62 protein-coding genes and 1 tRNA gene (1 of these 63 cut by a window edge) are annotated in these 54,442 nt (G+C 63.3%); 29 read left to right on the forward strand and 34 right to left on the reverse strand.

The genetic code is table 11. The annotated features are described in order from the left end of the window. Positions 1–275: 275 nt before the first annotated feature. Entirely contained in the window at positions 276–2,588 is a 2,313-nt protein-coding gene (locus JQ574_RS30255) for an exopolysaccharide transport family protein (RefSeq protein WP_212208144.1), read from the reverse strand. 217 nt (positions 2,589–2,805) lie between these two features. Between JQ574_RS30255 and JQ574_RS30260 the strand changes: the two genes are divergently transcribed. From JQ574_RS30260 to JQ574_RS30275, 4 genes are all read left to right on the forward strand, one after another. Further along, positions 2,806–3,405 carry a polysaccharide biosynthesis/export family protein gene (locus JQ574_RS30260; RefSeq protein WP_212208145.1) on the forward strand — a complete coding sequence of 200 codons (600 nt, stop codon included), beginning with the start codon at positions 2,806–2,808 and terminating at the stop codon, positions 3,403–3,405. A 2-nt stretch (positions 3,406–3,407) separates the two neighbouring features. Continuing rightward, a complete protein-coding gene (locus JQ574_RS30265) occupies positions 3,408–4,541 on the forward strand; it encodes a glycosyltransferase family 4 protein (protein ID WP_212208146.1) in 1,134 nt (377 codons plus the stop codon). Positions 4,542–4,703: 162 nt separating this feature from the next. Beyond that, entirely contained in the window at positions 4,704–6,233 is a 1,530-nt protein-coding gene (locus tag JQ574_RS30270) for an undecaprenyl-phosphate glucose phosphotransferase (protein WP_212384137.1), read from the forward strand. A gap of 149 nt (positions 6,234–6,382) precedes the next feature. Then, positions 6,383–7,657 carry an O-antigen ligase gene (locus JQ574_RS30275; RefSeq protein WP_212208148.1) on the forward strand — a complete coding sequence of 425 codons (1,275 nt, stop codon included), beginning with the start codon at positions 6,383–6,385 and terminating at the stop codon, positions 7,655–7,657. Here the strand turns inward: JQ574_RS30275 and JQ574_RS35925 are convergent. The 4 genes from JQ574_RS35925 to JQ574_RS30295 all read right to left on the reverse strand — a co-directional run bounded on the left by JQ574_RS35925 (position 7,629) and on the right by JQ574_RS30295 (position 10,954). Then, a complete protein-coding gene (locus tag JQ574_RS35925; RefSeq protein WP_212208149.1) occupies positions 7,629–7,874 on the reverse strand; it encodes a hypothetical protein in 246 nt (81 codons plus the stop codon). The genes JQ574_RS30275 and JQ574_RS35925 overlap by 29 nt on opposite strands. 152 nt (positions 7,875–8,026) lie before the next feature. Then, positions 8,027–9,205, reverse strand: coding sequence for a trans-acting enoyl reductase family protein (locus JQ574_RS30285; protein ID WP_212208150.1), 1,179 nt, complete (start codon positions 9,203–9,205; stop codon positions 8,027–8,029). Between the two features lie 58 nt (positions 9,206–9,263). Next, the gene (locus JQ574_RS30290; protein ID WP_212208151.1) at positions 9,264–10,049 is read right to left on the reverse strand and encodes a DUF169 domain-containing protein; all 786 of its coding nucleotides are present in this window, start codon (positions 10,047–10,049) and stop codon (positions 9,264–9,266) included. 98 nt (positions 10,050–10,147) lie between these two features. After that, positions 10,148–10,954: a YdcF family protein gene (locus tag JQ574_RS30295; protein WP_212208152.1), complete on the reverse strand. Its 807-nt coding sequence runs from the start codon at positions 10,952–10,954 to the stop codon at positions 10,148–10,150. Positions 10,955–11,106: 152 nt separating this feature from the next. On the opposite strand from JQ574_RS30295, the gene JQ574_RS30300 reads away from it, so the two are divergent. Then, positions 11,107–12,048, forward strand: coding sequence for an acetamidase/formamidase family protein (locus tag JQ574_RS30300; RefSeq protein ID WP_212208153.1), 942 nt, complete (start codon positions 11,107–11,109; stop codon positions 12,046–12,048). Positions 12,049–12,066: 18 nt separating this feature from the next. Here the strand turns inward: JQ574_RS30300 and JQ574_RS30305 are convergent, their stop codons facing one another. After that, positions 12,067–12,414 (reverse strand): GrlR family regulatory protein, encoded by a 348-nt coding sequence (locus JQ574_RS30305; RefSeq protein WP_249119698.1) that lies wholly within the window; start codon positions 12,412–12,414, stop codon positions 12,067–12,069. A 292-nt stretch (positions 12,415–12,706) separates the two neighbouring features. Here JQ574_RS30305 and JQ574_RS30310 point away from each other — a divergent pair, with 292 nt between their 5' ends. Both JQ574_RS30310 and JQ574_RS30315 read left to right on the forward strand, forming a co-directional pair. Then, on the forward strand, positions 12,707–12,907 hold the full coding sequence (locus JQ574_RS30310) for a hypothetical protein (RefSeq protein WP_212208154.1): 201 nt from the start codon (positions 12,707–12,709) through the stop codon (positions 12,905–12,907). An 82-nt stretch (positions 12,908–12,989) separates the two neighbouring features. Continuing rightward, entirely contained in the window at positions 12,990–13,460 is a 471-nt protein-coding gene (locus tag JQ574_RS30315) for a GcrA family cell cycle regulator (RefSeq protein WP_212208155.1), read from the forward strand. A gap of 212 nt (positions 13,461–13,672) precedes the next feature. Here the strand turns inward: JQ574_RS30315 and JQ574_RS30320 are convergent, their stop codons facing one another. The 3 genes from JQ574_RS30320 to JQ574_RS35605 form a co-directional block, all read right to left on the reverse strand. Then, positions 13,673–14,641, reverse strand: coding sequence for an SDR family oxidoreductase (locus JQ574_RS30320; RefSeq protein WP_212208244.1), 969 nt, complete (start codon positions 14,639–14,641; stop codon positions 13,673–13,675). A gap of 156 nt (positions 14,642–14,797) precedes the next feature. After that, positions 14,798–15,700 carry a dihydrodipicolinate synthase family protein gene (locus JQ574_RS30325; protein WP_312014687.1) on the reverse strand — a complete coding sequence of 301 codons (903 nt, stop codon included), beginning with the start codon at positions 15,698–15,700 and terminating at the stop codon, positions 14,798–14,800. Between the two features lie 234 nt (positions 15,701–15,934). Next, the gene (locus JQ574_RS35605; RefSeq protein WP_283813790.1) at positions 15,935–16,066 is read right to left on the reverse strand and encodes a hypothetical protein; all 132 of its coding nucleotides are present in this window, start codon (positions 16,064–16,066) and stop codon (positions 15,935–15,937) included. Between the two features lie 345 nt (positions 16,067–16,411). On the opposite strand from JQ574_RS35605, the gene JQ574_RS30330 reads away from it, so the two are divergent. Then, positions 16,412–16,618: a hypothetical protein gene (locus JQ574_RS30330; protein ID WP_212208157.1), complete on the forward strand. Its 207-nt coding sequence runs from the start codon at positions 16,412–16,414 to the stop codon at positions 16,616–16,618. Between the two features lie 47 nt (positions 16,619–16,665). Here JQ574_RS30330 and JQ574_RS30335 read toward each other — a convergent pair whose 3' ends face one another. Next, positions 16,666–17,256: a cysteine hydrolase family protein gene (locus tag JQ574_RS30335; protein WP_212208158.1), complete on the reverse strand. Its 591-nt coding sequence runs from the start codon at positions 17,254–17,256 to the stop codon at positions 16,666–16,668. Between the two features lie 265 nt (positions 17,257–17,521). Between JQ574_RS30335 and JQ574_RS30340 the strand changes: the two genes are divergently transcribed. The 7 genes from JQ574_RS30340 to JQ574_RS30370 all read left to right on the forward strand — a co-directional run bounded on the left by JQ574_RS30340 (position 17,522) and on the right by JQ574_RS30370 (position 25,080). Further along, positions 17,522–17,773 (forward strand): hypothetical protein, encoded by a 252-nt coding sequence (locus JQ574_RS30340; protein ID WP_212208159.1) that lies wholly within the window; start codon positions 17,522–17,524, stop codon positions 17,771–17,773. Between the two features lie 279 nt (positions 17,774–18,052). Continuing rightward, positions 18,053–18,991, forward strand: a complete 939-nt coding sequence (locus JQ574_RS30345; RefSeq protein ID WP_212208160.1) for an ABC transporter permease — start codon at positions 18,053–18,055, stop codon at positions 18,989–18,991. Continuing rightward, positions 18,988–19,875 carry an ABC transporter permease gene (locus JQ574_RS30350; protein WP_212208161.1) on the forward strand — a complete coding sequence of 296 codons (888 nt, stop codon included), beginning with the start codon at positions 18,988–18,990 and terminating at the stop codon, positions 19,873–19,875. Before JQ574_RS30345 ends, JQ574_RS30350 begins: the two co-directional genes overlap by 4 nt. Continuing rightward, complete coding sequence (locus JQ574_RS30355; protein ID WP_212208162.1) at positions 19,872–21,434, forward strand: ABC transporter substrate-binding protein; 1,563 nt, start codon at positions 19,872–19,874, stop codon at positions 21,432–21,434. The genes JQ574_RS30350 and JQ574_RS30355 overlap by 4 nt, the downstream gene beginning before the upstream one ends. Before the next feature lie 24 nt (positions 21,435–21,458). Continuing rightward, positions 21,459–23,027 carry an ABC transporter substrate-binding protein gene (locus JQ574_RS30360; protein ID WP_212208163.1) on the forward strand — a complete coding sequence of 523 codons (1,569 nt, stop codon included), beginning with the start codon at positions 21,459–21,461 and terminating at the stop codon, positions 23,025–23,027. Then, on the forward strand, positions 23,027–24,004 hold the full coding sequence (locus JQ574_RS30365; RefSeq protein WP_212208164.1) for an ABC transporter ATP-binding protein: 978 nt from the start codon (positions 23,027–23,029) through the stop codon (positions 24,002–24,004). Before JQ574_RS30360 ends, JQ574_RS30365 begins: the two co-directional genes overlap by 1 nt. Continuing rightward, positions 24,001–25,080 carry an ABC transporter ATP-binding protein gene (locus JQ574_RS30370; RefSeq protein ID WP_212208165.1) on the forward strand — a complete coding sequence of 360 codons (1,080 nt, stop codon included), beginning with the start codon at positions 24,001–24,003 and terminating at the stop codon, positions 25,078–25,080. Before JQ574_RS30365 ends, JQ574_RS30370 begins: the two co-directional genes overlap by 4 nt. A gap of 29 nt (positions 25,081–25,109) precedes the next feature. On the opposite strand, the gene JQ574_RS30375 is transcribed toward JQ574_RS30370, so the two are convergent. Then, complete coding sequence (locus JQ574_RS30375) at positions 25,110–25,274, reverse strand: hypothetical protein (RefSeq protein ID WP_212208166.1); 165 nt, start codon at positions 25,272–25,274, stop codon at positions 25,110–25,112. A gap of 150 nt (positions 25,275–25,424) precedes the next feature. Between JQ574_RS30375 and JQ574_RS30380 the strand changes: the two genes are divergently transcribed. The 5 genes from JQ574_RS30380 to JQ574_RS30400 all read left to right on the forward strand — a co-directional run bounded on the left by JQ574_RS30380 (position 25,425) and on the right by JQ574_RS30400 (position 27,154). Then, positions 25,425–25,598: a hypothetical protein gene (locus JQ574_RS30380; RefSeq protein ID WP_212208167.1), complete on the forward strand. Its 174-nt coding sequence runs from the start codon at positions 25,425–25,427 to the stop codon at positions 25,596–25,598. 233 nt (positions 25,599–25,831) lie between these two features. Beyond that, positions 25,832–25,972: a GlsB/YeaQ/YmgE family stress response membrane protein gene (locus JQ574_RS30385; RefSeq protein ID WP_409363389.1), complete on the forward strand. Its 141-nt coding sequence runs from the start codon at positions 25,832–25,834 to the stop codon at positions 25,970–25,972. A gap of 313 nt (positions 25,973–26,285) precedes the next feature. Further along, a complete protein-coding gene (locus JQ574_RS30390) occupies positions 26,286–26,555 on the forward strand; it encodes a hypothetical protein (RefSeq protein WP_212208169.1) in 270 nt (89 codons plus the stop codon). 171 nt (positions 26,556–26,726) lie between these two features. Further along, positions 26,727–26,882, forward strand: a complete 156-nt coding sequence (locus JQ574_RS30395; RefSeq protein ID WP_192733559.1) for a hypothetical protein — start codon at positions 26,727–26,729, stop codon at positions 26,880–26,882. A gap of 119 nt (positions 26,883–27,001) precedes the next feature. After that, positions 27,002–27,154 (forward strand): hypothetical protein, encoded by a 153-nt coding sequence (locus tag JQ574_RS30400; protein WP_212208170.1) that lies wholly within the window; start codon positions 27,002–27,004, stop codon positions 27,152–27,154. A gap of 174 nt (positions 27,155–27,328) precedes the next feature. Here JQ574_RS30400 and JQ574_RS30405 read toward each other — a convergent pair whose 3' ends face one another. From JQ574_RS30405 to JQ574_RS30440, 8 genes are all read right to left on the reverse strand, one after another. Continuing rightward, the gene (locus tag JQ574_RS30405) at positions 27,329–28,291 is read right to left on the reverse strand and encodes an ABC transporter substrate-binding protein (protein WP_212208171.1); all 963 of its coding nucleotides are present in this window, start codon (positions 28,289–28,291) and stop codon (positions 27,329–27,331) included. A gap of 152 nt (positions 28,292–28,443) precedes the next feature. Next, positions 28,444–28,521: transfer RNA gene (locus tag JQ574_RS30410), tRNA-Pro, on the reverse strand. Between the two features lie 114 nt (positions 28,522–28,635). Beyond that, complete coding sequence (locus tag JQ574_RS30415) at positions 28,636–29,205, reverse strand: MerR family transcriptional regulator (RefSeq protein WP_212208172.1); 570 nt, start codon at positions 29,203–29,205, stop codon at positions 28,636–28,638. A 112-nt stretch (positions 29,206–29,317) separates the two neighbouring features. Then, positions 29,318–29,647 (reverse strand): integration host factor subunit alpha, encoded by a 330-nt coding sequence (locus JQ574_RS30420; RefSeq protein WP_192734233.1) that lies wholly within the window; start codon positions 29,645–29,647, stop codon positions 29,318–29,320. Positions 29,648–29,777: 130 nt separating this feature from the next. Beyond that, positions 29,778–30,755, reverse strand: coding sequence for a beta-ketoacyl-ACP synthase III (locus JQ574_RS30425; protein WP_212208173.1), 978 nt, complete (start codon positions 30,753–30,755; stop codon positions 29,778–29,780). After that, positions 30,752–31,813, reverse strand: a complete 1,062-nt coding sequence (plsX, locus tag JQ574_RS30430) for a phosphate acyltransferase PlsX (RefSeq protein WP_212208174.1) — start codon at positions 31,811–31,813, stop codon at positions 30,752–30,754. Before plsX ends, JQ574_RS30425 begins: the two co-directional genes overlap by 4 nt. A gap of 302 nt (positions 31,814–32,115) precedes the next feature. Continuing rightward, positions 32,116–32,703: a DUF177 domain-containing protein gene (locus JQ574_RS30435; protein WP_212208175.1), complete on the reverse strand. Its 588-nt coding sequence runs from the start codon at positions 32,701–32,703 to the stop codon at positions 32,116–32,118. Positions 32,704–32,713: 10 nt separating this feature from the next. Then, the gene (locus JQ574_RS30440; protein ID WP_212208176.1) at positions 32,714–33,265 is read right to left on the reverse strand and encodes a ubiquinol-cytochrome C chaperone family protein; all 552 of its coding nucleotides are present in this window, start codon (positions 33,263–33,265) and stop codon (positions 32,714–32,716) included. Positions 33,266–33,417: 152 nt separating this feature from the next. Between JQ574_RS30440 and JQ574_RS30445 the strand changes: the two genes are divergently transcribed. Both JQ574_RS30445 and JQ574_RS30450 read left to right on the forward strand, forming a co-directional pair. Further along, a complete protein-coding gene (locus JQ574_RS30445) occupies positions 33,418–33,903 on the forward strand; it encodes an outer membrane protein assembly factor BamE (protein WP_212208177.1) in 486 nt (161 codons plus the stop codon). 180 nt (positions 33,904–34,083) lie between these two features. After that, positions 34,084–35,088, forward strand: coding sequence for a tripartite tricarboxylate transporter substrate binding protein (locus tag JQ574_RS30450; RefSeq protein WP_212208178.1), 1,005 nt, complete (start codon positions 34,084–34,086; stop codon positions 35,086–35,088). A gap of 234 nt (positions 35,089–35,322) precedes the next feature. On the opposite strand, the gene JQ574_RS30455 is transcribed toward JQ574_RS30450, so the two are convergent. The 10 genes from JQ574_RS30455 to JQ574_RS30500 all read right to left on the reverse strand — a co-directional run bounded on the left by JQ574_RS30455 (position 35,323) and on the right by JQ574_RS30500 (position 44,953). Then, positions 35,323–37,443: a sodium-translocating pyrophosphatase gene (locus JQ574_RS30455; protein ID WP_212208179.1), complete on the reverse strand. Its 2,121-nt coding sequence runs from the start codon at positions 37,441–37,443 to the stop codon at positions 35,323–35,325. Between the two features lie 443 nt (positions 37,444–37,886). Continuing rightward, on the reverse strand, positions 37,887–38,096 hold the full coding sequence (locus JQ574_RS30460) for a cold-shock protein (protein ID WP_192733570.1): 210 nt from the start codon (positions 38,094–38,096) through the stop codon (positions 37,887–37,889). 203 nt (positions 38,097–38,299) lie between these two features. Next, positions 38,300–39,277 (reverse strand): thiamine-phosphate kinase, encoded by a 978-nt coding sequence (gene thiL / locus JQ574_RS30465; RefSeq protein WP_212208245.1) that lies wholly within the window; start codon positions 39,275–39,277, stop codon positions 38,300–38,302. A gap of 7 nt (positions 39,278–39,284) precedes the next feature. Further along, a complete protein-coding gene (gene nusB, locus JQ574_RS30470) occupies positions 39,285–39,782 on the reverse strand; it encodes a transcription antitermination factor NusB (RefSeq protein ID WP_212208180.1) in 498 nt (165 codons plus the stop codon). A gap of 2 nt (positions 39,783–39,784) precedes the next feature. After that, on the reverse strand, positions 39,785–40,276 hold the full coding sequence (gene ribH, locus JQ574_RS30475) for a 6,7-dimethyl-8-ribityllumazine synthase (RefSeq protein WP_212208181.1): 492 nt from the start codon (positions 40,274–40,276) through the stop codon (positions 39,785–39,787). Between the two features lie 143 nt (positions 40,277–40,419). Further along, the gene (locus JQ574_RS30480; protein WP_212208182.1) at positions 40,420–41,028 is read right to left on the reverse strand and encodes a riboflavin synthase; all 609 of its coding nucleotides are present in this window, start codon (positions 41,026–41,028) and stop codon (positions 40,420–40,422) included. Next, positions 41,029–42,180: a bifunctional diaminohydroxyphosphoribosylaminopyrimidine deaminase/5-amino-6-(5-phosphoribosylamino)uracil reductase RibD gene (gene ribD, locus JQ574_RS30485; protein WP_212208183.1), complete on the reverse strand. Its 1,152-nt coding sequence runs from the start codon at positions 42,178–42,180 to the stop codon at positions 41,029–41,031. After that, positions 42,177–42,659: a transcriptional regulator NrdR gene (gene nrdR, locus JQ574_RS30490; protein WP_192733576.1), complete on the reverse strand. Its 483-nt coding sequence runs from the start codon at positions 42,657–42,659 to the stop codon at positions 42,177–42,179. Before nrdR ends, ribD begins: the two co-directional genes overlap by 4 nt. A gap of 25 nt (positions 42,660–42,684) precedes the next feature. After that, positions 42,685–43,986 carry a serine hydroxymethyltransferase gene (glyA, locus tag JQ574_RS30495; RefSeq protein ID WP_212208184.1) on the reverse strand — a complete coding sequence of 434 codons (1,302 nt, stop codon included), beginning with the start codon at positions 43,984–43,986 and terminating at the stop codon, positions 42,685–42,687. A 340-nt stretch (positions 43,987–44,326) separates the two neighbouring features. After that, positions 44,327–44,953: a glutathione S-transferase family protein gene (locus JQ574_RS30500; protein WP_212208185.1), complete on the reverse strand. Its 627-nt coding sequence runs from the start codon at positions 44,951–44,953 to the stop codon at positions 44,327–44,329. Between the two features lie 189 nt (positions 44,954–45,142). Here JQ574_RS30500 and JQ574_RS30505 point away from each other — a divergent pair, with 189 nt between their 5' ends. Together JQ574_RS30505 and JQ574_RS30510 are read left to right on the forward strand one after the other, a co-directional pair. Continuing rightward, a complete protein-coding gene (locus tag JQ574_RS30505; protein WP_212208186.1) occupies positions 45,143–46,066 on the forward strand; it encodes a ketopantoate reductase family protein in 924 nt (307 codons plus the stop codon). 72 nt (positions 46,067–46,138) lie between these two features. After that, positions 46,139–46,963 carry an HpcH/HpaI aldolase/citrate lyase family protein gene (locus JQ574_RS30510; RefSeq protein ID WP_212208187.1) on the forward strand — a complete coding sequence of 275 codons (825 nt, stop codon included), beginning with the start codon at positions 46,139–46,141 and terminating at the stop codon, positions 46,961–46,963. A 6-nt stretch (positions 46,964–46,969) separates the two neighbouring features. On the opposite strand, the gene JQ574_RS30515 is transcribed toward JQ574_RS30510, so the two are convergent. From JQ574_RS30515 to JQ574_RS30530, 4 genes are all read right to left on the reverse strand, one after another. Continuing rightward, a complete protein-coding gene (locus JQ574_RS30515) occupies positions 46,970–47,191 on the reverse strand; it encodes a hypothetical protein (RefSeq protein ID WP_212037750.1) in 222 nt (73 codons plus the stop codon). Positions 47,192–47,209: 18 nt separating this feature from the next. Further along, on the reverse strand, positions 47,210–47,437 hold the full coding sequence (locus JQ574_RS30520; protein WP_212208188.1) for a hypothetical protein: 228 nt from the start codon (positions 47,435–47,437) through the stop codon (positions 47,210–47,212). A gap of 438 nt (positions 47,438–47,875) precedes the next feature. Beyond that, positions 47,876–48,391 (reverse strand): transcriptional regulator LdtR, encoded by a 516-nt coding sequence (gene ldtR, locus JQ574_RS30525; RefSeq protein WP_192733585.1) that lies wholly within the window; start codon positions 48,389–48,391, stop codon positions 47,876–47,878. 562 nt (positions 48,392–48,953) lie between these two features. Continuing rightward, on the reverse strand, positions 48,954–49,436 hold the full coding sequence (locus JQ574_RS30530; RefSeq protein ID WP_192733586.1) for a DUF6163 family protein: 483 nt from the start codon (positions 49,434–49,436) through the stop codon (positions 48,954–48,956). 197 nt (positions 49,437–49,633) lie between these two features. Here JQ574_RS30530 and hemB point away from each other — a divergent pair, with 197 nt between their 5' ends. The 3 genes from hemB (at position 49,634) to JQ574_RS30545 (ending at position 52,415) form a co-directional block, all read left to right on the forward strand. Continuing rightward, a complete protein-coding gene (gene hemB / locus JQ574_RS30535) occupies positions 49,634–50,695 on the forward strand; it encodes a porphobilinogen synthase (protein ID WP_212296229.1) in 1,062 nt (353 codons plus the stop codon). Between the two features lie 232 nt (positions 50,696–50,927). After that, entirely contained in the window at positions 50,928–51,479 is a 552-nt protein-coding gene (locus JQ574_RS30540) for an RDD family protein (RefSeq protein ID WP_212208190.1), read from the forward strand. Positions 51,480–51,638: 159 nt separating this feature from the next. Further along, positions 51,639–52,415, forward strand: coding sequence for an arginyltransferase (locus JQ574_RS30545; RefSeq protein WP_212208191.1), 777 nt, complete (start codon positions 51,639–51,641; stop codon positions 52,413–52,415). A gap of 71 nt (positions 52,416–52,486) precedes the next feature. Here JQ574_RS30545 and JQ574_RS30550 read toward each other — a convergent pair whose 3' ends face one another. Continuing rightward, the gene (locus tag JQ574_RS30550; RefSeq protein WP_212208192.1) at positions 52,487–53,884 is read right to left on the reverse strand and encodes an Nramp family divalent metal transporter; all 1,398 of its coding nucleotides are present in this window, start codon (positions 53,882–53,884) and stop codon (positions 52,487–52,489) included. Positions 53,885–54,052: 168 nt separating this feature from the next. Between JQ574_RS30550 and JQ574_RS30555 the strand changes: the two genes are divergently transcribed. Next, the gene (locus JQ574_RS30555; protein ID WP_212208193.1) at positions 54,053–54,319 is read left to right on the forward strand and encodes a hypothetical protein; all 267 of its coding nucleotides are present in this window, start codon (positions 54,053–54,055) and stop codon (positions 54,317–54,319) included. Positions 54,320–54,327: 8 nt separating this feature from the next. Next, positions 54,328–54,442, forward strand: the 5' end (the start) of a protein-coding gene (locus JQ574_RS30560) for an OB-fold-containig protein (protein ID WP_212208246.1). It continues 536 nt past the right edge of the window; only the first 115 of its 651 coding nucleotides appear in the window; the start codon lies at positions 54,328–54,330; its stop codon lies off the right edge, out of view.

Consider the following 54,442-nt stretch of genomic DNA (forward strand, 5'->3'; position numbering starts at 1 on the left):
GGACGGGATAACGCAAACTCGTAGAGATGATTTGCCCGACGGCGAAAGCGAAATATTTTTTATTTCGGGGCTTGACATAATTTCTGACAATCGGAAGTGATTTGCCCGTCGTGTTACTTTGTCGCATGCTGGCCGCAAGATTACGCGTGCGCGCGAGGCGCCGCAGCCCGCCCGTAGGATGGGTAGAGCGAAGCGAAACCCATCAATTGCGATTGCGGAGAGATGATGGGTTTCGCTTCGCTCTACCCATCCTACATGCTTGAACTTTATCGCCCCTACGCCGCCACCACGCGCGGGCTGCGTTCGGCCACATCCGACGGCTGGCACGGCTTGCGCAGCATCGTGACGTCGGCGAAGCCGACCGCCCGGAGCTGATCGCACATGATGCTGCGGGCGTCCGAATCCATCGAGGCGTCAGGGACAACGACCGCGCGGGCATGCGCGGTCAACAGTTCCGCCGGCAGGTCGGAGGCCGAGCCGGCATCGAGCAACACATGGTCGTAGACCCGCAGCAGCGCGTCGATCGCGAGCGTCAGCCGCGGCGACTGCAGCTGCGAGCGATCAAAGCCCGGGCGGCCGGCGCTGACGAGATGGACGCGCGACAGCCGGTCCTTGGTGATAATCTGCGCAAAGGTTGCTTCACCCTGCATCAGTTCGGCGAGCCCGGGGGCCGCCGGATCGACCGAGACCGCCGTCATCGCCGGCGAAGCCGCGGTCAGATCGACCACCACGATCTTGGCCTGCCGCGCCATCAGGCGCGCCAGCGTCAACGCGGTCAGCGTGATGCCTTCGCTCGACGCGGTACCGAGAACCGTTACCTTGCGCGCCGCCTCACCCGCCTGGCCGAGCCGGTCGGCCAGTTGCTCGATTTCTTCGATTCCTGCCGCAAGCTCGGCACGAGGCTCGCTGAAGGCAGGCTTTGAGTCGTCCGTCACGGGATGTTCAGGTTCCGGTCCGAAATCATCATGGGGCTCGAAATACGGTGCAGTCGGAGGCGCGGAGACGCGAGCCGGTTCTGCGGCTGAAGTCACAGCAGCGGGCACGGCTGCAGCGGCCGCGCGCGGCGCGGTCATGCGCAGCAGCTCGCCGGTCGCGATCGCGCCTGAGGTCAGCAGCAACGTTGCCAGCGTCGCGATCAGCACGATCGGGAGCTTCTTCGGATAGGCCGGCGTATTGGAAACGGTGGCGCGCGAGATGATCCGGCCATCCGCCGGCGCGGCGTCGATGTTTTCGCGGGCGGCAGCTTCGCGGTATTTCGCCAGATAGGATTCCAAGAGATCGCGCTGCGCCTTGGCTTCGCGCTCCAGCGCGCGCAGCTGCACGTCCTGGCCGTTGGACGCGGACGCCTGCTTCTTGACCAGCTCAAGTTCGTTTCTCAGGCTATCGACCCGACCGCTGGCGAGGCGCGCGTCATTCTCCAGCGAGCGCGAGATCTTGCTCGCCTCCTCGCGCAGCTGCCGATCGAGATCGCCGAGCTGCGCCTTCAATTCCTTGATGCGGGGGTGACCGTCGAGCAGCGTCGACGACTGTTCGGCGAGCTGCGCGCGCAGCGTCACCCGCTGTTCGGACAGCCGGCGGATCAATTCGGAATTGAGCACTTCGGAAGCCTCGATCGGCTTGCCGCTCTGAAGCATATCCTTGATCATGCGCGCCTTGGACTCGGCGTCCGATTTCAGCGCGCGGGCGTTATTGAGCTGGGTGTTGATCTCGCCCATCTGCTGGTTGGACAGCGAGGTGTTGTTGGTGCCGATGAACAGGCTCGACTTCGAGCGGAAATCTTCCGCGCGCTGCTCGGCTTCCGCGACCTTCTTGCGCAGATCGTCTATACCGCCCGACAGCCAGCCGCTGGCGGATTTCGCCTGGTCCTGGCGCGCGCCCTGCTGCAACGCCAGATACCCTTCCGCGATCGAATTGGCGACGCGCGCGGCCAGCTCCGGATCGCGCGACTGGAATTCGATGACGATGACGCGCGACTTGTCCACCGCATACGCCGTGTAGCGCTCGAAATAGGCGTCCAGTACGCGCTCTTCCGGCGTCAGCGACAGCGGATCGCGTCCTATACCGAACAGCGCCAGCAGCGACTTCAGCGGAGAAAAGCCCTGCAGCACCGGATCGAATTCCGGGCGCTCGGCCAATTTGTTCTTCTTGATGATTTCGCGCGCCAGATCGCGCGACAACAAGAGCTGCACCTGGCTCGTCACCGCCTCGGCGTCGACCGTGTTGCGCTCTTCATTGCGCTCGCCGTTCGGCCGCAGGAACACGTTCTCCCGGCCATCGACCAGGATGCGGGCTTCGGATTTGTAGCGCGGGGTGACCATGTTGACGGCGGCGATCGACAGCACCAGCGCCAGCACCGTCGGGACGATGATCCAGGCGCGCTTGCGGATCAGGGCCTGACCCAGCGCGTGGAGGTCGAGATCGCCGGATTCGGGCGCGGCAACCTGCTTCGCAACGGCAGGCTTGGTGACGACAGATTTGACGACGACGGGCTCTGTGGCGACGGCCTCGGTGACGGCCGGTGCGGGCTTCGGAAGCGCCCGCTCCAACACGGCCTTGATCCGGCCCGTACGCCAAAACGCAAAACGCATCGCACACTCCCGCGGACGCCACTTAAAATCGTGACGCGTTTTCGCTCGAAAACGCCACGACCCTGTCTCAACCCCGGCGATTACACTCCATTAAGGTTGCTGCTGGGTTAATCCGCGCGATTTGCGGGCGGCAATGACCGCCCCGCAGGGCTGCGGTCATGTTTTGTTAACCATGAACGCCCTTAATCGGGCGGATACTTTTTCAGGATTCTCCCCTATGCGAGGCGCGCTCGCCCCGATCCCAAGTCTGGTTGCTGCGCTGGCGCTTGCGGGCTGCATGGGTCGGACTACGCCGGTTGCCGTGGGCCCTGCCCCGATGGCGGTCGCCTATGCCGAACCGGCGCCGCCGCGCTTCGACGCGGCCTATCATCTGGATACTGGCGACAAGCTCCGCGTCGTGGTCTACGGCCAGGAAGGTCTCACCAACACCTATGCGATCGATGCCAGCGGCTCGATCACGATGCCGCTGATCGGTTCGGTCCCGGCGCGCGGCAGCACGCCCGCTGGCCTGGCCGCCGACATCGGCGCCAGGCTGCGCCGCGGTTTCATCCGCGAGCCCTCGGTCGCCGTCGAGGTCGAGGCCTATCGGCCGTTCTTCATCCTCGGCGAAGTGGCGGCGCCCGGACAATATCCTTATGTACCGAACATGACCGTGGAAAGCGCCGTTGCCATCGCCGGCGGCTTCTCGCCGCGCGCGCTGCGCGACCGGGTGACGGTCACGCACACCGACGGGTCTGGAACAGCGCGCTACGTGGTGCCGCCGGGAACGTCCATCAGCCCGGGCGATACGGTGCTCGTTGGCGAACGCTGGTTCTGATTATGCCTGTCGTCGACGGTCAGCCCCTTCGTATCCTGCACGCGACGCGCGCCCCGGTGGGCGGCATTTTTCGTCATATCCTGGATCTCGCCAACGGCCAGGCCGATAAAGGCCATCACGTCGGCATCATCGCCGACAGCCTCACCGGTGGCGAGCGCGCCGAGCAGGCGCTGGCGGAAATCGCCCCCCGCCTCAAGCTCGGCGTCCATCGCGTCGCTATCCACCGCGAACCGCGCCCCAGCGACACCCTGGCATGGGTGCGCTTCCTGCGCCTGGTCCGGCAGTTGAAGCCGGATGTATTGCACGGCCATGGCGCCAAGGCCGGTGTGTTCATACGCGCCGGGATCGCCGCCAGGGATACGATCCGGGTCTATACGCCGCATGGCGGGTCACTGCATTACCCGCTGTCGACGCTCAAGGGCAACTTCTATGCCCGCCTCGAGCGCGCGCTGATGGACTCGACGGACCTGTTCCTGTTCGAAAGCGCGTTTGCGCGCAACACCTATCAGCGCACCATCGGCACCCCGAAGGGGCTGGTGCGCTGCGTGTTCAACGGCGTCACCGCCAATGAATTCGACCCGGTCGTCAAGGCCGCGGACGCCACCGATGTGCTCTATGTCGGCGAGTTTCGGCACATCAAGGGCGCCGACCTCCTGATCGACGCGGTGGCCCGGCTGCGCGCCGACGGCCGGCCGGTGACGCTGACGCTCGCCGGCGACGGCGAGGAAAGCGCTGCCTTGAAGGCCCAGGTGCAGCGGCTCGGCCTCGGCGAGGCCATCCGCTTCATCGGCCACGTCAAGGCGCGCTACGGCTTCTCCAAGGGCTCGCTGCTGGTGGTTCCCTCGCGCGGCGATTCCATGCCCTATGTCGTGATCGAGGCCGCGGCCGCGGGAATTCCGATGGTGGCCGCCAATGTCGGCGGCATTCCGGAGATTTTCGGCGCCCATACCGAGGCGTTGTTCGCCCCCAGCAATGCAGCGGCGATGGCGGACGCGATCGAGACTGCGCTGGAGAATCCGGCGGCGACGCTGGAGCGGGCCAAATCCCTGCGCGAGCGGATTTTCCAGCACTTCTCGCAGAAGGCGATGGTCGAGGGCGTATTGACCGGCTATCGCGACGCGTTTGCCAATCGTTAACCGTTCTTTACCAACGTAACTGTTTCTTCCGATTTGTCCCTTAAGCCGGATGGCAGGGAATTCCGCATCGGCAGGCGCATCCCTATGTGCCGGCTTAAGAACGGAATCAGAATCGGACTTGGAATCGGACTTGGACCAGTGGAACCGCTTAACGCTCGCTCGATGTTAGACGCCGCCGCAGCAACGGCCGCGGCGACCGCTACCGGTGAACGCCCGCCGATCGAACGGCGCCGCCGGCTCTCGCCGGCAGCCCTTGCCGTCACCAACCAGAAAGTCAGCCGCGCCTATTCGCCGATCGTGATCGCGGGTGCGGTGCGCCTGGTCGATTTCGTCATGCTCAGCCTGATCGGCCTTGCGCTCTATTTCGCCTATGTCGTGCGCCTCAAGGGTTTCCATTGGGAATATGTCGCGGCGATCATCGGCATGACGGCGACCGCCGTGATCTGCTTCCAGGCCGCCGACATCTACGAAGTCCAGGTGTTCCGCGGCCAGCTGCGGCAGATGACCAGGATGATTTCGTCCTGGGCCTTCGTGTTCCTGCTGTTCATCGGCGCCTCCTTCCTGGTCAAGCTCGGCAGCGAGATTTCGCGGATCTGGCTCGCATCGTTCTTCTTCGTCGGCCTTGTGGCCCTGCTGATCGAACGCGCCTTCCTCCGCACGCTGGTGCGCAGCTGGGCGCGGCAGGGCCGGCTCGACCGCCGCACCATCGTGGTGGGCTCGGACCAGAACGGCGAACAGCTGGTCGAGGCGCTCAAGACCCAGCACGATTCGGATATTGACGTGCTCGGCGTGTTCGACGACCGCAACGACAGCCGCGCGCTGGAAACCTGCGCCGGCAGCCCGAAGCTCGGCAAGGTCGACGACATCGTCGAATTCGCCCGCCGCACCCGCGTCGACCTCGTGCTGTTCGCGCTGCCGATCTCGGCCGAGACGCGCATCCTGGAAATGCTGAAGAAGCTGTGGGTGCTGCCGGTCGACATCCGTCTTTCGGCGCACACCAACAAGCTGCGCTTCCGTCCCCGCTCCTATTCCTACCTCGGCGAGGTGCCGACGCTCGACGTGTTCGAGGCGCCGATCACCGACTGGGATCTCGTGATGAAGTGGCTGTTCGACCACGTCGTCGGCTTTCTGATTCTGATGCTGGCGCTGCCGGTGATGGGGCTGGTCGCGCTCGCGATCAAGCTGGACAGCCCGGGGCCGGTGATCTTCCGCCAGAAGCGCTTCGGCTTCAACAATGAGCGCATCGACGTCTTCAAGTTCCGCTCGATGTTCCACCATCTTGCCGATCCCACCGCCTCCAAGGTCGTGACCAAGAACGATGCCCGCGTCACCCGCGTCGGGCGCTTCATCCGCAAGACCAGCCTCGATGAACTGCCGCAACTGTTCAACGTCATGTTCAAGAGCAATTTGTCGCTGGTCGGCCCGCGCCCGCACGCCGTGCAGGGCAAATTGCAGAGCCGGCTGTTCGACGAGGCCGTCGACGGCTATTTCGCGCGCCACCGCGTCAAGCCCGGGATCACCGGCTGGGCGCAGATCAACGGCTGGCGCGGCGAAGTCGACACCGACGAGAAGATCCAGAAGCGCGTCGAGTTCGACCTCTATTACATCGAGAACTGGTCGGTGCTGTTCGACCTGTTCATTCTGCTGAAGACGCCGCTGGCGCTGATGACGAAGAACGAGAACGCGTATTGAGTTGGCGGGATTTATCAGCCGTCATTGCGAGCGCAGCGAAGCAATCCATAGCGCGGCATGGGGTTAGATGGATTGCTTCGCTTCGCTCGCAATGACGGAAGTCGCGGTTGTTGCCGTAATGTAGCGTTTAGTGTGTGCGTGAGTATCGAATGGCGTATGCGGCGACAGCCGAGGGCTCCCTTCCATCGTTGACGGCCGCGCCGGGCGTGCTCGCGGTGCAGCGCGCGATGGTGTGGCTGGTCGGCGCGTCCGGGGCCATCGTCTTCATCGAACCCAGCCCCTATGAGATCGCAACGCTGCTGGCGTCGCTGATCTTCTTTGCCACCGGCGGTCTGCGGATGCGGCTGGTGTTCATTCCGCTGCTGCTGGCGCTGTTCCTGCTCAATACCGGCTACACGATCAGCGCCATCGCCGTGATCGACCGGCCCAATGTCAGCATGTGGATCGCGACGTCCTGGTACATGGCCATCACCGTGATGCTGTTCGCGATGGTGGTGGCGGAAGATACCGCGGCCCGGCTCGACATGCTCAGGCGCGGCCTCGTCGTCGGCGCGATGATCGCGGCGAGCCTCGGTATCGCCGGCTATTTCAACCTCGTCCCGGGCGGACGCGACCTCCTGACGCTGTACGATCGCGCCCGCGGCACCTTCAAGGACCCGAACGTGCTCGGCGCGTTCCTGATCCTGCCGGCGCTGTTTTGCCTGCAAAGCGTCGTCTCGGACAAGCTCGGAAAGTCGCTGCGCAACACCATCGCCTTCGGCATCATGTCGCTGGCGATCCTGCTGGCGTTTTCACGCGCGGCCTGGGGCGGGCTGATCCTGACCTCGATGTTCATGCTGGCGCTGATGGTGCTGACCAGCCGGTCGCAGGCGCAGCGCTCGCGCATCATCATGATCGCGCTTGTCGCTGCGATCCTCGCGGCGGCGCTGGTGGCGGTGCTGCTGTCGTTCGACTCGATCGCGCAAATGTTCAAGCAGCGCGCCAGTTTCGATCAAAGCTATGACTCGGGCCGCTTCGGCCGGTTCGGGCGCTACGTCCTCGGCGCCAACATGGCGCTCGATCTGCCGTTCGGAATAGGTCCGCTGCAGTTCACCCGCTATTTTCCCGAAGACACCCACAACTCCTATTTGAACGCGTTCATGTCGGGCGGCTGGCTCTCCGGGGTCTGCTATCCGGCGCTGGTGTTCGTCACGGCGCTGAACGGATTCCGCTACATCTTCGTCCGCGCGCCCTGGCAGCGTGCCTATCTGGCCGTCTTCGCCGCCTATCTCGGCACCGTCGGCGAGAGTTTTATCATCGACACCGACCATTGGCGGCATTTCTGGATGATGCTGGGGCTGATGTGGGGCATGTTCGTCGCCGCCGAGCACTACAAGGCCCGCGCCGGTCAAGCCTTCAACGGCGCGCCCGCGCCGGCTTCTTGAGCGCCTTCTGTTTCGGCGCGTCGATCAGCCCCTTCAGCGCCTCCGTCGCTCCCAGCACCGATGTATAGGCCTGGCTCGCGAAGCGCAGCAGCTGCTGCAGCAGGAATTTCGAGGCCGAGCGCCGCCCGCGCGCGGAAAAGATCGTGGCGCTGGCCCGCCGCAACGGCAACAGCAAGCGCGAGTTCAGCCCGACCGGCGCCTGGATCCGTGACCGCATGCTGAAACTGCTGCTGCCCGTCACATCCAAGGGCATGGACTGGATGTACAGATACGATCCCCGCGCGGCGTAGTGGTCGCGGCACGCGCTACGCTTCGCCCGGCGACCTCTCCCCGCAAGCGGACCGCAAGCGGGGCGAGGTGAAGAAGAACCTACTTCTCCACGGCGAACGTCAGGCCGGCGTGGTCCTCGAGCCGCTTGATCAGCTTGTGCTGCATCGCCGCCCCTGGCGTCCAGATGCCGGCGGGCACCTCAGGTGTATCTCGCAGCAGACAGATTGCACATTCCGAAATCATCTTCGACGTCGAGCCATAGCCGGGATCGCGGTCGCCCTTGACCGACGCGCGGGCCTGCCGGCCGTCGGGCGCGACGGCGACAAACAGCAGATCGTAAGAGCCGCTTTCGCGTTCCTCTTTCGACGGCCCCTCGCCCGGCTTCGGGACAGCGGATAGCGCTATCTTGTTGTTGGCCGCCTGGATGCTTTTGGCCAACGCCTCGCCCTCCGCGCCGGGGCCGGCGACCTGCATCTCGTCGTAAACAAAATCCCGGCCATAGGGGAAGCCCAGCAGCATGTTCGAACGATGCACGTTGCGGGTGTTGATGTTCGCCATGAAGAACGGCGTTACCCAGGCCTGCAAATCCTCATCCAGCATTGGCCTGTTGCCGGGCGGCTGCTTCGGTCCCTGAAAGCCCGGCGTCAGCGCGAACGGATCGCGCATCAATGCCAGGATGCCTTGATCTTTTGCCGCAGCCTCAAACAGCGATTTGCTGCTGGCCGCCGTCCCGCCCGAGAAGGTCCCCTTCATCGTGCGGATGCGACCCTTGACCCGGGAGACCGGCGCCCCGAACGCTTTCTTCGCGGCTTCCTGCGCGCAGAACACGCCGAGTTCAAATGGCAGGGAATCATAGCCGCAGGAAAACATGATCCGCGCCCCGCTGCGCTCTGCGTCGGCCTGATGCGCATCGATGATGCGCCGCATCCATGGCGTCTCGCCGCACAGATCGAAGTAGTCCGTACCCGAGGCCGCGCATGCCGCTACCAATTCGTTGCCGTACAGCAGATACGGTCCAACTGTCGTGATGACCGATTTCGTCTGATTCACCATCGCCTTCAGCGATGCGGCATCAGACGCGTCAGCCACGATCAACGGCGTATCCGACGGCGCGCCGATCGCGTCGCGCACCGTGGCGAGCTTGCCCTTGCTGCGCCCGGCCATCGCCCATTTCAGGTTGCTGTCGCCCTTATAATGCGCAGCGAGATATTCGGCGACGAGTTGGCCGGTGAAGCCGGTGGCGCCGTAGACAACGATGTCGAATTTCGACGAAGACATATTTGAATCCCTGAGGTGCATTGCTGCCCGAAGCAGCCTGTTCGGGCCGCTTCTAGCGCTATTTTTTCGCGTAGGAAACGCCCATGCCGGCGCGGACGTCGGCCTGGATGCCATAGGGTGCGATCGGATAGCGCAGGCCGTTTTTCGCCAGTTGCTTCATGCCGACAATGGCCTTGGCGAGATGCGCCGGCTGCAGCGCCATCAGCATCTCTTCGTCAGGCACGCCGCCATAGCGCCGTTCGGCAAAGCACGGCAGCGACAGGCTCGGCTCGCCGGTCTTGAGCGCCCGCCCCCAGGAATCCGCGCAGGCGGTCTCGCCAACCACACCCCATTCGAACTTCTTGTAGCCGGTATATTGCAGCCCGTTGATCAGGATGATCATCTGGCCCGGGGTCGCATACACCAGACAGATGTCCGGCGGATTGAGCCGGCCACTGGTGAGCGGGCTCACCGCCATCGCCTGGTACTGGCCATACGGCACGACGTCGAGCGCTTCCTGGCGCTTGCGCGCGTCCTCTTCGGTGCCGTGCCAGACGCCGACATAGCTTTTGCCTTCAAGGAATTTTTCATCCCTTTGTGCGAGGCCAATCACGGCGCGGCATTGCGCGCCGACGAGGTCTTCGCCGGTGATGCCGACGGTCCAGCCGAGCCTTGAAGCCATGCTGACGATCTGGTCGGTGGTGTGGACCGCGGACGGGCGCCGAATTTTCGGGATCGCCGCCATCTCCTCGACGGTCGCGAACATCTTGATGCCGATCACGGTGGTCCGGAGCCGCAACAGGCTGATGAGATCGGCAGCCATGCCGTTCAAATCGAACGCTTCCGGCGGCGTATGCTGTTGCATGGCGTAAACTCCCAAATTGCCGGTGCGCCCCTTGGCGTCACCGTGCGCATGTTGTTGTTGGCGTCAATTCTAGCCCGGCTGGTCCGCTGTTGCGACCTCTACTTCGGCGCTGGTCCCGGCAACAAATCGTCGATCTTGCCGGTGGCCCGGTACGCAATCAGGCCTAACCATTCGCGCGCCGCGGTTTCGGTGCGTCCGAGGCCATCAAGAATGGCGATCGAGAACTTCATGAGATCGCCGCGGCCACCGACCCGCCAATCGACCGGATAGGCCTCGACCGCAAATCCGGCCTTTCGGAACAGGCCGACCGATCGCGGCATGTGAAAGGCCGAGGTCACCAGCAACCAGCGCTCGCCGTCCTTTGGCGCCACCAGGGCTTTCGAGAACTGGGCGTTCTCCACCGTGTTGCGCGACGCCCTTTCCATGATCAGACGTGATTTGGCGATGCCAAGGCTTTCAAAAACGGCGCCGGCGAAATCGGCTTCGCGCGCGTCATTCGAAATCAGATTGGCACTGCCGCCGGTGAAGACGATGCGCGCATTCGGATAGCGATGCGCCAACGCCGCCGCCGCGATGATACGGTCAGGCGCGCCGCGCACCACCGGCGTACCACGCGCAGCCGATAGATCAGCGTCGATCGATGCGCCGAGGACGACGATGCCGTCCGGCGGCGCACCCGCTCCGGCCTCCCATCGCGGAAAGCGCTGCTCCAGCGGATAGAGCAACAGGTTTCCGAGCGGCGACAATCCGCAGATCACCAGCAGCAGCACCGCCGCCATCACGAGCTTGCGGCCGAGCGATGCAAAACGCGTCAGCAGCAGGATGGCGCCAACGAAACCGACGCCGATCAGGAAATTCGTCGGCATCAGCATGTAGCCGAGCGTTTTGGAGAGAACAAAAAACAAGGGGAAGCCTCTTGGAATTTCTAGTCCGTCATACGCGGGCTTGACCCGCGTATCCATCTTCTTCGCAAAAAGCGTTATGCGAAAATGATGGATTGCCGGGTCAAGCCCGGCAATGACAAATAGGACACGACAACACCGACAAGAAGGTCCCCATGACCCATCATCACCTGCATTCCAGCCCCAAAACCTGCCACTGGGGCTTTTTCGAAGCGAAATTGAAGCCGGTCCTGACCATCGCCAGTGGCGATGAGGTCACGGTCGATACCATCACCGGCGGCCCCGACGTGGTCCCGGACCGCAGCAAATTTCATGTGCCGCCGGAGCTTGCCGACGTGCACGCCCAGAACGAGCGGATGGTGCCGGGCCATATCCTGACCGGCCCGATCGCGGTTGAAGGCGCCGCGACCGGTGACGTGCTGGAGGTCGATATTCTCGACGTCCAGCTCCGGCAGGACTGGGGTTACAATCTGATCAAGCCGCTGTCAGGCACCCTGCCCGACGATTTCCACGAGACGCGCCTGCTCAACATTCCGCTTGACCGCGAGCGGATGGTTGGCCGGATGCCGTGGGGGCTCGACCTGCCGCTCAAGCCGTTCTTCGGCGTGATGGGCGTGGCGCCGCCGCCGGCCTGGGGCCGCATCACCTCGCTGATCCCGCGCGCGATGGGCGGCAATCTGGACAATAAGGAGTTAGGCGCCGGCGCCAAACTCTATCTGCCGGTGTTCGTGCCCGGCGCGCTGTTTTCCTGCGGCGATGGCCACGGCGTGCAAGGCGACGGCGAAGTCTGCGTCACCGCGATCGAAACCGCGCTGCAGGGCCGCTTCCGCCTGACGCTGCGCAAGGATTTGCGGCTGGAATATCCGCGCGCGGAAACGCCTGATCATTACATGACGATGGCGATGGACCCCGACCTCGACCAATGCGTGGTGCGCGCGCTGCGCGACATGATCGTGCTGCTCGGCGAGAAGCGCAATCTGTCGCGCGAGGACGCCTACACGCTCTGCAGCCTCGCCGCCGACCTGCGCGTGACGCAGACGGTCAACGGCTCCAAGGGTATCCATTGCATGATCGCAAAGAGCGTCGTGCACGGCTGATTTCAGCGCGGTGCGCCGTCACAGTGGCGAAAGCAGCTCCAACGTGGAACGAATCCTGACGCTGGTCTTTCCAACCAGCGCCGCGCCCTGCACTTCCGCGCGATCGGCGGCATAGCTGCCGCTGAAGCCGGTGGTCACCTCGCGCCCGCCAAACAGGGGCAACACGCCGGCCGATTTGGTGTGCTGGTTCGTGGTCAGTTCGCCGCGCCATTTGCCGCGATCGGCGGTGTAGGAGCCCGTATAATAGAAATGCGAGTCGCCGCCGGCGATCCTGCCGTCCAGCAGCACGATGACGCCGCTGGCATGGCCATGCCCGCCCTCCATCATCTCGGTCAGGATCGAGTAGAGACCGTTGGTCATCGTCATCGCAGGATTGTCCCTCTGCGAAGCAGCATCGACCGTGCAGACCACCTGAGCAATCGGGAAATGGGTTGAGGAACTGGATCGTTTCGCCGCGGCTGCGTTGGCGCCGTCAGCTCTGCCCGATGGTCGCGCAGCGCTGTCCAACGTCAGAGCCTGTGTGGCAGCAGTCGACTTTTTCGACGCCGTTACAATGAGATAGAGTGCGACGCAGGCGGCAATTGACTTATCCCCATGAAACTTAATAGAGTCTAAATAGATACTTTTCAGTACAGCGTTTAAAAGTTAGCGTTCTTGCATGGCTACAGAAAAAGCCGAAACCGACCGCATTCCCGTGACGTTGGCGATCTCGACCATCAGCTATCTCGAAAAACTGGTGAGACAGGGCACCCACGGCACTAGCGTTCCCGGCGTTGCGAAGACCCTGATCGAGGAAGGCATCCGGCTCGCCATCAAGGACGGGCTGCTGTCGATCCGTGACAATGGCAGGCCCTCCTGACGGCAGGATTTGCCTGACTGGAAGACGCACGACGGAAAGCTCAGGGAGCGCGGCGGTTCCTCAAAGAATTTGGGACCGCAGCATGTTCGCCAACATACCGACCTGGACCACCGAGCGCGTCGAACTCCTCAAGCAACATTTCGAATCCGGCCTCTCCTGCCGCGAGATCGCCGCTCACATCGGCGTCAGCCGCAACGCCGTGATTGGCAAACTGACACGGCTCGGCTTGACCCGCGGCCCGACCAATATCGAACAGCATTTGCAGGGGGCCACCAGGGAACGCAGCCCGAAATCCGCTCCCCGCGCGCAGTACCGGATGCTGCAAGTGGTCTACCAGAACGGGCAACCGGCGCCCGACGCGCCGATCGCCAGCGAGCGGCCCTGCTCACTGCTCGAACTCAGCCATGAGCGCTGCCGCTGGCCGATCAGCACGCCCGGCGCGGAAGACTTCTGCTTTTGCGGCAACACGCCACTCAAGGGTATGCCTTACTGCGTCGGCCACACCCGCCTTGCCTACAAGCCCGGCTCGCGCCAGCGAGTGGCGCGGGCGTGATTTGCCTCTGCCTGGCTAAAGCGAATTGCATCCGCGACGTAGCTGCGCTCCCTCTCCCGCACTTGCGGGGGAGGGCTGGGGTGAGGGTCTATCCGCGATACGACTCGTTGAGAGAGCCCCCACCCGCCGCGCTTCGCGCGTCGACCTCCCCCGCAAGCGTGAGAGGTGCAGCGAGTCTGCCGCCAGACCTGAGCATTTAACTTCATCAAGTGCTACGCCAGCTTCCAGCCAACCTCATCCCGATAGCTCTGGTAGAAATCGAGGGTATACGCCTCCTCCGGCGTCTTGCGCACGCGCTCGTCGAGCTTGTGGGCATCGTCGCCGACCAGGATGCGCCAGGAACCGGCCTTGACGCCGTCGAGGATGATTTTCGCGGCGGCCGCCGCCGTGGTCGGCGCATCATCATGAAACGATCGCGCGCGGTCGAGCGCGAGTTGCTGGATGTCCTCATCCGACATGGCAGAGGTGTCGGTGCCCATGCCCTTCAACCGCTTCCGGGTCACGCCGATTTCCACATCGGTCAGGCGCTCGGACTCGCTGCCGCTCTGGATCTTGCGCGAGTTGGCCACGATCGAGGTGCCGATGTGGCCGGGCATCACGACCGAGCACTTGATATGCGGCGCGTTGAGCCGCAGGTCCGTCATCAGCGCCTCGGAAAATCCCTTCACCGCGAACTTGGCGGCAGCGTAGGCGGTGTGCGACACACCAGGGCCGACCGACGCCCAGAAACCGTTGACGCTGGACGTATTGATGATGTGGCCCTCATCGGCCTTCAGCAGCAACGGCATGAAAGTGCGGACGCCAAGATAGACGCCGCCCCAGCAGATGTTGAAGGTGCGTTCCCATTGCTCGCGCGTGTTGGTGAACAGGCTGCCGCCACCGCCGATGCCGGCATTGTTGAACAAGAGATGGATCTTGTCGGTCGCCTGTTGCTCGATCAGCTCATCGCGAAACCGCTTGAGCTGGTCCTCGATCGCGACGTCGGCGATATGCGTCGTGATGCGCAGGCCCTGCGGCAGCTTCTCGGCTTCACACAGCTGCCTGGTCTCGGCCATCGCCTCTGCGGAGACGTCGCACATCGCGACATTGCAGCCCTCGGCGACGAGCTGCCGCGCCAGCTCGCGGCCCATGCCCGTGCCGCCTCCGGTGATGACGGCGATCTTTCCGGCGAATTCCTTCATGGAGATGTTGATCCTTTTTTCTTTTTCATTACCGACGAAAATATAGATGGTCATGGCCGGGCTTGTCCCGGCCATCCACGTCTTGCTTGCTGCTAGACCGTATAGACGTGGATGCCCGGGACAAGCCCGGGCATGACGATCCGTTGAGTATCTGCCCTACTCCGCCGCCTCGACGCGCTGGCCGGCAGATGCCCCCAACCCCTCCAGCGCTTTCTTGATCGCGGCCTGTTGCGTCGCTGACGCTTCCGGCATCGGCGCGCGCGAAAACGTCTTCGGCAGTCCCTGCAGCGACTGCGCGTAGCGCGTGCAGGCCGGCAGATTGTCCGAGACAACCGCGTTCCACAGCGTCAGCAGTTTCTTGTGCAGATCGAGCGCGCGGACGTGATCGCCGGCCTTGACCGCATCCCAGAGCTCCACGGAGGCATGCGGCGCGGCCGAGAGGATCGCGGCGATCGAGCCATGCGCGCCAAGCGCGTAGGACGGATACATCAGCGCGTCGACTGCGCTGTAGATCAATTTATCCGGCGCCATCATCATGAGATCGGCGAACAGTTTCAGATCGCCGGCGCTCTGCTTGACGCCGACCACCAGCGGCACCTCGTTCATGATCCGCGTCAGCAGTGCGGGCGACAGATACGACCACGGCACCACATTGTAGATGATGATCGGCATGCCGGTCTCGTCGGCCATCCGGCGGAAATGATCGACCATCGCCTGATCGTCCGGCTTGAACAGATAATGCACCGGCGTCACCTGCAGCGCCGCGACATCCATGTCGCGCACCAGTTTGCCGCGCCGGATCGCGTCGCGCGTGGAGTCGACGATGATGCCCGCGATCACGGGCGCGCGGCCCCTGGCGGCCTCCACCGTTGCCGCCACAAGGTCGCGATACTCTTCATGATCGAGCGTATGCCCCTCGCCGGTCGAACCGCCCGCCGCCATGCCATGGCTGCCGGCGCCGATCAGCCAGTCGACTTGCGGGGCGACCTGCTTGAAATCAATCTCGCCGTCTTTGCGAAACGGCGTTGTCATCGGCGGTATCACGCCTGTCGGGCGTATTTCATGATCGACCCCTTGCGTTTCCGTTTCCCAAATCCGACCCCGCTCCTTGGCTGAGCTTATCGATCGGCGGGTGAAGCCTAACCGCTGCCGTAGGGGCAATCCAGTTGAGACATCGGTGGGCTGGGTCGTAGCGGCGTCATAACGGAAGGCGCGGCTCCAAGTTCGAGCGGAGCAAGCATCTGAATCTTTGCACGAAAACCCCGGCAAGTCATGCCGGGGCTATTTGCTCGCTTAGCGGGGCGGCTTCGGCGGACCGAAGGGGTTGCGGGGCGGAAGCGTGGGGCCGGTGCCCAGCCTGCCGCCGGTCACGATATCCAGCTGCTGCGTCGTCAGTTCGACCGGCTTGTCAGTCCTGCGTTCCATGGTGCTTCTCCTGTTGCTGTCCCGGTGCAACATTGCATCGGCATGACCGGGACAATGGCGGATCGGCGCCGGCCGCGCTGTTCCCCAGGTGACAGCCAGACCACAACAATCAGCGCGTGATTTGCAGCGGGCCACCAGGAACTTTCGCAACTTCCGAGAGTCGAATCGCTGCTTCCGGTCCCAGCCCCCAAGGCCCTCCGGAAGAAAACCTCCGGTTGGCGGCCCCGCGCTCCTCCCGCGCCGGGGCCGTTTACCGGCCGGGTACACCGGACGCAGCTTGCCAGCGGTCGCTCTCATCAGGAACCGGATTGGAAGCCCAACATTGTCTTTGCAAAGGAGGCTTCCATGGGATTAGCGAGCTACGAAATCATCGGCACAGCCGGCGAATGGCGGGTGCGGCATGACGGACATGCCGAGAATGTCTACCAGACCAAGGAATCGGCTTTCGAGGCCGCCGTGGCCGCCGCATCGCTGGCCCTTCGACAGGGTCACGAGGTCCGCGTGTCGGCGCCAGGCACCGAAACGGCGACCGGCGCGGAGAACGCAGGCTAGCTTGCGGCGTGAAGCCGGCTCGGACACGGCCAGGCGCAACGCGTGAACTAGTGATCGCTCCAAATAGCCGCAAGCTCGCTCGAGTTGATGAGCTCGATCTGCTCCTGCATGCGGGTGCGGTACATCGTCATCTGCGCCTCGTGGCCGGTGTCGGAAGAACTGCAGAGCGCATCCTCGACAATCACGACTCGAAAGCCGCGGTCGACGGCGGCGAGCACCGTAGAAAGGACGCACACGTCGGTCTCGGCTCCGGTGACGACCACGCACCGTACGCCCTTCTCTTGCAGAAAGACGTCCAGCCCTGAAAGGTAAAACGCCGAATAGGCCCGCTTGTCGATGACGTGCGCCGGCGGCACGAAGCGTGCGAGTTCGGGGACAAGTTCTAGCTGATCGGGCTGCAGATGCTCCCGGGTCGCGGCCTTCCAGCGCTGATAATATCGTTGCCATTGTCCCGGCCGCTGCTCCCAGCTTTGCGGCGTGATGAAGCGGGTAAAAATGGTGCGCTCGCTGTACCGCGCCGCGATTTCGGTCACAACCGGCAACACCCGCTCCATCCACGGCGTCTCCCAGACGCCGCCCTTGCTGAAAATACGTTGCATATCGACGCAAAGATGCACCGTGTCCTTCAACGGGATCATCGCAAAACGGCCTCCTCCTTGTCTCTCGCTGAGGCGGCAACCGAAACTCTGTTGAAAAGTTCCTGCGGATCGGCGATGGACCCCATCCGTGCCTCCGTAAAGCTGTTGGCGGAAGCACAAGACCTCAATTGACCTGCGCCGCCCCGTGAAGAGCAGCATGAATGCCGTCATCAGATCGATGACACGTTCGTGCCATGCGACAACGACGCCCTGGCGCGCTTAACCATACGAAAACTCGGGGCGACGGCGCCGGGGCGTCCGTAGTATGTTTGCGCCCATTGGATTTATTAATTTTTGGTGCCTTATGAACGACGCGTATTTCAAGGAGCAGTCCCGGCGCGTCCGCGCGATTGCGGACAAGGCCGATCCCTTCACGAAAAAACGACTGCTGGCGCTCGCAGAAAGCTACGATGCGCGGATTGGACGGCCTTCAAGGGCAACGCGACAGCTGCCCTTCGTCGCAATCAATCATGAAAAACCCGCCGATCAGCGCGACGACGGCGAGACCACGCGCTGATTGCGGCGACATCCGCATAGCGATCGCCGCTCGCATATTCCGCGACAAGGCATTACGCCCGTACGCGACAAGGGAGCGCAGGCGGAAACGGTTCGGCAAAATGGGCGTGACGGCGCGCGCGGTGCATGCCAGTATCGTCGAATAATCAAAGCGCGCGCACGTCGGACGAAGCGCCGCTGCCAGGGAGGGGACTGCAAAGCGTTCGCGTAAGCGGACGCGCTGCAAGCGTCTGCGCAAGCGGGCGCGCCGTCCGTTGGCCTAACGGTCCGTTGGCGCCGCATGGGACAACAGATTGTCCATCGTCTGCTGATTTCGTTCCCCGCATTGCTCGGGGTTCTCTTCCTCTGTTTTTGTCTGTTGCAGGTGGTGCCGGCTGATCCGGCGATGATCATCGCCGGTCCCGACGCCAAGGCCGAGACCATCGCGGCGATCAGGCTCGAGCTTGGCCTCGACCGCTCGATCCCGGTGCAGTTCTTCGAATACATCATGCGGGTTCTGCGCGGCGATCTCGGCCGCTCGATCATCTCGAACCGGATGGTGAGCGAGGAACTCGCGATGACGATCGGTCCGACGGTCGAACTGATGCTCGGCGCGATGCTGATCGCGGTGCCGAGCGGGCTTGCGTTCGGAACCCTGGCCGCCGTCAATCGTGGCCGGCTCGCCGACCGCATCATCATGGCCTGCTCGGTGGCCGGCGTTTCGATGCCGGTGTTCTTCATCGGCCTGATCCTGATCCAGTATGTCGGCTTTAAATGGGCGCTGTTGCCGTTCACCGGCCGCACCGGGCCGATCTGGGACGGCGGATTGCCGAGCCTGATCCTGCCCGCCACCACGCTCGGCCTCGTGCTGATCGGACCGATCGCGCGGCTGACGCGCACCGCCGTACTTGAAGTGCTGGGCGCCGATTTCGTGCGCACGGCGCGCGCCAAGGGGCTGCGCGAGACCGTGGTGATCGTCCATCACGCGCTGCGCAACGCCATGATCCCGGTCGTCACCCTGATCGGGCTGCAGGCGGCCTTCCTGCTCGGGGGCGCTGTCGTCACCGAGACGATGTTTTCCTGGCCCGGCGTCGGCCGGCTTGCGGTCGGCGCCATCGTCTCCAGCGATTTTCCGACCGCGCAGGGCGCGATCATGATCCTCGCCATCGCCTTCCTGTCGATCAACCTCATCGTCGACGTGCTCTACGTCTATCTCGATCCCAGGGTGGCGCGCCGATGAGCGTTCAGGCCCTCGAACCCGTCTTTGTCGCCGAGCCCGAAACCGGCGCATTCGCCCGTGCCGGCCTGCTACGGCGCCTCGCGCGCGACCGGGTCGCGGCCGGTGCGGCGTTGACGCTGACCACCATCGTCACCGCGGCGGTTTTCGCGCCCTGGATCGCGCCCTACGACCCCTACTTCACCGACCTTACCAAGGTGATGCAGCCGCCGGGCGCCGAGCACTGGTTCGGCACCGACAACACCGGCCGCGACGTATTGAGCCGCGTCATCTTCGGCACCCGCGCCACGTTGATGCTCGGACTGGTCGGCGTCATCATCGGCGGCCTGTTCGGCGGCGTGCTCGGCATTCTCGCCGCCTACTACAAGCGGCTCGACGGCTGGATCATGCGGCTGGTCGACGTCATGCTGGCGTTCCCCGCCATCCTGATCGGGCTCGCGGTCGCCGCGATCTTCGGCGCCGGCCTCACCGCCGTAGTGATCGCGCTGGTCGTCGCCACCGTGCCCGACGTGGCGCGGGTGGCGCGCGGGGCCGCGGTCGGCGTCATGGGACAGGAATTCATGGAAGCCGGCCGCGCGGTCGGCGTCACCGACGGCGCACTGATCTGGCGCTATCTGACGCTCAACTGCATCTCGACGATCTTCGTGTTCCTCACCTTGCGCTTCGGCCAGATCATCCTGATCGGCTCGGCGCTCGGCTTCCTCGGCATGGGCGCGCAACCGCCAACCGCCGAACTCGGCATGATGGCGGCCCAGGGCCGCGACTTCCTGTTCATGGCGCCGCACATCGCGACGATCCCAAGCTGCGCGATCTTCGTGATCGTGCTGGCGGCCAACCTTCTGGGCGACGCGTTCCGCGACGTCCTCGATCCGAGGCTGCAGACATGATCAGAACCGTTCTGGGTGTAGCATTGGCAATTGCGCTCGCCGGCTCCGCATCGGGGCAGACGCTGACATTGATGAAGGGCATCGACGCGCCGCATTACGACGCGCAGCGCACCACCTGGGGTCCGACGTCAGATATCGTCAACATGTTCCAGGACACGCTGGTGGCGCTCGACTGGGACGGCCGCACGCCGATCCCTTATCTGGCCAAATCCTGGACCATCAGCGAGGACGGTCGGACCTATACGTTCAAGCTGCGCGACGACGTCTCGTTCTGCAGCGGCAAGAAATTCACCGCCGAGGACGTGATCTACAGCTTCAAGCGGCTGAAGGATCCCGCGATCAAGGGCCCGTACGCCTGGCGCGCCGGCAGCATCAAGGAACTGCGCGCGCCTGATCCCTACACCGTCGAATACGAACTCGAGGAGCCCTACTCCGAGCTGCTGTTGCAGCTCACCATGTTCACCAACGTGATCCACAACAAGGAAAGCGTCGAGGCGCTGGGCAAGGACTACGGCATCAAGGGCGCCGACGGCACCGGGCCGTGGTGTTTCGATTCATGGCAACCGCGCACCGAGATCGTGCTGAAGCGCCACGCCGCCTACAAATGGGGCCCGTCGATGTACCAGAACAAGGGCCCGGTGAAATTCGAGAAGCTGGTGGTCAAGATCGTGCCCGAAGAATCCAGCCGGGTTGCGGCGATGATGGCCGGCCAGTTCGACATCACCCACCAGTTTCCGCACCAGTTCATCACCCAGGCCCGGGCCGCTCCGATGCTCAACGTGAGCGAGGCGAAGCCGAATTTCCAGCTGCTCTATTTCGGCTTCAAGACCACCCGGCCGATGGTATCAGACAAGCGCGTGCGCGAGGCCATGAGCATCGCCATCAACCGCGCCGAGATCGCCAAGGGCATCTTGCTCGGCAACGCCACGGCGGCCTTCACCATCGTTGACAAGGATGCGCTCGACCACGATCCGAAGACGGCCGGAATCGTCAAGGAAGACCTCGAACGCGCCAAGAAGCTGCTCGACGACGCGGGGTGGAAAGTCGGCGCCGACGGCGTGCGCGAAAAGGACGGCACCAAGCTGGCGCCAAAGGTCTATTACACGGCGAACGCCAACTCGGCCAAGGTCGCCGACGCGATCCAGGGCTATTTGCGCAAGATCGGCGTCGACTGGCGGCTCAACCCGCAGGACTCGACCATCGCGGCGGCCAAGATGGCCGAGCAGGATTACGAAATCTGGTCGGTGACGGTGCCGTATCTGTCGGCCGGCGACCTCATGAACATCTACTTCGATTCACGCAACATCCCGACGCCCAACCGGATGAACTGGAAGGACGCCGAGACCGACGAGTGGCTGAAACTCGGCCGCTCGGCGCTGACCGAGCCCGATCGCGCCAAATACTACGCGATGGTGCAGCAGAAGGTCATGCAGGAGCATTTGTGGATTCCGGTCCTCAACATCAACATGGACCAGGTCGCCAACAAGAAGATCAAGGGCGCGCGGCCGCACATGATCTACCAGAACACGTTCTACAAGGGGTTGGACGCGTCGCTATAGGCAAGCAACAACAAGGAGCAAACGATGCGCGGCATATTGGCTACGGTTGCAGTTTTGCTGGGTTTGACCGCTGCGTCTCCGCTGGAGGCGCAGACCCTGAAGATGATGAAGTCGCTCGACGCGCCGCATTATGACGGCCAGCGCACCACCTGGTCGCCCTCCTCCGACATCGTCAACATGATTCAGGATACGCTGGTCGCGATGGACTGGGACGGCAAGACGCCGATCCCCTATCTCGCCAAATCGTGGACGATCAGCGAGGACGGCAAGACCTACGTCTTCAAGCTGCGCGATGACGTGCAATTCTGCAGCGGCAAGAAGTTCACCGCCGCCGACGTGATCTATTCCTTCAAGCGCCTGACCAGTACCGAACTGAAAGCGCCGCTGGCCTGGCGCGCCGGCAACATCAAGGAGTTGCGCGCCCCCGATCCCTACACCGTCGAATACGAACTGAATGAGCCGTTCGCCGACTTGCTGCTCCAGCTCACGATGTTCACCACCGCGATCCACAACCAGGAGAGCGTCGAGGCGCTCGGCAAGGATTACGGCATCAAGGCGATCGACGGCACCGGTCCGTGGTGCTTCGAGAGCTGGCAGCCGCGCACCGAGATCGTGCTCAAGCGCCACGACGCCTACAAATGGGGCCCGTCGATGTACCAGAACAAGGGCCCGGTCAAATTCGAAAAACTCAGCATCAAGATCGTGCCCGAGGATTCCAGCCGTGTCGCCGCGATGCTGGGCGGGCAATTCGACGTCAGCCATCAGATCCCGCTGCAGTTCATCCAGCAGGTCAAGGCCGCGCCCACCCTCAACGTGCAGGAGGCGCAGCCGAACTTTCAGCTGATGTACTACGGCTACAAGACCACGCGGCCGATGGTATCAGACAAGCGGGTGCGCGAGGCGATGAACATCGCGATCAACCGCGCCGATATCGTCAAGGGCATCATGCTCGGCAATGCCGAGCCGGCCTACACCTTCATCGACGACAAGGCGCTCGACTTCGCCGCGTCCACCAAGGGCATCATCAAGGAAGATGTCGAGCGCGCCAAAAAGCTGCTGGACGAAGCCGGCTGGAAGGTCGGCGCCGACGGCATCCGCGAGAAGGACGGCGTCAAGCTCGCGCCGAAGGTGCTGTTCACGCAGGTCGCCTATTTCGGCCGCGTCTCCGAGGCGATCCAGGGCTACATGCGCAAGATCGGCATCGACTGGAAGATCGTCGGCTTCGACTCCACGATCGCGCCGGCCGAGATGGCGAAACAGGACTACGAATTGTGGACGGTGACGTTCCCCTACATATCGGCAGGCGACCTCCTGAACTTCTACTTCGATTCGAAGAACATGCCGGCGCCGAACCGGATGAACTGGAACGACCCCAAGACCGACGAGTATCTGAAGATGGGCCGCGCGTCGCTGACCGAGGCCGATCGCTCCAAATATTACGCGCTGGCCCAGCAGCGGGTCACCGAGGAGCATCTGTGGATGCCGGTGATGAACATCGCGATGTACACGACGAGCCAGAAAAAACTGAAGGGCGTGCGGCCGCACATGCTCTACCAGAACACGTTCTACAAAGGCCTGGATTACTCGTTCTGATGGAAAACCTGCTCGAGGTCCGCGGCTTGAAGACCCATTTTGCCACCGACCGCGGCCTGTTTCGCGCGGTCGACGGCATCAGCTTCAGCGTACCGCGCGGCCGTACCGTTGGCCTGGTCGGCGAATCCGGCTGCGGCAAGAGCGTGACGTCGCTCTCGGTGATGGGCCTGGTGGCGAGCCCGGGCAAGGTCGAGGCCGACGCCGTTATGTTCGGCGACCGCGACGTGCTGAAACTGTCGGCCGACGAGCGCCGCCGGCTGCGCGGCGGCAAAATGTCGATGATCTTCCAGGAGCCGATGACCTCGCTGAACCCGGTGCACACCATCGGCCAGCAGATCGTCGAAGCCATACTCGCCCATACCCAGCTGTCGCCGCAGGCCGCGAAAGCGCGTGCCATCGAGATGCTGGAACTGGTGCGGATTCCATCGGCGAAGCAGCGCATCGACGACTTTCCGCATAATCTGTCGGGCGGCATGCGTCAGCGCGTCATGATCGCGATGGCGCTGTCCTGCGAGCCGGCGCTTCTGATCGCCGACGAGCCGACCACCGCGCTCGACGTCACCATCCAGGCCCAGATCCTCGATCTGCTCGGCGAATTGCAGCGCCGGCTCGGTATGGCGATCCTGATCATCACCCACGATCTCGGCGTGATCGCCGAGGTCGCCGACCAGGTGCTGGTGATGTACGCCGGACAGATCGTCGAAAGCGCTGACGTCGCCGATCTGTTTGCCGATCCGCAGCACCCCTACACGATCGGTCTCTTGGGCTCGATCCCGCGCCTTGACGTTGATCGCGCGCGGCTCGCCACCATCGAAGGCACGGTGCCGAGCCCCAACAACCAGCCGAAGGGCTGCCGCTTCGCGCCGCGCTGCCCGTTCGCCGACCGGCGCTGCCGCGAGGCGCCGCCGCCGCTGCGCGAACTCGCGCCGGGTCACATGGTCGCCTGCTGGAAAGCCCCGGTCGAGGTGGCGTCATGAGCGCGGTCCCGGTGCTGCAGGTCGATGGCCTGGTGAAGCATTTTCAGCTCAGCCGCGGCATCATCCTGCGCAGGCAAGTGGGCCTTGTGCGCGCCGTCGAGGACGTCAGCTTCGAGATCGGCCGCGGCGAGACGCTGGCGCTGGTCGGCGAGTCCGGCTGCGGCAAGTCGACGACCGGACGCCTGGTGCTGCGTCTGATGGACCCGACGGCGGGCTCGGTCCGCTTCAAGGGCGAGGAAATCGCTGACCTCGGCAAGGATGAACTGCGGCGGCTGCGCCGGCACATGCAGATCATCTTCCAGGACCCCTACGCCTCGCTCAATCCGCGCATGACCGTGGGCGAGATTTTGGCCGAACCGCTGCGGGTGCATGACATCGGCGATCCCGCCTCGCGCGAGACGCGGGTGAGCGAGCTTCTCGACATCGTCGGCCTGCTGCCCGAACACGCACGGCGCTATCCGCATCAATTCTCCGGCGGGCAACGCCAGCGCATCGGGATTGCGCGGGCACTGGCCGTCAATCCCGACCTGATCATCTGCGACGAGCCGGTATCGGCGCTCGACGTCTCGATCCAGGCGCAGATCGTCAACCTGCTGCAGAATTTGCAGCAGCGTTTTGGTCTGTCCTATCTATTCATCGCGCATGATCTGGCGGTCGTAAAACACATCAGCGATCGCGTCGCGGTGATGTATCTCGGCAAGCTGGTCGAGATCGCTGACAAGAAGACGATCTACGCAAAGCCGTTGCACCCCTATACCCACGCGCTGCTGTCGGCGATCCCGAAGCCCGACCCGAGCCTGCGCACCAAGCGCGTCATGCTGCAGGGCGACGTGCCGAGCCCGTTCAACCCGCCGTCCGGCTGCCGCTTCCACACGCGCTGCCTGCACGCCCAGCCACGCTGCTCGGCCGAGGAGCCCAAGCTGCGCGAGGCCGCGCCCGGCCATCGCGTCGCCTGTCATTTCTTCGAGACGATCCAGGCCCCCGTCATCGTCGCGCGCGCCGGCGCTGCGAACGGCAAGTTCGCCGAACGGCTGGCCGCCTTTGAAGCGGCCAAGCACGCGCGAACGCCGGCCTGACGGCAATCCGTGGCAGGCAGGATCGGAATTCAGGCCAGGACGGGGCTTGCCTTGTCGTAATGCTTGATAAACACAAACGGGCTGGGCGTGGTTTTTCCCTTACCGCCGCTGACATTGGCGAGTTCGCGATCGGACAGCGCGTCGGTCTGACGGTCCCGCTCGCATGATTCAGCGCGATTGATGACGGTGCTCATGGTGACGGCTCCCTTTCGATCAAGGTCGGATGATTGCTGATGAAGGGGATTTAGCCGCCCGGCCGTCGCCGTCGCTGTGACATCAATCACAGTCACGAGCCTCTCACCGGGGTCAGGATGGTTGGCATCATCCAGTCACCGGAGCGCATCATGACCGCATTTCAGAAACAGCCGAGCGTCGACCAACGGGCCGCCATGAGCAGCGAACTTTGCGCGACCGAACTGGATGCGGTGATTGGCGGCACGTCCTGGTTTGAAGTCCTGAGCAATATTTTCAAAGCGCAGAACGAGACGCTCAAATCCATCGCCGGGAATACTCGGTAAGAAATTGTTGCGTGCGATTGACCGAACCGGAGCCAGCTACTGGTTGACAAGCCAACGAGAGCGGATCGTAATACTACCTAAGATCGAACAACGGGCGAACGGCAGCTGGCGCAACGTCAAGCGGCCCGGCCCCTAAGCGTCTTGAATTCCTAAGCGTCTTGCTTCCTGAACGTGTTGGCTTCGAGGGCAGCGACCGCGGGAAACCGCGGCGCTCAGCAATGGGGAGGATGGTCGTGATTGAATCTCTCATCATTGCCGGCTGGCTGTTGCCGATGATCGGGTTTGTCCTGGTCGGAGGCTATCTGGCCGCGATCGTCAACGCCGTCATTGGCGCGGTGATCCTCCTGATCATTGTCGGCTTCTTCAAGAAGTAGCCCGATCAAGAACCAGCTTCGGCCGTTCGCGCGCGATCTTTGCGCCGCGGCAACGCTGCTGAAAGAGGCGGCCCCAGCGCGGGGGGAGAGCTGAGGCCGCCTTTGGCCGGACGCGACGGGGCTGGTTCGTGTCCGGACGTGCCCGACTAAGCTCCCCGGCAGTTATTTGTTCCCAACAGACGGCGGCGGCAATAATTTCGGGGCATCGGCCGGGAACCCACGGCGACGTCGCGGATTATGAGTTTCGTGGTGGGATGCCCATCATCATCTTGCGGCTGGGGGCCGTTTTCCTGTGACCGGAGCTCGACGACGAATGGATGGTGCCGAAGTACCAGTGAGTTTTGATGTTCCTGCCATCATCCGGAAATGGCCGTCGCTCCACAACGCCCGCCGCCTCGACAGCTCCGGCCCCTATATGGTGTTCGAGGGCACTCTCGATGAGTGCATGAGGGAATTCATGGCCAAGCCTGAATCGACCCGGCACCTGTACGAGATTGTGACAGCGCCGCAGCCGCCAATGATCCCCGAGGTCCTGTCCGCCGAGCACGTCGCCGAGTTGGTGAGGCTGCGCGAATTTCTTTAGCAGCAGCGGGCTTACCAGCGTTGACGCGCCTTAGGGCCAGAAAATTCATTAACCAGCGAGCGCTATGGTTCGGGCAATCGCGGACGGCTCAAGACCCCCCGCGAGACGTAAATGCGTAGGGAAACCCACCGCCTCAACCCGGTGGGTTTTTCCGTCGGAAGGGCGTCGCCAATGTCATTATCATCAGCCAAGAATTATGCGCTGCGCGCGGAGCGCTGTCAGGACGCCAAGGAAGCCGCCGACCTTCTGGCAAAGGCGATCCTGGAATTGGCGGCATCGATCGAAGCCACCGATGCAAAAGTGAAGAAGATGAACAAGTCGGGTTGAGATTCCGCTTCCCACCCCGGCGGCCCGCAATCGGGCGCGCCGGTTCCCCGTTTACGTTAAAATCACATCCTCGACCACGCCGAACGGCCCGGTGCTAATGATTCCTTAACGAGGGAATTATGATCAACGGACGCAGAAACGCAGTCGTCGGACTGACCACGATTTTCACTTTTGTGATCGTCGAACTGGCCGTGGTCGTTTGCGCGGTCGGATTGGTGCTCGAACTGGTGTTCGACGTGGACGTTCCGCTTCTTGCTTTCAACGACGAGTGAGGCAGAGGACGGCGGCCCTCATCCGCGGACCGGCTGCGAGAATAAGTCCACCACCGAAATTGAAGTCATGGGGGCTGTCTAGGCTAGCAGTCAAAGCATTGCCAAGTCCGCGTATGCACCGATGTTACTTCCGCATTACGCCTCGGCCCGAGCGGCCTCATATCAATTAGTCCGCTACTCGATCACCTTGTCGGCCATGAGCAGCACCGACTCCGGAATGGTCAATCCAAGCCCTTTGGCTGTGCGGAGGTTCACGACGAACAGAAATTTTGTGGGCTGCTCGACGGGTATCTCGGCTGGCTTCCCGCCCTTGAGAATACGATCGACGTATCGGGCGGCTAAACTGAAAAAACCTGGGACATCAGGGCCGTAACTCATCAAGCCGCCCTCCGTCACGTAGGTGTTCACCTGATAAATGGTCGGCAATCCGGATTTAAGGGCGATACCAGGAATGGCCGGACGCACTGGGTCTGCTAGAACATACACAGCGTCGCAGTTAGCGGACTTCATTTCCGCAAATGCCCTTTCCAGGTCGTCAGGATTTGGCGCGACAAAGCCCTCTGCGAAAATGGCCATTGAGGCGGCAGCCTGTTTGGCGACCTCCAACAGGCGCGGATGGGTTGGATTATTCGAGATCAAGACTCCGATCATTTTTACGTTCGGAAGAACCAGACGGATTATGTCCAGCGTCTTCGTCGTGGTATCGCCGAACATGTTTGCCACGCCAGTGATGTTTCCACCCGGCCGAGCAAAGCTCTCGACGAATCCGGAGCCAACAGGATCGCTCGCCGGGGACATCACAATCGGAATAGTCGACGTCGCCTTCTGTGCGGCCGCGACGGCTGGTGTGGCCTCTGCAACGATGACATCTGGCCTCAGGCCAACCACCTCTTTCAGGAGATCGGGTAGGATGGCGTAGTGCCCATTCGCGGCGCGGACATCGAGGATGAGGTTCTTACCCTCTTCATAGCCCAGCTGCCGAAGCGCTTCCCTTAAGATCGGTACGGCTATAGTGGTTCTGCCAGAGCCGACGTAGGCCACGCGCCACTGCCGCGAACGATCCGCCTTCGCCGCTCCGGCCACCAAGAGACCAAGACAAGCCGTCAGCATTCGGCGGCGGGCGATCGGTCGACGCATGAGCCAGCGCTCCACGTTGATGGATGAGACTAGCCCAGATACGCCTAAGAGAAATAAATTCTTGATGTCTACAAGATCATACCACCCACGGAGGTGTTGGGAGCTCTCCGGTGGTTTCAGGTAGTAGAAAGCTCCCATGTTGGGGCTTTTAATGGTCGGAGCGAGAGGATTTGAACCTCCGACCCCTAGTCTCCCAGACTAGTGCGCTAACCGGGCTGCGCCACGCTCCGATGCCGTTCCATTAGCTGCGATCGGCGCCCCGCGCAAGGCGCGCGATCCGCACCGTAAACGAGCTGCATTCGACCCCAAAAAACACCCGCCTAACGCCGGTTCCGGCCCTGCCCTCAGCCATCCTTCAGCGCGTTATCCAGCAATTGCCGGCAGGCCACCAGGTCCTGCAGCACGCGTTCGAGGCGTTCGCGGTCGGGGCCGCCTACCGGGCCGGGCGCGGCAGCCGCCTTGCCCTTGCCGAAGGGGGCGAGGAAACCGTCCTCATCGGTATCGACGAAGCGGTAGTCGATTTCCGTGGCTTCGCCCTCGTAATCATCGTCATCGGATCCGGCGAGCGCACCTGCGCCCTCCTCGGGCTCCTGCAGGCTGAGGCCGATCGCCTCCTCGACCGCGCCGAACGAGACGGCAGAGTTCTGGTCGCTCAGACCCTGCACCGATTTGACGCCGTGTTCTTTCAGGATCCGCTGCACACCGCGGATGGTGTAGCCCTCGCCGTACAGCAGGCGGCGGATGCCCTTGAGCAGATCGACGTCGTCGGGGCGGTAATAGCGCCGCCCGCCGCTTCGCTTCATCGGCTTGATCTGAGTGAATCGCGTTTCCCAAAATCGCAGCACATGCTGGGGAATATCGAGATCGTCCGCGACCTCGCTGATGGTACGGAACGCATCCGGCGCCTTGTCCAAATGCCAGCTCCTCTCAGCTCTAGAGAATGAAGAGAAACTCTAAACGCCTAACATGACTATCTTCACGCGCATTCTTGACGCGAACTGAACTTCGCCTCGCGCTGAAAACGCCTCAATCGTCCTTGGCATCACCGTTGGTCACCGCGTGACCATTGATGCGCTGCTTCAAAATAGCCGACGGCTTGAACACCATCACGCGTCGCGGAGAGATTGGTACTTCGGTGCCGGTCTTCGGGTTACGTCCGATCCGTTGACCCTTCTTGCGCACCATGAACGAGCCGAACGACGACAGCTTCACCGTCTCGCCCTTCTCAAGACAATCGGTGATCTCTTTCAAAACGAGTTCGACGAACGCAGACGACTCCGTTCGCGACAAGCCCACCTTCTGGTAGACCGCCTCGCACAAATCAACGCGTGTGACTGTTTTTCCTGTCCCGGTCATCGCCTGCCCCGCACTCTCGGCGAACAATTTATTCCCTGAAATTATGAGGTTAGCACGCAATGGTCAACAGCCACCATCATGCACACGCATGAAACAGCACAACCACTTTGTAGGGTATTTTACTTAAGGCTCACCAGCGGACGAGCGCGGAACCCCAGGTGAAGCCGCCACCCATCGCTTCCAGCAGCACCAGATCGCCCTTCTTGACGCGTCCGTCCTTGACCGCGACGTTGAGCGCCAGCGGGATCGACGCCGCCGACGTATTGCCGTGCAGATCGACGGTCAGAACCACCTTCTGCGGCGCAATATGCAGCTTATGCGCCGAAGCATCGATGATTCGCTTGTTGGCCTGATGCGGGACGAACCAGTCGATCTCCTCGGCGGAAGCCCCGGTGGCGTTGAACGCATCGACGATCACATCGGTGATCATGCCGACCGCGTGCTTGAAGACTTCGCGGCCCTCCATGCGGAGGTGGCCGACGGTCTGGGTCGAAGACGGCCCGCCATCGACAAACAGCTTTGACTTATGCCGTCCGTCGGAACGCAGATGCGTGGTCAGGATGCCACGGTCGGTCGGCTTGCCGGGCTGGTCCTGGGCCTCGAGCACGACGGCGCCGGCGCCGTCGCCGAACAGCACGCAGGTACCGCGGTCGCTCCAGTCGAGAATGCGCGAGAACGTTTCCGCACCGATCACCAGCGCCCGCTTGTGCGAGCCCGAGCGCAGGAAATTGTCGGCGGTCGCCAGCGCAAAGATGAAGCCGGAGCAGACCGCCTGCAGGTCGAAGGCGACGCCGTGATTGATGCCTAGCGCGTGCTGGACCGCAACCGCGGTCGCCGGAAAGGTGTTGTCCGGCGTCGACGTCGCCAGCACGATCAGATCGATTTGCTGCGCGTCGATGCCGGCATGGTCGAGCGCGGCGCGCGCGGCGTTGATCGCCAAATGCGAGGTGAACTCGCCGTCCGCGGCGATATGGCGCTGCCGGATACCGGTGCGCTGCACGATCCACTCGTCCGACGTATCGATCCGATCAGCCAGTTCGGCATTGGTCAGGACCTTCCGCGGCAGATAGGAGCCGCAGCCTAGCACGACCGAACGTTTAGCAGTCACGAGACAGCCTCCTGCGCGGTTTGCGCTTGAGCCAGCGCACTGCCGTCGCGATTAAGCATCTGATTGATCTTGGTGAGGAGATCGCAGCGGACCATCTCATAGCCAACATCGACCGCGTAAGCAAAGCCTTCGGCGTTGGTTCCACCATGGCTTTTGACCACCACGCCCTTGAGGCCGAGCAGCACGCCGCCATTGGATTTATTGGGGTCGAGCTTGTGCCGCAAGGCCGTGAAGGCGTTGCGGGCGAACAAATAGCCGATACGGGACCGCCAGCTCGACGCCATGGCGCTGCGGAGGAACTCCGACATCTGGCGCGCGGTTCCCTCGGCGGCCTTCAGCGCGATGTTGCCGGAAAAGCCTTCGGTCACGATCACGTCGGCGGCGCCCTTGCCGATCCCGTCGCCCTCGACGAAGCCGATATAGTCGAGCTCCGGCAGGTTCATCGCGCGCAGCTGTTCGGAGGCGGCGCGGATTTCCTCGCCGCCCTTCACTTCCTCGGTCCCGATATTGAGCAGGCCGACGGTCGGGCGCGGCTTGCCGAACAGCACGCTCGCCATCGCGCCGCCCATCACCGCCAGCGCCACCAGATGATGATGGTCGCCGCCGATGCTGGCGCCGAGGTCAAGCACGACGGAATCGCCGCGCATCGTCGGCCACACGCCGGCAATGGCCGGCCGATCGATCCCCGGCATGGTGTGCAAATGAAAGCGCGCCATCGCCATCAGCGCGCCGGTATTGCCGGCAGATACCGCGACGTCGGCCTTGCCCTCTTTCACTGCGTCGATCGCAAACCACATCGACGACTTCTTGCGGCCGCGGCGCAGTGCCTGGCTCGGCTTGTCGTGCATGCTGACGGTGACGTCGGTATGGGTGACACGCGAGGCCTTCTTCATGGCCGGATGTTTGGCGAGCTCCGCCTCGATCAGCGCGCTGTCGCCGTACAGCAGAAACTCGATGTCGGGATGCCGGGCCAATGCCCTTGCAGCGCCGGGAATGATGACCGATGCGCCGACATCGCCACCCATGGCGTCAAGCGCGATTCGAACCTTTTGAGGCATGAACGTCCCGGAAACCTGATCTCTTGCAGCCCTGTTAGAGCCCGGCCGCGCGCTGGAAGCATCCGCCGATAGCGGTGCTCGGCGGAGCGCATCGCTATCGCCCCCGCCGGGCCGCGACAATAGCGTGTCCCCGTTCTGACACAACCTCTTGACCACGGTCTTTGGGGAATGGGACCCAGCACCGCCCGCAATCGGGAATACAATGTAATATTAGCAAATTCAGTATGTTATGCAAGATTCCTGATGAGGCATCAGAGCCACATCAAGTGAAATCCTGCTTCACCGGCCACTTTAAGTGTCGGTTACTTGTCTTTGGGCTTCTTTGAGCCCGACTTTTTCGGCGTAACCTTTAGCGCCTTGAGCGCCGCAAATGGGTGATCCTCGGGGTCAGGGGCTTCGACCAAGGGTTCAAAAACCGCGTCCGGTTTGCGCGGATAGGGATCGACCGCGAGATACAGCGCGTCGGTCGCAAGCCGGCCGAGATCGATGATGCCGTTGTCGATCGGCTCCGGCGGATCGGGCGTGTCCTCGTCGCTCTCTTCAGCCTCGTCGACCAGCGCGGCCATCTGCGGAATCTGGTCCGGCGGCGCGAAGATCAGATCGATCGGCTCGTCGATATCGCTCTCCATCTCCTCCAGCGTCACCACGCAGGTCTGCCCGATCCGCGCCCGCACGCGCCCCTCGACCTGAAAGCGGCCGCCGCTTTTGGGTATCACGTCGAACGAGGCCTGCAGCATCAGCACCTCGCGCAGGCTTCCCATATCCGCCACCGCAACACGCGTGGCCTGATCGGCCTCGAGGTCGCGATGCAGACCCGTGTCCGGAATTTTCTCCACCGCGACGGGAACGCGCCACGGGTCCGGCTTCTCGATCATGGCACTCTTGGTCATCGCCGTTTGCTCATGCTTGTGCGCCGGCCTGCTCCGGCGAAGGAAACTTGAAAGTGCCGTCGGCCAGCGCCGCCTCGTCCTGCCGGTCGAGCGCCGCCATGGCGGCCTCGGCATAGGCTGCGAGCTGGCGGGCCTTTTCGATGTTCTCACCGTTGAGGACGTTCTTGCACAGCGCCTGTGCCAGGGCTTCGCGGCCCTCGGTCAGCGCCAGATCATAGGCTGCGGTGCGGCCATAGAAGGCCTCACCGAAGGCCTGCATCTTTTTCGGCACTTTGAGGTCGCTGACGCCCAGTTCGCGCAGATTATCGTCCATATCGTTGCAAAAATGGTCGAACAGCGCCTGCGACAGACCCTTGCCCTCCGGGACCGATTTGAGCCGCCGCAACACCAGCCACAAATGCATCAGAAGCAGGTCAAAACGGCCGTTAACCGTGTCCGGGACGCCCAAGTCCCGATAAAACAACGGTTCTCGCGCCTGCGTCACGATCATGCCATAGATGGCTTCAATGGTGCCGCGCGGGGCGGACCGGGGTTTCCTGAAGTGATTGAACGGCCAAAGCATTGTGGGTTCCGCATGCGAGCCCCAAAGGTTTCCGCCATGAAGGTTTCGGCCTTCAGGGTTTCAGCTTCGGGCGCCCGCGCATGTTGCAATCCTGCGTGCTGCCCGGTACGTCAACGCCTCGCGCGATGCAAGGGGACGGGATCGATTCCGGAATGACCGAGACGGGCCAACCAAGCTCATGCGCGCCCTCGCCGCGCCGCCAGACCGCGCGCTGGCGCGGTTTTCGCGGCTTTGCGGCCATGGCACTGCTCTGCGCCGCGCTCGGCGGCTGCACCGGCGAGCAATTCCAGAAGGGCTATATCCTGCCCCCCGGCGCGCTGGAACAGATCCCGATCGGCGCCAGCCAGGACCAGGTGCTGATCGTGATGGGCACGCCCTCCACGGTCGCGACCCTGAACGGCGAGGTGTTCTACTACATTTCACAGCGCTCCGAGCGCAAGGTCGCCTTCATGAACCAGCAGGTCGTCGACCAGCGGGTGATCGCGATCTATTTCGACAAGAATCGCCAGGTGCAGCGGCTCGCCAATTACGGGCTGCAGGACGGCAAGATCTTCGACTTCATCAGCCGCACCACGCCGACCTCAGGCCAGGAGCTCAGCTACCTGACGCCGCTGTTCAAGCTGCTCAGCTTTAACTAAGCCCTCCCGTGTCCCGGACGCGGTGCAGCACCCTTGGGCTGCTCCGCAGAGCCGGGACCCATCTGCCGCTTCGTGGACCCTGCATCAGCGCAGCGCCCTGCGCCAAGTCGTCCGCTTGCCCTGCGCGTGCGCGCTGCCTACGGTCGCCTGCAAAATAAAAACCCCGCAGGGAGTGACCTAGTGACCAGCCGATCTTTTTCCCGCCGCCATATTCTGACCGGAGCCGCCGCGCTCTCCACTGCGGCCATACTGCCGCGCAGCAGCCTGGGCGCCGACTGGCGGCCCACCGAAACCGTCCGCCTGATCGTGCCGGCCGCGCCGGGAGGCACCACGGACGTGATGGGGCGCTTGCTGGCGGCTCATTTGCAGAAGGCCTGGGGCCAGTCCGCGGTAGTGGAAAACCGCTCCGGCGGCGGCGGCACCATCGGCACCGCCGAAGCCGTACGCAGCAAGGGCGACGGGCACACGATCCTGGTCGGCAATCCCGGCCCTAACGCCATCGCCTACACCATCTTCCGGAATATGACCTACAAGGCCGACCAGTTGCAGCCGGTCTCCAACCTGATCCGGATTCCCAACATCATCTCGGCGCACCCCTCGGTGCCGGTCAAGTCGATCGGCGACCTGATTGCCTACATCAAGGCCAATCCGGACAAGCTGACCTACGGCTCCTCCGGCATCGGGCAGAGCCCTCACCTCACCGGCGCCTGGTTCCTGCAATTGACGAAATTGAAGATGGTGCATGTGCCGTTCCGCGGCGCCGGGCCGGCACTGCAGGCCGCGCTCGCCGGCGACATCCAGGTGCTGTTCGACAATCTCTATCCGACGCTGCCGCAGGTGCAGGATGGCAAGCTCACCGGGCTGGCGGTGACCACGACCGAGCGCAGCGCGCTGGCGCCCAACATTCCGACCATGCGCGAGAGCGCACCGGAGCTCGCCAAGTTCGACGTATCGTCCTGGTTCGGCATTTTCCTGCCGAAGGCCGCCCCCGCCCCCGTCCTCGATGCCCTTAACAAGGAAATCAAGGTGTTCCTGGAGCGCGAGGACATCAAGGAAAGCATGGCCAAGATCGGCGCGCGCACCGACTACGGCACACCGCAGCAGTTTTCCGACTTCATCCAGGCGGAGACGGACAAGTTCGGCGCCATCATCAAGCAGGAAGGCCTGCAGATGGACGCCGGCTGAGAGGCGTAACTCCCGCGGCGCTCGATCCGCGCACGCAGCCGTCATCCCCGCGCAACGGCAAAGCCGTTGTCGCTAGAGGAGCCGCGCTTGCGGCGTCTCGAAGGATGGCCACACACACCTGCCAAGTCATCCTTCGAGGCTCGCAAGAGCTCGCACCTCAGGATGACGCCGGGCAAAAAAGAAAAACCCCGCGGCTCGCACCGCGGGGTTTTATTTTGATCGGCTCAGCGCCGCTCAGTGCGCCAGGATCGCCAGCAGCAACAGCGCCACGATGTTGGTGATCTTGATCATCGGGTTGACGGCGGGGCCGGCCGTATCCTTGTAGGGATCGCCGACGGTGTCGCCGGTCACCGCCGCCTTGTGCGCGTCGGAGCCCTTGCCGCCGTAATGGCCGTCCTCGATGTACTTCTTGGCGTTGTCCCAGGCGCCGCCGCCCGAGGTCATCGAGATCGCGACGAACAGGCCGGTCACGATCACGCCGAGCAGCATGGCGCCGACGGCCGAGAACGCCGCCGACTTGCCGGCCGCGCCGCCGCCCGCGATTGCGAAGATCACGAAGTAGACGAAGATCGGCGACAGCACCGGCAGCAGCGACGGAATGATCATTTCCTTGATCGCCGCCTTGGTCAAAAGGTCGACCGCGCGGCCGTAATCCGGCTTGTCGGTGCCCTGCATGATGCCAGGCTTTTCGCGGAACTGACGCCGCACTTCCTCGACGATCGCGCCGGCCGCACGGCCGACGGCCGTCATGCCCATCGCGCCGAACAGATACGGCAGCAGGCCGCCGAACAAGAGGCCGACCACGACGTAGGGGTTGTTCAGCGAGAAGTCGGGCAGCACGCCCTGGAAGTACGGATACTTCGCGGCATTGGCGATGAAGAATTTGAGGTCTTCATTGTAGGCCGCGAACAGCACCAGCGCGCCGAGACCGGCCGAGCCGATCGCGTAACCCTTGGTGACCGCCTTGGTGGTGTTGCCGACCGCGTCGAGCGCGTCGGTCGACTTGCGGACTTCTTTCGGCAGGCCGGCCATTTCGGCGATGCCGCCGGCGTTGTCGGTGACGGGGCCGAAGGCGTCGAGCGCCACGATCATGCCGGCCAGCGCCAGCATGGTGGTGGTCGCGATCGCGATGCCGAACAGGCCGGCAAGGCTGTAGGTGACGAGGATGCCGGCGATGATGACGATCGCGGGCATCGCGGTCGATTCCATCGAGATCGCCAGACCCTGGATCACGTTGGTGCCGTGACCGGTGACCGAGGACTTCGCGATCGACTTCACCGGACGGTAGTCGGTGCCGGTATAGTACTCGGTGATCCAGATGATCAGGCCGGTGACGACGAGGCCGACGATGCCGCACTGGAACAGCGCCATGCCGGTGTACTTCACGCCCGCCAGCGGACCGAAGCCGATCAGCCAATGGATGACAGCAGCAACGCCAAACAGCGACAGGATGCCGGTCGCGATCAGGCCCTTGTAGAGCGCACCCATGATCGACTGGCTGGCGCCGAGCTTGACGAAGAAGGTACCGATGATCGAGGTGATGATGCAGACGCCGCCAATGGCGAGCGGCAGCGTCATCATGTTGACCAGCAGCGGCGAGGTCGCGAAGAAGATCGCAGCCAGCACCATGGTGGCGACCGCGGTCACCGCATAGGTCTCGAACAGGTCGGCGGCCATGCCGGCGCAGTCACCGACGTTGTCGCCGACGTTGTCGGCGATGGTCGCGGGGTTGCGCGGATCATCCTCGGGAATGCCGGCCTCAACCTTGCCGACGAGATCGCCGCCGACATCAGCACCCTTGGTGAAGATGCCGCCGCCGAGACGGGCGAAGATCGAGATCAGCGAGGCGCCGAAGCCGAGTGCGACCAGCGCGTCGACCACGACGCGGTCGTTGGCCTTGAGGCCCAGCATCTGGGTCAGATAGGCAAAGTAGATGGTGACGCCGAGCAGTGCGAGGCCCGCCACCAGCATGCCGGTGATCGCACCGGCCTTGAAGGCGAGTTCAAGTCCGCCGGCCAGCGAGGTGGTCGCGGCCTGCGCGGTACGCACGTTGGCGCGAACCGACACGTTCATGCCGATGAAGCCGGCAGCGCCCGACAGCACCGCGCCGATCAGAAAGCCCACGCCGACCTTCATGCCGAGGAACCAGACCAGCAGCGCGAAGATCACGACGCCGACCATGCCGATCGTCATGTACTGCCGCTTCAGGTAGGCCTGTGCGCCCTCGGCGACCGCGGCTGCGATCTCCTGCATGCGCGGATTGCCGGCGTCCGCCTTCAACACGGAAGCCGTCGCCCAGATCGCGTAAACAATCGAAAGCGCTCCGCAGAGCACAATCACCCATAATGCTGTCATTGAATTTGCCTCGCCTCAGACCTTGATGTTCCCCCGCCACACCGCGAGCGCGGCAAGCGCATAAAAAGGAGGCCTTCCCCGCCCAAAAGGGTGGCCCCTCAAATCGCCGGGACCTTGCCAAAATCGTTTCCCCGGCGCAACGCCGCGGAGGCCAGAAACCGTCTATTTTTGAAAGGAATCCCCGGGAACGACGGCTGGTGCCGAGGGCTGGCTGGCGGCTGGACCGTCCGGCGGAAAATCCGAGGCCTGCCAGGCGCCCACGGGGCGGACCATCGAATCGTCTGCTGAGAGCGATCCTGCAGGTGCCGTAACCCAAATAGCGACCACGATATGGGTCTGAAAATACATAGGCCTGAAAATACATGGGCCCGCCCAATCCTCGAAGGGATTGAGCGGGCCCGCGATCCATTTCAGTACATCCGTGAAACGACCGTTTCGAGGCCTCAGGCCAGCGACAGGTTCTCTGCGCTTACCTTGCCCCGCATCTTGTCGGTCTTGAGTTCGAACTCGACCTTTTGGCCTTCGGCCAGACCGGTCAGACCTGCGCGCTCAACGGCGCTGATGTGAACGAACACATCCTTGCTGCCGTCGGTCGGCTGAATGAATCCAAAACCCTTTTGACCGTTGAACCACTTCACAGTTCCCGTAGCCATTTTCTATTCTCCAAAGCACGTAGGCTTTCATTCCGTACGGCGATCGCACGGATTCAAATCCAATCGACGATGTCTCTGGAAAATGCCCTAACAGGCGCGTTCAGCAAGGCACGGCGGCAATCGAATGCGCGCACAACTATAGATTTTCCGGGAAATTGCAATGGCCGGTCGCCAATAAAGGCCCGCAGTCAGCGCTGCGACGCTCAAAAATGGCTGTAAGAGCGCCGTTTCAGAACGATTTCGCCGCCCTGCCCGTCGAGGAATTTCGGCGCTCCACTTCCGGCGAGCACGGTTCCGATGGAACTTACCGCCACGCCAGCGCCCTGCGCGGCTTGCACGAACGCATCGACGCGGTCTTCCGCCACCGTGCACAGGATTTCGTAATCGTCGCCACCGGCGATCAACGTTTCGATTCCGACGATGCCACGCGACAGCAGATCGCGCGCGGTATCCGACAGCGGAACCTTCTCCAGATCGATCGCAGCGGAAACACCCGACACACCGCACAGTTTGGTGAGATCGCCGGCGAGCCCATCGGACACGTCCATCGCCGCTCCGGCATGGTCGCGAACGATTTCCGCGAGCACCACGCGCGGCTGCGGTACCCGATAGCGCCCGACCAGCAGATCGCGCGCTGCTGCATCGCTCACCGCGGCATGGACCTTGCCGCCGCCGAGCACGGCAAGCCCGAGCGCGGCATCGCCGATCGTGCCGGTCACCAGCACCCGGTCGCCAGGCTTGGCGCCGCTGCGATGGACCATTTTGCCTGACGGCACGCGCCCGAACGCGGTGACCGAGACCATCAGCGGACCTGATGTCGACACCGTATCGCCGCCCAGCAGCGGACAGCCGAATTGCGCCGCGTCCTCGCCGAGCGCGGCCGCGAACGGCTTGAGCCAGGCTTCGTCGGTATCGCGGAGCGCCAGCGTCAGCACGAAACCGGCCGGCACCGCGCCCTTGGCGGCGAGATCCGAGAGGTTCACCCGCAACGCCTTGCGCGCAACGGTATCAGGCGGATCGTCGGGGAGGAAATGCACGCCTTCGACGATGGCGTCCGTCGTCACCACGATGTCGTCGCCATCAGGCTTCAGGGCCGCCGCGTCGTCGTCGAGATTGAAGGCGCCAGGGTCGGTCGCGATCGGCCTGAAATAGCGGGCGATCAGCGAATCCTCGCCGGACATGGGCGCGCTAGCCACGCGCGAACTCGTCGGCGCGGAACTGGCGCGCGATCTGATCCAGCACCGCGTTCACCATGCCGGTCTCGTCCTTTTCGACAAAGGCGTGCGCGACATCGACATATTCGGACACGACGACGCGGCCGGGCACGTCCTTGCGATGCTCCAGTTCATAGGACCCAGCCCGCAGCACCGCGCGCAAAATCGCGTCGATCCGCTTCAAGGGCCAGCCCTTCGACAGCGCGTCGTCGATCAGCGGATCGAGTTTGGCCTGATCCCGCACCACGCCCGAGACGACGTCGCGGAAAAACGCGGCTTCGGCCGGCAGGTATTTGTCGCCCTCGACCTCGTTGCCGAGCCAGTGGCTCTCGAACTCGGCGAAGATATCGTTGATCCCGGCGCCGCCAATGTCCATCTGGTACAGCGCCTGCACGGCGGCGAGTCGCGCGGCACCGCGCCGGTTGGCTTTCTTGTCCGGATTTTTGAGTGCGGGCTTCTTGGTGTCTGCCATCGTCAGGCCTTTGCCAGCCGGCGTTTGATCCGCAGCATTGCGAGCGCCGCGCGGGCGGCGTCGCCGCCCTTGTTGAGTTCACTGGCGCGCGCCCTCGCCCAGGCCTGCGCCTCGGTGTTGACCGTAATGATGCCGTTGCCGAGCGGGAACTTTCTGGCCACCGCAAGGTCCATCAGCGCGCGTGAGGATTCCATCGAGACGATCTCGAAATGAATGGTGTCGCCCCGCACCACGCAGCCGAGCGCGATCGCGGCGTCATAGGGCCTTCCGTTGTTCTCGGCGGCGTCGATCGCGATCGCGATCGCGGCGGGGATTTCTAAAGCGCCGGGCACGGTGATGACGTCATGCGTGACACCGGCCGCCTTCAATTCGGTGACGGCGCCTTCCAGCAGCGCATCCTGGATGTCGTCGTAGAAGCGTGCTTCGACGATCAGCGCGCGCGCGCCTTTGATGTCGGTCTGGTCCTTCAGGGGTGCGCGTCGTGCGTCTGCCATTATCTACCTTCTTGTCATTGCCGGGCTAGAGCGCGGAGCGCGTCTGCCGATGGGGCCCCGGCAATCCATCCTATCAGGAATCCATCCTGTTAAGAGGATGGATACGCGGGTCAAGCCCGCGTATGACACAATTGTTGCTGTTGCTATTTCATTTCCGACAGCCGCGCCGCATAGCGGGCCATCAGATCGACCTCGATATTGACCTCGCTGCCCGCGTTCCAGTCCGCCAGCGTCGTGACGCTGAGCGTATGGGGAATGATCAGCACCGAAAACACCACGTCTTCGACCGTATTCACCGTCAGCGACACGCCATCCAGGGTGATCGAGCCCTTGACGGCGATGAAGCGCGCCAGTTCCCGCGTCGTGCGCAGTTCGAACCTGGCCATATCGGGCAGATCGTCGCGCTTGACGATGCTGGCGATGCCGTCGGCATGGCCGGCCACGATGTGGCCGCCGAGTTCGTCGCCGATCTTCAGCGCGCGCTCGAGATTGAGGTTTGTGCCTTTGCCCCAGTGCTTCGCCGTGGTCATGCCGAGCGTCTCGGCCGCGGCATCGACGTCGAACCAGGTCTTGCCATCATCGACGCCGGAGGCGACCACGGTGAGACAGACGCCGTTGCAGGCGATCGAGGCGCCATCGGCGATGGTGGCGCGATCGTAGCGGCAGGCGATGCGCAAGCGGTGCAACTGCCCCTGCGCCGTCGGCGTCAGGCTGACGATTTCGCCGATATCGGTGACTATTCCGGTGAACATTTAGGGGCGCTCGTAGATCGTGAGAGTATCTAGACCAAGGCTTTCGCTAGCACGGACTTTTAGGGCGGGCGACCCGGTGAGAGCCGACAGCGGCAATGCGTCCAGCGCGGGAATGCCGCCCACGCCGACCGCCTCGGGTCCGCGCAGCAGCCATGCCTCATCGACCAGCCCCGCCGATACAAAGGACGACGCGACGCGCGCCCCGCCCTCGACCATCAGCCGCGAAACGCCCTTGTCGGACAGTGCACGCAGCACCGCCGTCACATCCAGCCCCGGCGGCGCGCTTGACGCGGCGACGCGGATCACCTGCGCTCCGGCGGCGCCGAGCTTCATGGCGGCCGGCGCTTCGGCGAGATCCGACGTCATGACCCAGAGCGGCGTCTCGCGCGCGGTCTGCACCAGACGGCTGGTGCCGGGAGTCCGCAAGCTCCGATCCAGCACCACACGTACCGGCGATAAATGCTCCATCCCCGGCAGCCGGCAGGTCAGCACCGGATCATCGGCCAGCACGGTGCCGATCCCGACCAGGATCGCATCGCACTGCGCGCGCAGCAGATGCACGCGTGTCCTTGCTGCCTCACCCGTAATCGCGACCGGCTTGTTGCCGGCGGCGCCGATCTTGTCGTCGGCGGAGACCGCCAGCTTGAGGATCACATGCGGGCGCTTGTCGCGGATGCGTCGGAAATGCCCGGCATGGTCGCATGCTGCTTCCGCGGAATTCAGGCCGACATCGACGATAATCCCGGCGGCGCGCAATTTGGCGTGGCCCTGTCCGGCCACTTCCGGATTGGGATCCTCGATCGCCGACACCACGCGGGCAATGCCCGACGCGATCACGGCATCGACGCAAGGCGGCGATTTGCCGAAATGCGAGCACGGCTCCAGCGTCACATAGAGCGTGGCGCCGCGCGCGGCGTCACCGGCGCGCTTGAGCGCATCCGGCTCGGCATGCGGCCGACCGCCGGGCTGGGTCCAGCCGCGCCCAACGATGACGCCGTCCTTGACGACGACGGCACCGACGGCGGGGTTCGGCCAGGTGCGCCCCTGCCCGCGCCGGCCGAGCGCAAGCGCGAGTTGCATGAAGCGCGCGTCCGCGGCTTTGGATTCCCTGGATTTCTGCGCGTACTGGTCTTCCAGGATACGGAAGATCATTTGCGCAACGCGGTGACCCGTGCGTCTTCCTCGCCGGACAGCTCACCGAGCACGGCTTCAAAGTCCTTGGCCTCGCGAAAGTTGCGATAGACCGAGGCAAAACGCACATAGGCGACGTCATCGAGCTGGCGCAGATGCTCCATCACGATCTCGCCGATCGCTTCCGAGGAAACCTCCGCCTCGCCGCCGCTTTCGAGCTCGCGCACGATGGCGGAGACCATCTTTTCGACGCGCTCCGGATCGACCGGGCGCTTGCGCAGGGAGATCTGCAACGAGCGCACCAGCTTGTCGCGGTCGAACGGCACGCGGCGGCCGTTGCGCTTGATCACGGTCAGTTCGCGGAGCTGCACCCGCTCGAAGGTGGTGAAGCGGAAATTGCAGGCGATGCAGACCCGCCGCCGCCGGATCACGGCGGAATCCTCGGTGGGGCGCGAATCCTTCACCTGCGTATCGAGACTGTTGCAGCTGGGGCAGCGCATCCCAAGTATCCCTTACTAGTGACCCTTACTGATAAATCGGGAAGCGGTCGGTGAGTGCCTTGACGCGTTCCTTGATCGCGGCTTCCACCAGCGGCGCCTTGCCGTCGGGCGATTGCGCCAGCGCGTTCAGCACTTCGGCGATCATGGAGGCGACCTGCTGGAATTCGGCGACGCCAAAACCGCGCGTGGTCGCCGCCGGCGTGCCCAGACGCAGGCCCGAGGTGACGAACGGCGTTTCGGGATCGAACGGAATGCCGTTCTTGTTGCAGGTGATCGCAGCGCGAACCAGCGCCTTCTCCGAGACGTTGCCCTTCAGGCCTTTGGGGCGAAGATCGACCAGCATCAGATGGTTGTCGGTACCGCCTGAGACGATGTCGAGGCCCTGCGCACGCAGCGCTTCCGCCAGCGCCTTGGCGTTCTCGACGACGTTCTTGGCGTAGATCTTGAAGTCCGGACGCAGCGCCTCGGAAAATGCCACCGCCTTGGCGGCGATGATGTGCATCAACGGACCGCCCTGCAGGCCCGGGAAGATCGCCGAGTTGAGTTTCTTGGTCAGCGTCTCGTCATTCCACAGCATCAACCCGCCGCGCGGGCCGCGCAGCGATTTGTGCGTGGTCGTGGTCGTGACATGGGCATGCGGCACCGGCGAGGCATGGACGCCACCGGCGACGAGGCCGGCGAAATGCGCCATGTCCACCATCAGATAGGCCCCAACGCTGTCGGCGATCTCGCGGAAGCGCTTGAAGTCCCAGGCGCGTGAATAGGCGGAGCCGCCGGCGATGATCAGCTTCGGCTTCACTTCCTCGGCGCGGCGCGCCACCTCGTCCATGTCGATGATCTGGTCGTCGCGGCGCACGGTGTAGTGCTGCGCCTTGAACCATTTGCCGGACATGTTGACGGGCGCGCCGTGGGTGAGATGGCCGCCGGCGGCAAGATCAAGGCCCATGAAGGTATCGCCGGGCTGCAGCAGCGCCAGGAACACCGCCTGGTTCATCTGGCTGCCCGAATTCGGCTGAACGTTGGCAAACTGGGCGCCGAACAGTTTCTTGGCGCGATCGATCGCCAATGTCTCGGCGACGTCGACCCATTCGCAACCGCCATAATAGCGCGCGCCCGGATAGCCCTCCGCGTATTTGTTGGTCATCACCGAGCCCTGCGCTTCCAGCACCGCGCGGCTGACGATGTTTTCCGAGGCGATCAGCTCGATCTCGTGGCGCTGCCGGCCGAGTTCACCCTTGATGGCGGCGGCGATTTCCGGATCGGCCTCGGCGAGAGTGGCCGTGAAGAACGAGTCGGGCGCGGAGGCGGTTTTGCTGCTGGAGGTCATGGGCCGAAATATCTCCACCGCCGCAAGGCCTTAAGCGGCACAGCGGTCGGTTACGTGTGGCGGTCGAAAGAAGCGCTTGCGAGATACCACATCGGCCCGGGCCGGCCAAGCACTTGCGGTATCCGTCTGATAGTTATGCAAGATATGGTGGGGATGGCGGGGATGCCAGTCCGGCGCCACTCCCCCCGCTGTCGCCCCGGCCTTGAGCCGGGGCCCATACGCCGCAGCCGCCATTGTTAAAAGAAGGTCTCAGACACCTTTGTCCTACCGAGGGGCCGCGGCGCCGCGATGAGCGCAAATGCGCTCACGCTGGGGTTCCGGCGTTCGCCGGAACGACGGCCTATTTCGCAAACCGGTACGCCCCGCCCTTTTCGATCGAGCGCTGGAACGCCGGGCGCGCGTGCATACGCGTCAGCCAGGCCGCCAGGTTCGGATACGGCCCAAGCTTTTCGAACACCTTTGCCATCTCGCCGACAAAGCTCATCTGGATATCGGCACCCGACAATGACGGGCCGATGAAGAACTCGCGCCCCTTCAGCGCGCGGTCGACATAGCCGAGATGATTGGCCAACTCGCTGTCGATGCGCGGATGCAGCGGCGCGCCCGCCTCCTTCAGCCTGCCGACATAGAGGTTCAGCATCAGCGGCAGCATCGCGGACCCTTCCGAATAATGCAGCCACTCATTGTACGCCTCATAGTCGGCGCTGCCGGGCGCCGGCATCATCGCGCCTTTTCCGTATTTGCGGATGATGTAGTCGACGATCGCACCGGACTCCGCGATCGTGGTGCCGCCATCGGTGATGACGGGCGACTTGCCGAGCGGATGGATCGCCGTCAGTTCCGGCGGCGCCAGCCGCGTCGTGGCATCACGCTGATAGCGCTTCATCTCATAGGGCGTGCCAAGCTCTTCGAGCAGCCACAGGATCCGCTGCGAGCGGGAGTCGTTGAGATGATGAACCGTGAGCATGGCAGTTTCCTCAATAGGTTTCTTGTTGGTGTTGTTGTTTACCAGAGATTTCTAACGCCGTCATTGCGACCAACGGGTCGCGCGAATGCGCGCCCGATGACAGGCTCCGCGAAGCAATGACGAGGCGCAAACACACCTTTGCCTGGTATCGGCCTGCGGTGCTAGGTTTTTGCCAACGAGGAGAGAACGATGCGTATCGCAATTGTCGGCACCGGCGGCGTAGGCGCCGGTTATGGGGCGGCGCTGGCGAAAGCCGGCGCGGATGTCACCTTCATCGCGCGCGGCGCGCACCTGGCGGCCATGAAGCGCGACGGATTGAAGGTTCAAAGCCCGCGCGGCGACATCCATCTGGTGCCGACACAGGCGACCGACAATCCCGCCGAGATCGGCAAGGTCGATTTCGTGCTGTTCTGCGTCAAGCTGTGGGACGTCGAAAGCGCCGGGATCAGCATCAAGCCGCTGATCGGCCCCGATACGGCTGTCATCCCGCTGCAGAACGGCGTCGATGCCGCAGAAAGGCTGATCCCGATACTCGGCGAAAACGCCGTGATGGGCGGCGTCGCGCAAATCAGCGCCAACATCATAGCATCAGGCGTGATCCAGCAGGTCGGCACCTTCATGCGCATCGTGTTCGGCGAACTCGACGGCAGGGCTAGCCCGCGCGGCGAAGCATTTCTTGCGCTCTGCCAGAAGGCCGGCTTCGAGGCGAAGCTGAGCGACGCGATCCTCACCGAACTTTGGATGAAGTTCATCCTGCTCGCCGCCAACGCCAGCGCGGTGGCGCTGGCGCGCCAGCCGATCGGTGCGCTGCGCGACGATCCTGATATTCGCCCGGTGCTGATGTCGGCCTACCGCGAAGTGATGGATGTCGGCCGCGCCTATGGCGTGGCGCTGCCGGACAACGCAGTGGAGACGACATCAGGATATTCCGACAGCCTGCCCGCGCACCAAAAGCCGTCGATGGCGCTCGACCTCGAACGCGGCAACCGGCTGGAGCTGCCCTGGCTCGGCGGTAAGGTGGTCGAACTCGGCAAGAAGCTCGGCGTGCCCACGCCGACGCACAGCCTGATGTATGCGATGCTGAAGCCGTACATCATGGGCAATCCGGGCTGAGGCGCGAGGCGCCATGTCCTTTACATCGCCGGACATCTCGGCACTGTAGCCACCACTTTGCGACGCGCCTCGATGCGCGACATCACGGAGAAGCATATGCCGCTTGTCGAGAACGCCACGATCAGGAAATTGCGGGCGGGCGAGCTCGCCCTCGGATTCGGCCTGCACCATTTGCGCACCGCGGCAGCGGGCATGATCGCCGCGGCGACCGGGCATGACTGGATCTTCATCGACGTCGAGCACGGTGCATTTTCGCAGGATGACGTCGCGCAGATCTGCATCGCCGCGTTGCCGACCGGCATCACGCCGATCGTCCGGATTTGCGCAGGCGCGATTGATGAAGGCACGCGGGCGCTCGACAACGGCGCCGCCGGCGTCATCGTACCGCATGTCGATACGGTCGATCAGGCCCGGCGCATTGCTAGCGCCTTTCGTTATCCGCCGTTGGGGTCGCGGAGCTGGGGCGGACCATCCGCGCTGTTCGGTTACAAGCCGCCCGGCGCCGCCGAGGCCCAGGCCGCCATCAACCAGGAAATCCTGGTCGTCGCGATGGTCGAGAGCCCTGGAGGCGTGGCCAATGCCGCCGGGATTGCCGCCGTTGACGGGATCGACGGCTTGCTGATCGGAACCTCCGACCTGACCGCGGAGATGGGTATTTCCGGTCAAATCCTGCATCCGCGCGTCGAGGAAGCCTATCGCAGCGTCGGCGCGGCGTGCCGCAAGGCAGGCAAATTCCTCGGCATGGGCGGCGTCTACGAACCGGACGCCATGAAGCATTATGCCGATCTCGGCGCGCAGTTCATCCTGACGGGATCGGATCACGCTTACATGCTGGCCGGCGCCAGTCTCAAGTCGGCCTCGTTGCGGAAGCTCGAAGCGGATCGCAAGGCGGGCTGAGCCAACTCACATCCCGGTATAGCCTGCCTTCACCGGATCGGTGGAGCCGTCGAGCTGGCGCAGATAGGTCAGGCCGCACACGGTCAGGCGGTGGGTGTCCTTTTCGCCGGCCTCGAATAGCGTCTTCACATAGTCGGTCACCTTCTCGCGCGCTTCATCGTTCGCGGCAGAGCTACGGTTCACCAGCAGGTCATAGGTGTGCATGATGCGGTCGATGGCGGCTTCCATGAAGTTCTCCGGTGGGGATCAGGCGATGTAGGTTTCGGCTTCGAATTTGGCGATCGCCTTGTTGGCGAGGCGGATCTTGTTGAGTTCGCCGCGCTGAAACATCTGCACGATGATTTCGAGCAGCCGCTCGTCGGTGGCGAAAGTATCCGGGATGGCGCCGGTCCTGCGGAGATAATTCGAAGCGATGGCGTAAGCGTCGCCCACCACCTCGACATTCATCACCCGCAATCCGCGCTCGACGAGCATGTTCTTCGGTCCCCGTGTCAGCGATATAATGCGCGAGCCCGGCACAAGTTCCATTGCGGGAAACCGGCTGTTTGCTGGGCGCGCGCCTATGCCCGCGTGACCTTAGAGTCGAGGTGCAGCTTGTTGTTTTGATGCGCTTTATCAGGTGAAACTGTGTCCGCCACCACTCGAAGCGGCCATGCCCGAAGCGGTCTTGCGCGCGCCGCGAAGGATGACGCCGCGGCACTCGACACTCAGGCCCAAAAAGCAAAACGCACCGGATCCGGTAACCCGGAGCCGATGCGCCTTGGGCAGGGCTTACTGCCTTGCCAGTTCATGATCCGCTGTTGGCTGCCGGTCTTCTGCGTGGCCGGCTTGGCCGCGGATTCGAATTCTTATTTTACGCGTTTTCTTCACGCGAACCGGAAGTCCACTTCGCTCGAAAACGCTATGTAAATCTCAGAGCCGATACAGGATCTGGTCGGTCCAGAACCGCTCGAGCCGATGCAGCGACTTGTTCAGCGTCGCGAACTCCTCGTTCGAGATGCCGCCGACCTGCTCCACGGTCTTGACGTGCTTCTGATACAGCGCGTCGACGATCTTGCGGATTTCCTGGCCCTGCGAGGTCAGACGGATGCGGACCGAGCGGCGATCAACGCGCGAACGCTGATGATCGAGGAAGCCGAGCTCGACGAGCTTCTTCAGATTGTAGGAGACGTTGGAGCCGAGGTAATAGCCGCGCGTGCGCAGCTCGCCTGCGGTCAATTCCTTGTCGCCGATGTTATAGAGCAGCAGCGCCTGCACCGAGTTGATATCGGCGCGGCCGCGGCGATCGAATTCATCCTTGATCACGTCAAGCAGCCGGCGATGCAGCCGCTCCACCAAAGTCAATGCTTCAAGATAGAGCGGCTGCACCGGAGCTTGACCGGCAGAGCGTTCAGCGGTTTCCACCGCCGTTGCAACGGCTTTCATCATGACATTCCCCTGTTGTCGTTTTTATCGACTTATTCGACGAAACTTTTGTCCCGCCTGATAGCTTCAACTTAAGGGGGCCGTTTGAAGATCCGCTTAAATAAGACAATAAAGAGATCATGAATTTAAGACAGTGAATCGCGGATTAAGCCCATGGATAAAGGGCTTTTCGCAAGATTTCATTGACGGTGGTGGGCCTCTGTTCACGCTTCGTCTGGAAGGGTTGTCGCATTCCAAAACAGGTTCGTTTGAATTCGAAACGCCTGGGTAACCGACGCGAGGGAACCCTTTACGGTGACTGAAAAGTTACCGCGAAAATCGTCGAAAATCTTACGGGATGGCGCGGCCCATTCTGGGACGCAGGTGCGCTGGCGCAATTAACAGTTCGGGCTTCATCCTTCGAGACGCCACTGCGTGACTCCTCAAGGTGAGGTCGAGCAGTTCAGTTCAGGATGCGCTCTTAGGACCCTCATGGTGAGGAGCGCGGCAACGCCGCCCGTCTCGAACCATGTGGCCGGCTATTCGCAGCAAGATTCCAGCAAAACGGAGGACGTGCGCACGACTGCTATGGCGGCCGTTCGCGCGCGGCCATCCAGGCGAGTGCGAGATAGGCTGCCAGCATTACGGCTTCGACGCCGACCACCGTCAGGCTGCCGCCGTAGATGCCCGGAAACATCAATTCGATCACCGCCATCGACACGACTGTGGTGAGCCACACCACCGCGCCCCAGGGCGTCGCAAGCCACAGGCCTACGGCGGCGACGAGTTCAATCACGGCGAAATAGATCGTCGCGGTCTGCCAGGCCATCGACTGATTTTCGAACGCCTCTTCCTCGCCGCCGATGAAACCGGTCACCTGCGCCCAATGGTAAAGGCCCTTGGCGATCGAGATGACCGCCATGATGCGCAGGAACAGCACCAGCCGCCGGGTCCAAGCGTTGTCATCAGGCTCGATCCGCTCGGACGAGATCGCCGCCACCGACATCGCATTGTCCCGGGCATTGTCCCTGTTATCCCGCGACGGGTCGCGCGCGGAGGTGTCAGACATGAGAATCGGTGCTCACAGGCGAAAACGGGTCCTTATAGGCGGAGTCTTGGTATAGGCAGAGTCTTGGCCCGCCGCGTCGGCAAAATCAATTGCCGCTGGCGCAAATCAAGCTGCGGTGACGCGGCCGTTCCGGAATGCTAGAATTAGACCAGGTCCAAATCAGGCCAAATCAGCCTTCCGCCGGGGAGTACCATCATATGGCGATCAAATTCGGGCGTCCGATCGAAATGCGCGACGCTCCGCGGCACCAGACCGCCCTCACCTCGGCCCCGCTCGACCTCGCGATCCGCCCCCGGCGCAACCGCAAGGCCGAATGGGCGCGGCGGATGGTGCGGGAAAACGTGCTGACGACCGACGATCTGATCTGGCCGTTGTTCATCGTCGGCGGCCACAATACCCGCACCGCGGTCGCCTCGATGCCCGGCATCGACCGCATCACCGTCGATCAGGCGGTCCGTGATGCCGAGCGCGCGGCGAAGCTCAACATCCCCTGCATCGCGCTGTTCCCCTATACCGACCCTTCACTGCGCGACGAACAGGGTTCCGAGGCGCTGAACCCCGACAACCTCGTCTGCCAGTCGGTGCGCGCGATCAAGAAGGAATTCCCGGGCCTAGGCGTGCTCTGCGACGTGGCGCTGGATCCTTTCACCAGTCACGGCCATGACGGCCTGATCGAGGACGGCCGGATCCTGAACGACGAAACCGTCGCCGTGCTGGTCCGCCAGGCGCTGGTGCAGGCCGAAGCCGGCTGCGATGTGATCGCGCCTTCCGACATGATGGACGGCCGCGTCGGCGCGATCCGCGAGGCGCTGGACGATGAAGGCTTTACCGACGTGCAGATCATGTCGTACGCGGCGAAATACGCCTCCGCCTTCTACGGCCCGTTCCGCGACGCCATCGGTTCGGCAAAGACGCTGACCGGCGACAAGCGCACCTATCAGATGGACAGCGCCAATTCCGACGAAGCGCTGCGCGAGGTCGAACTCGACATCGCCGAGGGCGCGGACATGGTGATGGTCAAGCCCGGCATGCCCTATCTCGACATCGTGCGGCGGGTAAAGGACACCTTTGCGATGCCGACCTTCGTGTACCAGGTGTCGGGCGAGTACGCGATGATCGCGGCAGCCGCCGGCAATGGCTGGATCGACGGCGAACGCGCGATGATGGAAAGCCTGCTCGCCTTCAAGCGCGCCGGCGCCGACGGTATTTTGACGTACTTCGCGCCGAACGCGGCGGAGAAGATCAAGGCGGAGAGCTGAAGCCTTCGTAGGGTGGGCAAAGCGCCGTGCCCACCAACTTTAGCGGCGGAGACAATGGTGGGCACGGCGCAAGAGCGCCTTTGCCCTACGCGTTCCTCAAGTCCGCAGCCCCCGAATCGCCTGAATATTGCCGTTTGGTAACCGTCGCGGCCCTTGCGCGCGCAGGCGCGGTTCCCATGTCTCCGCTTGATGTCTCGGCATGCGGGAATATGCACGTTCTGGAGGACTGATCATGTCGTATAGCGGTTCGGGTAATACCGGTGGCGGCGGCTGGCGTAACGATGGCGGCGTGCAGCCGCATGCGTTCGACCCCGATTTGCAGCCGGAACTGTTTCGCGGCCTGCTGACGCGGCGGGTGTTCGCCTTTTTGATCGACCTCGTCGTGCTCTCGGTCCCGGTGATCCTGGGCTACATCTTCATCGCGGTGTTCGGCCTGATCACACTCGGGCTCGGCTGGGCGCTGTTCTGGCTGGCCTGGCCGGCCACGATCGTCTGGGCCATCGTCTATTACGGCTCTTCCCTCGGCGGGCCGCATTCGGCGACCGTGGGCATGCGCGTGATGGATCTGGAACTGCGCACCTGGTACGGCGCGCCGGGCTATTTCGTGCTCGGCGCCACCCACGCCGTGCTGTTCTGGGTGTCGATCTCGTTCCTGACGCCGCTGGTGCTCCTGATCGGCTTGTTCAACGGCCGCCGCCGGCTGCTGCATGACATCGTGCTGGGAACCGTCGTCATCAACAGCTCGGTTCGCACACAGGTTGTACCTCCGGCGCGCGCCTATTGAAGGGATGTCACACTCCAAATTGATTGACCGTCAGCCCGCGCGGCGCGATGCTCAGGTTTGTTCGGCCCGGATCAGGATCGGGGCCGAACTGCCCTCACCGGTACCAATTGTTCACCGGAAAGCGTTATTGTTCGTGTTTCGGAGGCCTGACGACCCGACGTGACCCAGCATTCGCGTGATACCCCGCAGTTCTACCTGACGGCGCCCTCGCCCTGCCCCTATCTGCCGGGACGGCACGAGCGCAAGGTGTTCACGCATCTGGTCGGCGACAAGGCCGGCGACCTCAACGACCTCCTCACCCATGGCGGCTTCCGGCGCAGCCAGTCGATCGCCTACCGGCCGGCCTGCGACCAGTGCCGCGCCTGCGTTTCCGTGCGCGTCGTCGCCAACGAGTTCCGGCCCTCGCGCAATTTCCGCAAAATTCTCGCGCGCAATGCCGACATCATCGGCGAGCAGCGCAGCGCGGTGCCGACCTCGGAACAATATTCGGTGTTCCGCGCCTATCTCGACCGGCGTCACCGCCATGGCGGCATGGCCGACATGACCGTGCTCGACTACGCCATGATGGTGGAAGACAGCCACGTCGAAACCCGCATCATCGAATACCGCAAGCGCAACGTCGATTCCGGCATCACCGGCCGCGGCGACGAGCTGATCGCCGTCGCCCTGACCGATGTGCTCAGCGACGGGCTGTCGATGGTGTATTCGTTCTTCGAGCCGTCGGAGCACAGCCGCTCGCTCGGCACCTTCATGATCCTCGACCATATCACGCGCGCAAGGCGGCTGGGGCTGCCTTACGTCTATCTCGGCTACTGGATCGAAGGCTCCAAGAAGATGGACTACAAGGGCCGCTTCCTGCCGCAGCAGCGGCTGGCCCCCTCAGGCTGGCTGCGCATCGACGCGTCAGGCGAAGTACTGACCGAGCCGCAGGATTGAAGATGGCGAATGGCGAATAGGGAGTGGCGAATAGGGTAACTTCCATTCGCTACTCGCCCTTCGCGACTTCTTCAGCCAAACAGCGTGTCGTACAGCAGCTTGACGTTCAGCGTCACGATGATCCCGGCGACGATCCACGCCAGCGTGGCGACCGAACGCGAAATCGCGAAATCACCCATCTTGCGGCGGTCGGAAACGAATCGCACCAGCGGGATCACCGCGAACGGCAATTGCATCGACAGGATGACCTGGCTGAAGACCAGCAGGTTGGACGTGCCCTTCTCGCCATAGAGTGCGGTGACGATCACGACGGGGACGATCGCGACGCCGCGGGTGACCAGCCGCCGCGCCCAGTTCGGCAGGCGCAGGTGCAAAAAGCCTTCCATCACGATCTGGCCGGCCAGCGTGGCCGTTACCGTCGAGTTGAGGCCGGACGCCAGCAGCGCGACGGCGAACAGTGTCGAGGCGATCCCGAGGCCCAATAGCGGCGACAACAGCTCATACGCCTGCCCGATCTCGGCCACATCGGTACGGCCGCTGGAATGGAACGTCGAGGCGGCCACGATCAGGATCGCGGCATTGATGAACAGCGCCAGCATCAGCGCGATGGTCGAGTCCGTGGTCGCCCATTTGATCGCATCGCGCCGGCCCTCGTCGGTGCGCGGATAGGCGCGGGTCTGCACGATCGAGGAGTGCAGATAGAGGTTATGCGGCATCACGGTGGCGCCGATGATGCCGATCGCGATGTACAGCATCTCCGGATTGGTAACGATCTCGGTCGACGGCAGGAAGCCGCGCAGCACCGCGGCAACCGGCGGCGCGGCCGCGAAGATCTGGATCGCAAAACAGACCGCGATGACGATCAAAAGCGAGATGACGAAGGCTTCGAGGAAGCGAAAACCCTTGTTCATCAGAAGCAGCAGCAGGAAGGCGTCGAGCGCGGTGATCAGCGCGCCGCCGATCAGGGGAATGCCGAACAATAGCTTCAGCGCAATCGCGGTGCCGATCACTTCCGCCAGATCGCAGGCGATGATCGCGGCCTCGCAGGCCAGCCACAGCATGAAATTGACCGGACGCGAAAAGCTGGCGCGGCAGGCCTGCGCGAGATCGCGGTCGGTGACGATGCCGAGCCGTGCGGCGAGCGCCTGCAGCAGGATCGCCATCAGGTTCGACAGCAGGATCACCGACAGCAGCGTGTAGCCGAACTTCGATCCACCGGCGAGGTCGGTCGCCCAATTGCCGGGATCCATATAGCCGACGGAAACCAGATAGCCGGGCCCAAGAAACGCCAGCAGCCGGCGCGCCCAATGGCCACCCAGCGGCACCGCGATGGTCGCGTTGACTTCGGCCAGACTGCGCTGCCTGTTCGCTGCGGCGTCGGCGCGCCAGCCGGCGTCGGCGTCTTGCAAGGCCACAGCCAAGCTCTCCGAATTAGTCTTTCGGCCCAATTCGGGCGTTCGTGCATCCATCTCATCAAGATGGTCGAAATTCGCCCTTATTGCAACTCATTTGCAACTGCATCTAGTGATCACCCTAAGATGATACCGGCAGACGAGAAATTCGCGTCGAGACCGGCCTGCGCGCACGTCTGGTGACCCTCGGCCTGCGCGACCGCGCCAGTTTACGTGGCTGGAACCATGAACCGGCGAATCCCGCTCGACGACAAACAGATCGCGATCAAGGGACCAACAACCATGACCATCAGCACAGTCCGAGGACGCGTCTTGGTTTCATTCGAAGTTCCGGGCTACCTTGCCGGTTGGGAGTGCCCCTTCCCGGCTCACCTGGTCTCAGACGGCCCGGCTTACGAGATCGACATCGCCGTCAAATCCCAACCGGAGAAGGCCATGACCCACGAAACGGCGATCACCGAACGCCTCGCGCGGATCAAATCCTCACAATGAGCGCCGTCATCGACCTCCTGCTGGCGGCGGACGTCCGCCCCTTCACGATCGCCGCGGCGATCGTGGCAGTGCTTGCCGTGATCGAATTGCTGTCGACGATGGTTGGGTTTTCGCTCAGCCACA

It is taken from the genome of Bradyrhizobium sp. AUGA SZCCT0158 (genome assembly GCF_018130065.1).
Lineage (GTDB): Bacteria > Pseudomonadota > Alphaproteobacteria > Rhizobiales > Xanthobacteraceae > Bradyrhizobium.

Coding starts and splice junctions, on each gene's coding strand:
- JQ574_RS30370 (WP_212208165.1), top strand. CDS start 24,001: ATGAGCGCGGTCCCGGTGCTGCAGGTCGATGGCCTGGTGAAGCATTTT.
- JQ574_RS30300 (WP_212208153.1), top strand. CDS start 11,107: ATGACCCATCATCACCTGCATTCCAGCCCCAAAACCTGCCACTGGGGC.
- JQ574_RS30505 (WP_212208186.1), top strand. CDS start 45,143: ATGCGTATCGCAATTGTCGGCACCGGCGGCGTAGGCGCCGGTTATGGG.
- JQ574_RS30255 (WP_212208144.1), bottom strand. CDS start 2,588: ATGCGTTTTGCGTTTTGGCGTACGGGCCGGATCAAGGCCGTGTTGGAG.
- JQ574_RS30320 (WP_212208244.1), bottom strand. CDS start 14,641: ATGAAGGAATTCGCCGGAAAGATCGCCGTCATCACCGGAGGCGGCACG.
- JQ574_RS30540 (WP_212208190.1), top strand. CDS start 50,928: ATGTCGTATAGCGGTTCGGGTAATACCGGTGGCGGCGGCTGGCGTAAC.
- JQ574_RS30420 (WP_192734233.1), bottom strand. CDS start 29,647: ATGACCGGGACAGGAAAAACAGTCACACGCGTTGATTTGTGCGAGGCG.
- JQ574_RS30285 (WP_212208150.1), bottom strand. CDS start 9,205: ATGTCTTCGTCGAAATTCGACATCGTTGTCTACGGCGCCACCGGCTTC.
- ribH (WP_212208181.1), bottom strand. CDS start 40,276: ATGGCAGACGCACGACGCGCACCCCTGAAGGACCAGACCGACATCAAA.
- JQ574_RS30400 (WP_212208170.1), top strand. CDS start 27,002: ATGATCAACGGACGCAGAAACGCAGTCGTCGGACTGACCACGATTTTC.
- glyA (WP_212208184.1), bottom strand. CDS start 43,986: ATGACCTCCAGCAGCAAAACCGCCTCCGCGCCCGACTCGTTCTTCACG.
- JQ574_RS30405 (WP_212208171.1), bottom strand. CDS start 28,291: ATGCGTCGACCGATCGCCCGCCGCCGAATGCTGACGGCTTGTCTTGGT.
- JQ574_RS30270 (WP_212384137.1), top strand. CDS start 4,704: ATGTTAGACGCCGCCGCAGCAACGGCCGCGGCGACCGCTACCGGTGAA.
- JQ574_RS30260 (WP_212208145.1), top strand. CDS start 2,806: ATGCGAGGCGCGCTCGCCCCGATCCCAAGTCTGGTTGCTGCGCTGGCG.
- JQ574_RS30480 (WP_212208182.1), bottom strand. CDS start 41,028: ATGTTCACCGGAATAGTCACCGATATCGGCGAAATCGTCAGCCTGACG.
- JQ574_RS30435 (WP_212208175.1), bottom strand. CDS start 32,703: ATGACCAAGAGTGCCATGATCGAGAAGCCGGACCCGTGGCGCGTTCCC.
- JQ574_RS30380 (WP_212208167.1), top strand. CDS start 25,425: ATGACCGCATTTCAGAAACAGCCGAGCGTCGACCAACGGGCCGCCATG.
- JQ574_RS30550 (WP_212208192.1), bottom strand. CDS start 53,884: ATGGATGCACGAACGCCCGAATTGGGCCGAAAGACTAATTCGGAGAGC.
- JQ574_RS30520 (WP_212208188.1), bottom strand. CDS start 47,437: ATGCTCGTCGAGCGCGGATTGCGGGTGATGAATGTCGAGGTGGTGGGC.
- JQ574_RS30375 (WP_212208166.1), bottom strand. CDS start 25,274: ATGAGCACCGTCATCAATCGCGCTGAATCATGCGAGCGGGACCGTCAG.
- JQ574_RS30345 (WP_212208160.1), top strand. CDS start 18,053: ATGGGACAACAGATTGTCCATCGTCTGCTGATTTCGTTCCCCGCATTG.
- thiL (WP_212208245.1), bottom strand. CDS start 39,277: ATGTCCGGCGAGGATTCGCTGATCGCCCGCTATTTCAGGCCGATCGCG.
- JQ574_RS30365 (WP_212208164.1), top strand. CDS start 23,027: ATGGAAAACCTGCTCGAGGTCCGCGGCTTGAAGACCCATTTTGCCACC.
- JQ574_RS30555 (WP_212208193.1), top strand. CDS start 54,053: ATGAACCGGCGAATCCCGCTCGACGACAAACAGATCGCGATCAAGGGA.
- JQ574_RS30360 (WP_212208163.1), top strand. CDS start 21,459: ATGCGCGGCATATTGGCTACGGTTGCAGTTTTGCTGGGTTTGACCGCT.
- JQ574_RS30340 (WP_212208159.1), top strand. CDS start 17,522: ATGTTTGCGCCCATTGGATTTATTAATTTTTGGTGCCTTATGAACGAC.
- JQ574_RS30350 (WP_212208161.1), top strand. CDS start 18,988: ATGAGCGTTCAGGCCCTCGAACCCGTCTTTGTCGCCGAGCCCGAAACC.
- JQ574_RS30510 (WP_212208187.1), top strand. CDS start 46,139: ATGCGCGACATCACGGAGAAGCATATGCCGCTTGTCGAGAACGCCACG.
- JQ574_RS30310 (WP_212208154.1), top strand. CDS start 12,707: ATGGCTACAGAAAAAGCCGAAACCGACCGCATTCCCGTGACGTTGGCG.
- JQ574_RS30335 (WP_212208158.1), bottom strand. CDS start 17,256: ATGATCCCGTTGAAGGACACGGTGCATCTTTGCGTCGATATGCAACGT.
- JQ574_RS30315 (WP_212208155.1), top strand. CDS start 12,990: ATGTTCGCCAACATACCGACCTGGACCACCGAGCGCGTCGAACTCCTC.
- nrdR (WP_192733576.1), bottom strand. CDS start 42,659: ATGCGCTGCCCCAGCTGCAACAGTCTCGATACGCAGGTGAAGGATTCG.
- JQ574_RS30290 (WP_212208151.1), bottom strand. CDS start 10,049: ATGCAACAGCATACGCCGCCGGAAGCGTTCGATTTGAACGGCATGGCT.
- nusB (WP_212208180.1), bottom strand. CDS start 39,782: ATGGCAGACACCAAGAAGCCCGCACTCAAAAATCCGGACAAGAAAGCC.
- JQ574_RS30500 (WP_212208185.1), bottom strand. CDS start 44,953: ATGCTCACGGTTCATCATCTCAACGACTCCCGCTCGCAGCGGATCCTG.
- JQ574_RS35605 (WP_283813790.1), bottom strand. CDS start 16,066: ATGGAACGCAGGACTGACAAGCCGGTCGAACTGACGACGCAGCAGCTG.
- JQ574_RS30275 (WP_212208148.1), top strand. CDS start 6,383: ATGGCGTATGCGGCGACAGCCGAGGGCTCCCTTCCATCGTTGACGGCC.
- JQ574_RS30330 (WP_212208157.1), top strand. CDS start 16,412: ATGGGATTAGCGAGCTACGAAATCATCGGCACAGCCGGCGAATGGCGG.
- JQ574_RS30440 (WP_212208176.1), bottom strand. CDS start 33,265: ATGCTTTGGCCGTTCAATCACTTCAGGAAACCCCGGTCCGCCCCGCGC.
- JQ574_RS30515 (WP_212037750.1), bottom strand. CDS start 47,191: ATGGAAGCCGCCATCGACCGCATCATGCACACCTATGACCTGCTGGTG.
- ldtR (WP_192733585.1), bottom strand. CDS start 48,391: ATGATGAAAGCCGTTGCAACGGCGGTGGAAACCGCTGAACGCTCTGCC.
- JQ574_RS30355 (WP_212208162.1), top strand. CDS start 19,872: ATGATCAGAACCGTTCTGGGTGTAGCATTGGCAATTGCGCTCGCCGGC.
- JQ574_RS30530 (WP_192733586.1), bottom strand. CDS start 49,436: ATGTCTGACACCTCCGCGCGCGACCCGTCGCGGGATAACAGGGACAAT.
- JQ574_RS35925 (WP_212208149.1), bottom strand. CDS start 7,874: ATGCGGTCACGGATCCAGGCGCCGGTCGGGCTGAACTCGCGCTTGCTG.
- JQ574_RS30390 (WP_212208169.1), top strand. CDS start 26,286: ATGGATGGTGCCGAAGTACCAGTGAGTTTTGATGTTCCTGCCATCATC.
- ribD (WP_212208183.1), bottom strand. CDS start 42,180: ATGATCTTCCGTATCCTGGAAGACCAGTACGCGCAGAAATCCAGGGAA.
- JQ574_RS30445 (WP_212208177.1), top strand. CDS start 33,418: ATGACCGAGACGGGCCAACCAAGCTCATGCGCGCCCTCGCCGCGCCGC.
- JQ574_RS30455 (WP_212208179.1), bottom strand. CDS start 37,443: ATGACAGCATTATGGGTGATTGTGCTCTGCGGAGCGCTTTCGATTGTT.
- JQ574_RS30460 (WP_192733570.1), bottom strand. CDS start 38,096: ATGGCTACGGGAACTGTGAAGTGGTTCAACGGTCAAAAGGGTTTTGGA.
- JQ574_RS30395 (WP_192733559.1), top strand. CDS start 26,727: ATGTCATTATCATCAGCCAAGAATTATGCGCTGCGCGCGGAGCGCTGT.
- plsX (WP_212208174.1), bottom strand. CDS start 31,813: ATGCCTCAAAAGGTTCGAATCGCGCTTGACGCCATGGGTGGCGATGTC.
- hemB (WP_212296229.1), top strand. CDS start 49,634: ATGGCGATCAAATTCGGGCGTCCGATCGAAATGCGCGACGCTCCGCGG.
- JQ574_RS30265 (WP_212208146.1), top strand. CDS start 3,408: ATGCCTGTCGTCGACGGTCAGCCCCTTCGTATCCTGCACGCGACGCGC.
- JQ574_RS30305 (WP_249119698.1), bottom strand. CDS start 12,414: ATGACGATGACCAACGGTCTCTACTCGATCCTGACCGAGATGATGGAG.